The 57,671-nt window shown below is 46.1% G+C and carries 41 protein-coding genes and 2 pseudogenes (1 of these 43 cut by a window edge); 22 read left to right on the plus strand and 21 right to left on the minus strand.

Annotated elements, in window-relative coordinates; translation table 11 throughout:
* On the plus strand, window positions 1–451 hold the final stretch of the coding sequence (locus tag E7747_RS08565; protein WP_136415403.1) for a DUF4435 domain-containing protein. 1,169 nt of this gene lie to the left of the window's left edge; only the last 451 of its 1,620 coding nucleotides appear in the window; the start codon falls outside the window, past its left edge; it ends in the stop codon at window positions 449–451.
* Window positions 452–512: 61 nt separating this feature from the next.
* Here E7747_RS08565 and E7747_RS08570 read toward each other — a convergent pair whose 3' ends face one another.
* A complete protein-coding gene (locus E7747_RS08570) occupies window positions 513–965 on the minus strand; it encodes a mechanosensitive ion channel (RefSeq protein ID WP_136415405.1) in 453 nt (150 codons plus the stop codon).
* A complete protein-coding gene (locus E7747_RS08575) occupies window positions 962–1,849 on the minus strand; it encodes a mechanosensitive ion channel family protein (protein WP_136415407.1) in 888 nt (295 codons plus the stop codon). Before E7747_RS08575 ends, E7747_RS08570 begins: the two co-directional genes overlap by 4 nt.
* 107 nt (window positions 1,850–1,956) lie before the next feature.
* Here E7747_RS08575 and E7747_RS08580 point away from each other — a divergent pair, with 107 nt between their 5' ends.
* Complete coding sequence (locus tag E7747_RS08580; protein ID WP_136415410.1) at window positions 1,957–2,445, plus strand: hypothetical protein; 489 nt, start codon at window positions 1,957–1,959, stop codon at window positions 2,443–2,445.
* A gap of 143 nt (window positions 2,446–2,588) precedes the next feature.
* On the opposite strand, the gene E7747_RS08585 is transcribed toward E7747_RS08580, so the two are convergent.
* The 6 genes and pseudogenes from E7747_RS08585 to E7747_RS08610 all read right to left on the minus strand — a co-directional run bounded on the left by E7747_RS08585 (window position 2,589) and on the right by E7747_RS08610 (window position 15,979).
* Window positions 2,589–4,775 (minus strand): glycoside hydrolase family 3 C-terminal domain-containing protein, encoded by a 2,187-nt coding sequence (locus tag E7747_RS08585; protein ID WP_228449312.1) that lies wholly within the window; start codon window positions 4,773–4,775, stop codon window positions 2,589–2,591.
* Between the two features lie 72 nt (window positions 4,776–4,847).
* A complete protein-coding gene (locus tag E7747_RS08590; RefSeq protein ID WP_136415416.1) occupies window positions 4,848–5,378 on the minus strand; it encodes a DUF4982 domain-containing protein in 531 nt (176 codons plus the stop codon).
* 20 nt (window positions 5,379–5,398) lie between these two features.
* A complete protein-coding gene (locus tag E7747_RS08595; protein ID WP_136415269.1) occupies window positions 5,399–6,625 on the minus strand; it encodes a transposase in 1,227 nt (408 codons plus the stop codon).
* Window positions 6,626–6,865: 240 nt separating this feature from the next.
* A pseudogene (locus E7747_RS08600) lies at window positions 6,866–8,884 on the minus strand (glycoside hydrolase family 2 TIM barrel-domain containing protein); the annotation flags it as partial.
* 65 nt (window positions 8,885–8,949) lie between these two features.
* The gene (locus tag E7747_RS08605) at window positions 8,950–11,826 is read right to left on the minus strand and encodes a TIM-barrel domain-containing protein (protein WP_136415421.1); all 2,877 of its coding nucleotides are present in this window, start codon (window positions 11,824–11,826) and stop codon (window positions 8,950–8,952) included.
* 139 nt (window positions 11,827–11,965) lie between these two features.
* Window positions 11,966–15,979 carry a hybrid sensor histidine kinase/response regulator transcription factor gene (locus tag E7747_RS08610; protein WP_168185289.1) on the minus strand — a complete coding sequence of 1,338 codons (4,014 nt, stop codon included), beginning with the start codon at window positions 15,977–15,979 and terminating at the stop codon, window positions 11,966–11,968.
* Window positions 15,980–16,505: 526 nt separating this feature from the next.
* Between E7747_RS08610 and E7747_RS17490 the strand changes: the two are divergent.
* The 6 genes and pseudogenes from E7747_RS17490 to E7747_RS08630 all read left to right on the plus strand — a co-directional run.
* Window positions 16,506–16,648: pseudogene (locus tag E7747_RS17490) on the plus strand (carboxypeptidase-like regulatory domain-containing protein); the annotation flags it as partial.
* Between the two features lie 13 nt (window positions 16,649–16,661).
* Window positions 16,662–16,805: a hypothetical protein gene (locus E7747_RS16570; protein ID WP_168185291.1), complete on the plus strand. Its 144-nt coding sequence runs from the start codon at window positions 16,662–16,664 to the stop codon at window positions 16,803–16,805.
* Window positions 16,806–16,905: 100 nt separating this feature from the next.
* Window positions 16,906–18,012 carry a hypothetical protein gene (locus E7747_RS08615; RefSeq protein WP_136415425.1) on the plus strand — a complete coding sequence of 369 codons (1,107 nt, stop codon included), beginning with the start codon at window positions 16,906–16,908 and terminating at the stop codon, window positions 18,010–18,012.
* On the plus strand, window positions 17,987–19,495 hold the full coding sequence (locus E7747_RS08620; protein ID WP_136415427.1) for a hypothetical protein: 1,509 nt from the start codon (window positions 17,987–17,989) through the stop codon (window positions 19,493–19,495). The genes E7747_RS08615 and E7747_RS08620 overlap by 26 nt, the downstream gene beginning before the upstream one ends.
* Window positions 19,496–19,512: 17 nt before the next feature.
* Window positions 19,513–21,270, plus strand: a complete 1,758-nt coding sequence (locus E7747_RS08625) for a cellulase family glycosylhydrolase (RefSeq protein WP_168185292.1) — start codon at window positions 19,513–19,515, stop codon at window positions 21,268–21,270.
* Window positions 21,271–21,414: 144 nt separating this feature from the next.
* Window positions 21,415–21,888, plus strand: a complete 474-nt coding sequence (locus E7747_RS08630; protein ID WP_136415431.1) for a DUF5106 domain-containing protein — start codon at window positions 21,415–21,417, stop codon at window positions 21,886–21,888.
* Window positions 21,889–21,927: 39 nt separating this feature from the next.
* Here E7747_RS08630 and E7747_RS08635 read toward each other — a convergent pair whose 3' ends face one another.
* A complete protein-coding gene (locus E7747_RS08635) occupies window positions 21,928–22,467 on the minus strand; it encodes an HD domain-containing protein (RefSeq protein WP_136415433.1) in 540 nt (179 codons plus the stop codon).
* 15 nt (window positions 22,468–22,482) lie between these two features.
* Complete coding sequence (locus E7747_RS08640) at window positions 22,483–23,505, minus strand: branched-chain amino acid aminotransferase (protein WP_136415435.1); 1,023 nt, start codon at window positions 23,503–23,505, stop codon at window positions 22,483–22,485.
* A 689-nt stretch (window positions 23,506–24,194) separates the two neighbouring features.
* On the opposite strand from E7747_RS08640, the gene E7747_RS08645 reads away from it, so the two are divergent.
* The 8 genes from E7747_RS08645 to E7747_RS08680 all read left to right on the plus strand — a co-directional run bounded on the left by E7747_RS08645 (window position 24,195) and on the right by E7747_RS08680 (window position 32,462).
* Window positions 24,195–24,572 (plus strand): hypothetical protein, encoded by a 378-nt coding sequence (locus E7747_RS08645; protein WP_136415437.1) that lies wholly within the window; start codon window positions 24,195–24,197, stop codon window positions 24,570–24,572.
* 83 nt (window positions 24,573–24,655) lie between these two features.
* Window positions 24,656–25,681, plus strand: a complete 1,026-nt coding sequence (locus E7747_RS08650) for a caspase family protein (RefSeq protein ID WP_168185293.1) — start codon at window positions 24,656–24,658, stop codon at window positions 25,679–25,681.
* Between the two features lie 270 nt (window positions 25,682–25,951).
* Window positions 25,952–26,512, plus strand: a complete 561-nt coding sequence (locus tag E7747_RS08655; RefSeq protein ID WP_136415441.1) for a hypothetical protein — start codon at window positions 25,952–25,954, stop codon at window positions 26,510–26,512.
* Window positions 26,513–26,532: 20 nt separating this feature from the next.
* The gene (locus E7747_RS08660; protein WP_136415443.1) at window positions 26,533–27,294 is read left to right on the plus strand and encodes a hypothetical protein; all 762 of its coding nucleotides are present in this window, start codon (window positions 26,533–26,535) and stop codon (window positions 27,292–27,294) included.
* A 33-nt stretch (window positions 27,295–27,327) separates the two neighbouring features.
* Window positions 27,328–28,131 (plus strand): hypothetical protein, encoded by an 804-nt coding sequence (locus E7747_RS08665; RefSeq protein WP_136415445.1) that lies wholly within the window; start codon window positions 27,328–27,330, stop codon window positions 28,129–28,131.
* Between the two features lie 258 nt (window positions 28,132–28,389).
* Entirely contained in the window at window positions 28,390–29,481 is a 1,092-nt protein-coding gene (locus E7747_RS08670; RefSeq protein WP_136415447.1) for a transposase, read from the plus strand.
* A gap of 382 nt (window positions 29,482–29,863) precedes the next feature.
* Window positions 29,864–31,921, plus strand: a complete 2,058-nt coding sequence (locus E7747_RS08675; protein WP_136415449.1) for a protein-disulfide reductase DsbD family protein — start codon at window positions 29,864–29,866, stop codon at window positions 31,919–31,921.
* A gap of 10 nt (window positions 31,922–31,931) precedes the next feature.
* Window positions 31,932–32,462 (plus strand): DUF6155 family protein, encoded by a 531-nt coding sequence (locus E7747_RS08680; protein ID WP_136415451.1) that lies wholly within the window; start codon window positions 31,932–31,934, stop codon window positions 32,460–32,462.
* Between the two features lie 92 nt (window positions 32,463–32,554).
* Here E7747_RS08680 and E7747_RS08685 read toward each other — a convergent pair whose 3' ends face one another.
* Window positions 32,555–32,986, minus strand: a complete 432-nt coding sequence (locus E7747_RS08685) for a DUF695 domain-containing protein (RefSeq protein WP_123614217.1) — start codon at window positions 32,984–32,986, stop codon at window positions 32,555–32,557.
* Between the two features lie 235 nt (window positions 32,987–33,221).
* On the opposite strand from E7747_RS08685, the gene E7747_RS08690 reads away from it, so the two are divergent.
* The 5 genes from E7747_RS08690 to E7747_RS08710 all read left to right on the plus strand — a co-directional run bounded on the left by E7747_RS08690 (window position 33,222) and on the right by E7747_RS08710 (window position 38,078).
* Window positions 33,222–34,637 (plus strand): chloride channel protein, encoded by a 1,416-nt coding sequence (locus E7747_RS08690; RefSeq protein WP_136415453.1) that lies wholly within the window; start codon window positions 33,222–33,224, stop codon window positions 34,635–34,637.
* Between the two features lie 103 nt (window positions 34,638–34,740).
* The gene (lgt, locus tag E7747_RS08695; RefSeq protein ID WP_136415455.1) at window positions 34,741–35,601 is read left to right on the plus strand and encodes a prolipoprotein diacylglyceryl transferase; all 861 of its coding nucleotides are present in this window, start codon (window positions 34,741–34,743) and stop codon (window positions 35,599–35,601) included.
* 118 nt (window positions 35,602–35,719) lie between these two features.
* Window positions 35,720–36,739: a phenylalanine--tRNA ligase subunit alpha gene (gene pheS / locus E7747_RS08700; protein ID WP_136415457.1), complete on the plus strand. Its 1,020-nt coding sequence runs from the start codon at window positions 35,720–35,722 to the stop codon at window positions 36,737–36,739.
* 66 nt (window positions 36,740–36,805) lie between these two features.
* A complete protein-coding gene (gene nth / locus E7747_RS08705) occupies window positions 36,806–37,444 on the plus strand; it encodes an endonuclease III (RefSeq protein WP_136415459.1) in 639 nt (212 codons plus the stop codon).
* Window positions 37,437–38,078 (plus strand): trimeric intracellular cation channel family protein, encoded by a 642-nt coding sequence (locus tag E7747_RS08710; protein WP_136415461.1) that lies wholly within the window; start codon window positions 37,437–37,439, stop codon window positions 38,076–38,078. The genes nth and E7747_RS08710 overlap by 8 nt, the downstream gene beginning before the upstream one ends.
* A 116-nt stretch (window positions 38,079–38,194) precedes the next feature.
* Here E7747_RS08710 and E7747_RS08715 read toward each other — a convergent pair whose 3' ends face one another.
* A complete protein-coding gene (locus tag E7747_RS08715) occupies window positions 38,195–38,782 on the minus strand; it encodes a leucine-rich repeat domain-containing protein (protein WP_136415463.1) in 588 nt (195 codons plus the stop codon).
* 223 nt (window positions 38,783–39,005) lie between these two features.
* On the opposite strand from E7747_RS08715, the gene E7747_RS08720 reads away from it, so the two are divergent.
* Window positions 39,006–40,076, plus strand: a complete 1,071-nt coding sequence (locus E7747_RS08720) for an IS110 family RNA-guided transposase (RefSeq protein ID WP_055301324.1) — start codon at window positions 39,006–39,008, stop codon at window positions 40,074–40,076.
* Between the two features lie 300 nt (window positions 40,077–40,376).
* Here the strand turns inward: E7747_RS08720 and E7747_RS08725 are convergent, their stop codons facing one another.
* The 9 genes from E7747_RS08725 to E7747_RS08765 all read right to left on the minus strand — a co-directional run bounded on the left by E7747_RS08725 (window position 40,377) and on the right by E7747_RS08765 (window position 57,461).
* Complete coding sequence (locus E7747_RS08725) at window positions 40,377–41,783, minus strand: leucine-rich repeat domain-containing protein (RefSeq protein ID WP_168185295.1); 1,407 nt, start codon at window positions 41,781–41,783, stop codon at window positions 40,377–40,379.
* 575 nt (window positions 41,784–42,358) lie between these two features.
* The gene (locus tag E7747_RS08730; protein WP_136415467.1) at window positions 42,359–44,527 is read right to left on the minus strand and encodes a S9 family peptidase; all 2,169 of its coding nucleotides are present in this window, start codon (window positions 44,525–44,527) and stop codon (window positions 42,359–42,361) included.
* Window positions 44,528–44,577: 50 nt separating this feature from the next.
* Entirely contained in the window at window positions 44,578–45,522 is a 945-nt protein-coding gene (locus E7747_RS08735) for a ribose-phosphate pyrophosphokinase (RefSeq protein WP_123614224.1), read from the minus strand.
* A gap of 92 nt (window positions 45,523–45,614) precedes the next feature.
* The gene (locus E7747_RS08740; protein WP_136415469.1) at window positions 45,615–47,264 is read right to left on the minus strand and encodes a putative transporter; all 1,650 of its coding nucleotides are present in this window, start codon (window positions 47,262–47,264) and stop codon (window positions 45,615–45,617) included.
* Window positions 47,265–47,463: 199 nt separating this feature from the next.
* Window positions 47,464–48,090: a hypothetical protein gene (locus tag E7747_RS08745; RefSeq protein WP_136415471.1), complete on the minus strand. Its 627-nt coding sequence runs from the start codon at window positions 48,088–48,090 to the stop codon at window positions 47,464–47,466.
* Window positions 48,091–48,345: 255 nt separating this feature from the next.
* Window positions 48,346–49,089, minus strand: coding sequence for a DKNYY domain-containing protein (locus E7747_RS08750; protein WP_136415472.1), 744 nt, complete (start codon window positions 49,087–49,089; stop codon window positions 48,346–48,348).
* A gap of 4 nt (window positions 49,090–49,093) precedes the next feature.
* On the minus strand, window positions 49,094–54,898 hold the full coding sequence (locus tag E7747_RS08755; RefSeq protein ID WP_168185296.1) for an RHS repeat-associated core domain-containing protein: 5,805 nt from the start codon (window positions 54,896–54,898) through the stop codon (window positions 49,094–49,096).
* A 113-nt stretch (window positions 54,899–55,011) separates the two neighbouring features.
* Window positions 55,012–55,974 (minus strand): hypothetical protein, encoded by a 963-nt coding sequence (locus E7747_RS08760; RefSeq protein WP_136415475.1) that lies wholly within the window; start codon window positions 55,972–55,974, stop codon window positions 55,012–55,014.
* An 86-nt stretch (window positions 55,975–56,060) separates the two neighbouring features.
* Window positions 56,061–57,461: an MATE family efflux transporter gene (locus E7747_RS08765; RefSeq protein ID WP_136415477.1), complete on the minus strand. Its 1,401-nt coding sequence runs from the start codon at window positions 57,459–57,461 to the stop codon at window positions 56,061–56,063.
* Between the last annotated feature and the right edge of the window lie 210 nt (window positions 57,462–57,671).

A 57,671-nucleotide genomic window follows, 5' to 3' on the forward strand; every position in this document is an offset into this window, starting at 1 on the left:
CCACTACCGACGTGACGAAAATGAGGTTTTCGCCAAGGTGAAAAAATCTATAATGCGCCTGTTTGAGTCAGATTTACGGCAGCAGGCACTGATGCACACGCGCCATATTGTCAAAAAGACGGTCGAACACCGCATCGACGGGCGGTTTGCCAACATCAACAAACTTGAGGAACATATCAACGACCTCTGCCAGTCAATCAATCCGCGTGGAATCTACGAGCAGTATTGCCGTGACTTCCGCCGTTATGTCAGCGAGGGTGACTACGACTCGGTTCTGAGGGTCTACAACCGTAAGACCATGCTGTCGGAGAGCCATGTGGCCAGAGCATGCGGATTGCGTCGCGATGACAAGGATTCATATATCAGGGCAATTCTTACTATACTCAAAGACGACAGAGGGCCGGCTTCGGCTATACGTTCTGCAATCCGTGCCACATTCGGTCTTGATTGACAAGGGCTGTTTCTATGTCTGAGAGGGTCGTACATTTGTTATGAAACACCCTCTGAGACTGTCATGAGGCCGAGCCGGCCGCTGCATTTGGTGCCGGATTGTTGGTTTGAGCCGATGCCGGTGGGGTGAGTGTCACGGTTGTCACGTCTGTGCCAGATGGATCATTGAACAGGCGTAGTCCGAAATCAATTGCCGTTACAGCCACATGTTCGAAAACAGCACTCTGGATGGCTTCATAGGCTGTGAAATTGGTCGTTGCTGTGAAACACCATATCTGCAGCGGTATACCTTCGCCGGTCGGTGGCATAAGCCTGACGAGAATCTGTTCGTCGCTGCGTATGGCAGGATTGTTGAGCAGCCACTGGCACATGTAGGCTCTGAAGAGTCCGAGATTGGTCTGGTTGGAGCCATTGACCACTGCGAGACCGGGATTGTAGTCATTATGGCCGAGCGAGCCAATCTTATCTATATAGGCTTTGATGATCGGGTATTTCCCTGTTATCTCTGAAATCATTTCTTTGGTTGCGGGACAATGGTATCGGAGTCAATGATGACGGAGCGGGCTATCTGGCGGCATCCGCTTTCGGTCATTCCACGCCAGTTCTGGAAAGATGTCGAGACGAGTGTATAGGGCGGTAATGTCACTATGGTGTTGTCCCAGTTCTGGACTTTTACTGCTGTCAGATTCACATCGATCACAATGCCGTTGGCTATTGTTGAGGGGACGACTATCCAGTCGCCGACGCGGAGCATATCGTTTTGTGAAAGCTGGAGTCCGGCCACGAGCCCGAGTATACTGTCCTTGAACACGAGCATAAGTACGGCTGCAAACGCGCCAAGACCGGTGAGGAGGTTGACAGGCGACTTGTTTACTACGATTGAAATACAGATTATTACTGCGATAAACCAAATTATGCCGACGGCAGTGTCAAGGATGCCTCCGAGCGGGAGGTTTTTGCTGTTGCGGGTCTCGTCAAACCGCAGCCAGATGAATTTTGTCACAGTGCATATGGCACGGCATACAACAACGACGGTGTAGATCAGCAGTCCGCGCAGGACAATCACGCGCAATGCAGTTTCCGATGTGAATGCGAAAGGCAACAGAGCGAGCAATACAAGCGGCGGGATGATGTGGCTGCACCTGCTGAGCACTTTGTGGTCAATAAGCTCCTTGCCTACAGTGCTGTGGCGCATGAGCATGAATTTCCTGACACCGTAGAGGACGATGTTTCGTATGGCCCATCCGATAAACAGTGCTATGCAGACTATTATCGCCGCATAGATGACTTCTTCTATCGTCTGATTTTTTTTAAGTCCGACGGCATCGAGTAGATGATGTATATGAACAAGTAGCCATTGTGCGACTCGGTTTGAAGGAATTAGTGCGCTTAACAACATAATTGACGACTTTATGTTAGTGGTTGGACGTGAGTATATATTTCATTAACACTTAATTCAGCTGTGCTGTTTGCTCGTTTGATGAAAGCTTGCTAAATTTGTCGGTAATGGATTCGTTAGATACACTTTTCATCATGCTCGCTGTGTTTGACAGCGTTGAGTTTTATGTGATAGCCGCCGTGGTTGCTGCCGCCATAATCGCTTTTTCTGCAAAGGGTGGGGCGGGAGGCCCTGCGCGTCAATACCTCCTTCCCGGGATGCTTACGCTTGCCGATTCGCCTAAAGTCCCGGCTATTGAGCTGATTTGTTGCGACGATGGTTCGGTAGTGCTCCGTCGCCACGGTGTTGCCGGTATGAATCGGAGCGGAGCTGTCAGCCTTGCTGTTGAAGTCCGTGGCTTCGATGTCATTCTCAAGGAGCGTATGGTCTCAGGTCGTCCGGGAGACATGGAAATAGTCGATACTGCCACATTCATTCTCGATTTTATGGGGGCGGAGCGATATTTCATCAGCTACACAGCCGAAGATGCCGGACTCTTCGCCGCCACTACCCTCCATAACCGTCCCGGCATCCGTGTGTTTAAACCGATGCAGTGAGGTGTAAGGAACTTGCTGATAGGCTCATCTGTAATTCTGCCTGAAATTACTTATTCCAACCTTTAAGGAAACATAAAGCAGGAACGCCGGATTTGCGGCATTCCTGCTTTGTTGTGTAAGTCAGCGATTGAATTTATTGATTGTTATTTCAGTTCGAACGGGACTGTGGCACGGATGTCGGTTGACGATGAACCGATATAGGCACGGAATTTGCCGGGTTCGGCTATCCATGAAGCGGTCTTGTCGTCGTAGAATTTAAGAGCGTCGGGAGTGATTGTGAAATTGACTGTCTTTTCCTCACCGGGAGCGAGCTCAATTTTCTCGAAACCTTTCAGCTCTTTCAGTGGACGGAGGACAGATGCCTTGTCGTCGCCGATGTAGAGCTGGACTGTTTCTTTACCATCGCGGTCACCGGTGTTTCTGACAGGAATGGTGATGGTGAGAGATTCGTCTGAGCCGATGGTCTTGGCCGATGCGACAGGTTTGCCATAATCAAACGATGTATAGCTAAGACCGTGGCCGAATGAATAATGGGCCGGAATCTTCTTGGTGTCGTGCCAGCGATAGCCGACGAGGATGTCTTCGAGATATTCCTGATTGATTGAGTCGCCGGGGTAGGAGATAGCGCCGAAGCTGTGAGCGCCGTTGTCTTCAAGTCGGACAGGGAAAGAGAAAGGAAGTTTGCCGGAAGGATTGACCTTTCCGCTGACAACATTGGCTATCGACTTTCCGGCCATCGATCCAAGATACCACGCCTGTGCGATGGCAGGTACTTTGTCTGCCCACGGCATCTCGACGGCATTGCCGCTCAGCAGGAGGACGATGAGGTTGGGGTTGGCGGCCTGAAGGGCTTCGATGAGTTCAGGCTGACCGAAGGGGAGGGCATAGCTCTCGCGGTCGCCGGCCTCGCAGTCCTGCTGATGGTTCTTGTTGAGACCACCCACCATTATGACAACATCGGCATTCTTGGCCATTGCCACGGCTTCGGCCCGGAGAGAATCCTGAACAGAGGCCGGAATCTGCTCGACATGAGAGTACATCGGTTTGCCGGCACGGTAGCCCTGTGCATATTTCACCTTATCGCCATAGAGGGCGCGCAGTCCGGCAAGCGGAGTCACGTTGTCCTTGACCTTCAGTTCTGACGAACCTCCGCCTTTCATGAGGTCGCGTGTTGCGTTGTCACCGACAACGAGTATCGATTTTACATCAGGTGATAGCGGGAGGAGGGGATTTCCGCCTTTGGCGACAGGCGAGTTCTTGAGAAGGACGATGGCTTCGTTGCCGATTTGCTCGGCCACGGCATAATGTTCGGGTGAGGCGACAGAGCCGAGGGGCTTATTGCGTTTCATGGCTGTCAGGAAGTTGAGACGCAGCATGCGCCGGGCTTTGTCGTCGAGAGTTGACATTGGAAGTTCCCCCTTTTCAAGCATTTCAAGATAGGGGCGAGCCATGTAATAGTCGTCGGTAGTGAATTCAGATTCAGATGTCAGGCCGTTTGTATATGATCCCATTTCGAGATCCAGCCCGTAGAGCGCGGCTTCCTTAGTATCGTGCGCGCCACCCCAGTCAGTCATGACCACACCTTTATAGCCCCAGTCTTCTTTGAGGATTTTGTTGAGGAGCATCTCATTGTGGCATGCGTGCTGGCCACGGATTTTATTGTAGGCACCCATGATGGTCCAGCTGTCGCCGTCGATGACTGCGCTTTTGAATGCCGGGAGGTAGATTTCGTGGAGTGCGCGGTCGCTTAGATTGACATTGATATGTCCGCGCCAGAGTTCCTGATTGTTGAGAGCGAAATGTTTCACACTCGCGCCGACACCGTTCTGCTGCATTCCTTTGATATACGGTACAACGAGAACCGATGCAAGATAGGGGTCTTCGCCCATATATTCGAAATTACGGCCGTTGAGGGGCGTGCGGTAGATGTTGACACCCGGGCCGAGCATCACGTCCTTCTCGCGATAGAGAGCCTCTTCGCCAAGCGCGTTGCCATATTCGAAAGAAAGAGTAGGATTCCATGTGGCTGCCAGCGCCGTGAGCGCGGGGAAAGCGGTAATCGAATCGTTGGTGCGGCCTGAATAGCCCCAGTCGTTCCAGTTGATTTCTGCACGCACTCCGTGAGGGCCGTCGCTCATCCACAGGTCGGGAATGCCGAGTCGCGGAACTCCGGGAGAAGAGAATTTACCCTGTGCGTGTATCATATTGATTTTTTCCTGTGTCGTCATGCGGGATAGGGCATCTTCAACTCGCTGCTCCATCGGCAGGCTTTCGTCCATATATGCGGGCAATTCCTTTGCCGCGAAGAGGCTCAGTCCCGAAAGCATCATTGGGATTGAGAAAAGGTAGCGGATAGGTTTCATCTCGTTAATATAATTGTTGCTATGGTTGTTTATGTGGTGTTAAAAGGAGTTGATTACGGTTGTGTAGGGCAATAGTCCGGGGGATGTCGCGCGGACTGTGGCCGGACCTTGAGTGTTGTCGTTGCGTACAATCAGCATCGCTTTTCCGTAGAAAGCTTTACGCTTGTTATCCTTGAACCGTTCGAGCGATATCGGAGAACCGTTATCCACACCTTCGTTGCGTCCTGAGCCTGTGACATCGAATGTGACAAGATTATCAGCCCAAGGACACAGGTTGCCGTCTTTGTCAAGAATTTCGACGAGTACGTAGCTGAGGTCGTTGCCGTCAGCCTTGATTGAACTGCGGTCAGGAGTCAGACGTATGCGGTAAGGTTCGCCGGCAGTCCTGATTTCATCTGTCGCTACAATGCGTCCGTCCTTTCGGCTTACGGCTTTCACAGTTCCGGGTGTGAAGTCTACACGCCATGATGCGTGATATTTGCCCGGTTCAGGCTTGCGCACACCCTGAGACTCTCCATTGACAAACAGTTCTATTTCATCGGCATTGTTGTAACAATGATTCGGTAAAATTTGAGGTTGTTCAGCCTAGGCTAAGCCGCTAACTGAGCCAACCGATGATTTATTTTCTGAATTATTTTGAGATGCGGAGATTTTCCGCAAGTCGAAATAATTGTTGAGGCGAGATAAGATTCAAACATAAGCCGTTTGAACTGTGCTAACGAAAGATCCGGATAATCCTTCCTTATGACCTCCTTGCAGACATTGAGTGCAGTGAAGGAAAGATTGAATGCGAAGTCAAGCCGGTCTTTGTCGCGTGTCTGTTGCGACTGGAGTCCTGTAAACTGTTTGGCATCGCGTATGCCGAACTCAATCTGAAAGCGGGTGCGGTAGAAACCGATGATCTTTTCAGGCCTCATGTCGGTATCGGTAGAGAAGTAAAGAAGAGGCTCTGCGTTTTCAACCGGACAGACCACGATACGGATGTCGCGTCTCAATGCCCTCGAATGTACGACCGCCGTGTGACATCGGTTTTTGTTTCCTTTGGAATCCTCATATATGAATGAAGTGAACACGGACATGTCAAGGTTGGAGAAATCCACTTTCTCTCCATACTTTTTCTTTCTGCCGCGTCTTCGCGGGGCGGAGGAATCCGGTATGGCCAGATACCTCAGATATGAGTTGGCACGTAATCTCCCGACAAATCGAAATCCCATGCCAATCACTTCATTTACAAACTCATATTTGGAGAAAAAGGCATCGGCAACCAGAATATCCGTCAGTGAGAGCAGCTCTGTCGCCTTTGACCTGACAAGTGCCACATACCAGTCAAGCATTGACATTTGTTTCTCGGATTCAAGAGTCCTGAAGTTCGGTGACTGGACAGCACCGAGCATCACGCATGTATGTTTACTCAGACTTATTGCCCCGATCGCCATTATCTCCAGACCGCGTTTGACACGTTGTGCCACCCCAGACCAGAAACGGCCTATGCCATACGTCAGTCTGCCTGCTTTTGAAATGAACGACGGATCGATTGCCACTGCCATGTCATCGGCCGGCCCAAAACAATCCTGCGCCATACCTATGTTGACTTTCATCCAGTCTACGGATGTCTTGAAATTGGAGGCAAAGGTCTTGGCTGTACGACCGCCATAGCGCGACAGCCGGGTAAAATTGACTTTGCCCGGAATCAACGCTACAGTGCGTATTGTTAAAATCAGCCAGTTGAGGAACCTTTTGCTCATCTTGGTTGTAGTATTTTCAAATACCGACTTACACCGAAAGGTGAAGTCTTTGAGAATCGCCAATACGTTCATGGTATAAGTGTTTTATAATGAACGCTTTGGCGATTCATTTGTATTTGACAATTCGACATATTAACTTAAGTTTCAACTACTTCGGTAATTTTTACCGAATCATTGTAAAATCAATAGTTCGGTAAAATTTGCATATTCAATTGGATATCAATAAGATACAACAACAATTCAATATCAATGCAAACTATTGTGTATCAGTGCGATACAGCTATGCCTGCTCAAAAATTACCGAACTGTTGTGTAATATGCCCACATGTCAATTTCCTGACCCTCTTCCCAGTTCCAGTGTGGGAAAAGATGGAGCACATTTTTGTCGGGTCTCCACTGAGACTGATACATATAATATATGTCCTTAGGAATCCCGGCGAGGTCGACTATGCCGAAATAAGAGCTGCGGGCAGGCCAGCCGAAAGGTGTCGGTTCGCCAAGATAGTCGAACCCGGTCCAGATGAACTGGCCTGAAATAAAGTCTTTTTCGTTGACATGTCGCAGCGTCCCTTCGTGAGAATTTCCCCACGGGACATGGCAATTATCATAGGAGGAGCAGGAGAATGAAGGATCTTCAAAAGGAATGTCCCAGCGCTTGGGCCAGATGAAAAGACTGTCGGACGGCATGCGGTAGTAACCGCGTGTCATAAGTCCCGAAACGCTTTCCGTGATGATGAACGGTTTGTCGGGAAACCATCCGGGAACGGAGTCGAACCAGTTGTCGTGGTAATTGTAGCCGATGATGTCGAGAGCGCCGGAGCGGAAAAGGTGGTTGCCGGGATCAGGCTCATTGCATCCGGCCGTGACCGGTCTTGATGGATCAAGTTCTCTCACCATGTCGGCGAGTTTTTTGGTGAGGAGTGAATTTACGCTCATGCTGTCGCTTTCGGATGCGAGCATTTCCTTGCCGTGGCCGAAATTGAGTATCAGATTGGCCTGTTCGAGAGATAGAGTGTCGGCTTTGGCATCGCTCCATTGTTCGAGCACTTCGTTTCCGATGCTCCACATGATGACCGAAGGATGGTTTCGGTCGCGGCGCACAAGGTCGCTCAGGTCTTTTTCGTGCCATTCGGGGAAATAGCGTGAATAGTCGTGAGAAGTCTTTTTCTTACGCCACATGTCGAAAGTCTCGTCCATGACAAGTATGCCCATACGGTCGCAGAGGTCGAGGACTTCGGGAGCGGGAGGATTGTGTGACGCACGATAGGCGTTAGCACCCATTTCCTTAAGAATTTCGAGCTGGCGCTCTATGCCACGTGTATTGACTGCCGCTCCGAGCGCCCCGAGATCGTGGTGCATACAGACCCCGTTGATTTTCATCGGTTTTCCGTTGAGCGCAAAACCTGTCTTCGGATCGAAACTGAAATATCTTAGTCCTGTAGTGGTCTGATAGGTGTCAAGAAGCTGACCGGTTTTGACATCGCTGACAAATGTCATCAGAGTATAGAGATAAGGGTCTTCTGTGCTCCATAGATGAGGCGATTTGATGTTGATGACAGATTTGATTTCGGCATCGCGATGCTTCTTGTCAAGTCTGACGGTCTGAGTCGGACTTTTGCCGATCATTTTGCCAGTCTCGTCAATCAGCGAGGTATAGACGCTGACAGTCGCTGAGTTTTTTGACTTGCTTACAATTTCAGTGGAGATGTCGATTTGTGCATCATTGTCGGTTACTGTCGGGGTTGTGACATGCTGTCCCCAGAGCGGAATATGGATATCGCTCAATGTGCGCAGCCATACGTTGCGATAGATGCCGCATCCGCTATACCAACGTGAATTGGGCTGCTCGGCATTGTCGACACGCACGGCAATCACATTTTCGCCGTCCTGATTAAGCCACGGTGTGATGTCGTAGCTGAACGAGGCATAGCCGTATGGCCTTGTGCCGAGTTCATGTCCATTGATGAAAACGGTCGAGTTCATGTATGCGCCGTCAAAATCGATAAAGATGTTTTTGCCGCGTTGTTCAGGCGTGAGTGTGAATGTCTTGCGATACCATCCGATTCCGCCGGGTAGAGCGCCACCGCCTGTGCCTGACGGGTTATCTTTGCTGAAGTCGCCCTCGATAGCCCAGTCATGGGGGAGTGAAAGGCTGCGCCATGATGAATCGTCAAATTCCGGTTTTGCCATTTCAGGAGAGTCGGCGAGTGTGAAGCGCCATCCGTCATTAAAGCTGAGCGAGCGAGAATCGGCTGCGGCAGCTGAAAAAATGGCCGCCCCGCCAATCCAGACGAGGCAGGCCATTAAAATCAAATTTACCTTAGATAACATGACCTATTGTGAGTCAGTGACTAAAAAATGGTATGAGGTTAGATATTGGTTTGAAAAAAGTGCGATTAGAGTTTAACAGTTTTCGCAGTTCCGTTATAGGCCACTTCCACACCTTTGTTTTCACGTCCATAACCGACCGGATGGTCTTTTGAAACCTTGATAATGTTGAATCGACGGTTACGGAGCATACCGGGATACTGACCTGCGCGTTCCCCGATTGTCAGAGTCTGCTTTTCGTCATTCCACTTGAACGGTATGACTGCGTAATTGCCTTTTTCATAGTTGTAGTTGACGTTTTCATCTTCATAGAGGACGAATTCACCGTTTTCTCCGGCATAGACATACAGATTGATTATGTCGGCCGGTTTTTCATCGCTCCACTGCATAGCCGGGCCGAAAGGAATGATCGAGCCGGAGCGCACGTAGAGAGGGATGCGTTCGTAGGGTGCTGCTACGCTAAGGCGCTGGCCTCCGTTGATTTCCTTGCCGGTATAGAAGTCATACCAGTCAGAACCTGCCGGGAAATATACTTCGCGCGAAGTAGCACCATAGTTGTAGACCGGGGCTACGAGGAAGGCCGGACCAAACATGTATTGGTCTCCGATGGAGCGCGTAGCCTTGTCGGCTGTGAAATCCATGACCATCGGGCGCATGATAGTGTAGTCATTAAAGTGGGTCATTCCTGCGAGTGAATATAGATAGGGCATCATGTCATAACGCAGGTTGATGTAGTAGACCACAGACTTATAGGCCGGATGATTCTCAGGGGCGATGTTGAAGATCTCGCGGTAAGGCCATTGTCCGTGTGCGCGGAACATCGGTGCGAACGCTCCGAACTGATACCAGCGTGTGTTGAGTTCGCGCCATTCCTTCATGTCAGGAGTTTCTTTTCCTGTCTTGAGATATTCTTTTGCGGCTGCTACGTAACGGTCCTCGACACAGAATCCGCCGATGTCCATACTCCACCAAGGAATTCCGGATGCCGCGAAATTAAGACCGGCTGAAATCTGGGCTTTCATGTCTTCCCAGCGGGTAGCTATGTCGCCGCTCCATGTCGCTGTCGAGTAGCGCTGCTGTCCTGCAAAACCAGAGCGGGTAAGGAGGAAAACACGGTCGTCGTTAGTTTCGCGCTGTCCGTCGTAGATGGCTTCGGCGTTCATGAGACCGTAAGCGTTGAAATATTTTGTTGACGGCCCAAGTGCGGTCGGGGTTATGAGGTCTTTGCGATACTGAAGGTCGGTGCAGTCACGGATGTTTGGCTCTGAAGCGTCCATCCACCATGCGTCGATTCCTAAGGGAACATAATGGTCTTTCATCTGATTCCAGAACAGTTTGCGTGCGTCGGGGTCGTAGGCATCATAAAATGAGCTGAGATAGCCCGGGCCAACCCAGTCCTTGATGCTGTCCTGAACAGGGAGTTTATACATCCACCCGTTCTTGTCGAATTCCTTGTAGTGTTCGGTTGTCACGTAGAATTTCGGCCATACGGAAATCATCACGTGTCCGTGCATGTCGTGAATAGAATCTACCATACCTTTCGGATCTGGGAAACGGTCACGGTCAAACTCGTGGCTTCCCCATGAATCCTGCTTCCAGTGTAGCCAGTCGATGACAATATTATCAATCGGGATGTTGCGTTTGCGGAATTCAGCGAGAGTGGAGAGCACCTCTTCCTGCGTGTTGTATTTTTCACGGCTTTGCCAGTAGCCCATCACCCATTTGGCCATGATGGGAGCTTTGCCGGTGAGGGTACGGTAGCCGCTTATAACGTCGTCCATGTCCTCTCCATATATAAAGTAGTAGTCAATCTGGTCTTGCATTTCACCCCACCAGCTCATGTCGAGCTGTTTTTTGTCGTCGACAGGAGAATAGACACGCAGACCGCAATAGGCAACAGCGCCATTTGGTTTCCATTCGATTTTCAGAGGCACGCGTTTGTCTTTTTCAAGATTGACGGAAAATTTATAGGAATTGGGATTCCATGCCGTGCGCCAGCGTTCAGGCACGACTTCTTTGCCGTCGACAAAGACAGATATGTAGCCTGAATAATAGAGTATGAATTTGAATTCACCGCTTTCCGACGGCTCGATTTCACCTTCATAGGTCACGTGTGATCCATAGTAGTTGAAATCCTGAGGTAGATTTACCACATGTTTCAGTTCCTTTCGGATGAGGTGTTCGAAATAGATGGAGTCTTCACGCTGCACAATGGTCTGCTCTTCCACTTTAGCAGGCACATAAGTGCCTGTAAGCGCACCTCCCTTACCGTCTTTGTCATAGAGCTTGAACACCTGTCCGAGCTGTTTATAGGGGGCAGGATTGCCAAAACGGCAGAGCGAATAGCTGTCCCAAAGGATGCCATAGTTGTCGGTGGAGACGACAAACGGAACAGAAACTTTCGTATTGTACTGGAAAAGTTCTTCGTTCAATCCTTTATAGTTGAACTCGTCGCTCTGATGCTGTCCGAGGCCATAGATGCCTTCTTCGTCGTTGAGCGATTCAAAAACCTGACGGACGGTGTAGCCTTTTGTCCCTTCGACCTCGATTGGAGAGAATGAGCGGCCGCCTTCGGCTTCCGAAACGATCAGCTTGCCGTTTCTGTCATAAAATTTAACATCGCCGGTTGAAAGTGACACTGTGGCTGTAACCGCAGAAGTGATGACAGAGAGGGTCGAGTCAGTTTCCGAGACAGTATATTCTGTGTTCTCTTTTTGCGGTACGGTTACAAGGCTGTTGTCGGGTGCGAATTTTTTATCAGGGGTTGCCGAGACACGGATAATCTTGTCATCCATGACCTGCAGACGAACTTTTCTGACTGAATTTTCACCTGTCGGTGTGACGTTGACGGTTATTCCATGCTCCGATTTCTCATATTTTCCCGGATTACAGGCCATAGACATGACTCCGGCGAGAATCGAGGCTGATAAAACTTTTAGTTTCATAGGCTGGGAGTAGGTAGATGTTTTAAGGTGATGAGGGTGTTTTCGAATGATGCAAAGATATGAATAACTCGTCTTTAAAAGCTGAAATTATGTTGACACCGCAGGCTGTAAATGATTTGCGGATGGTCGTAATGTTAATTTATACGGAATAATTTGTTGCTTTGCTTTCCTGATTTTGGTAAACAGATGGCAAAACGCCAAATTCTTCCTTGAAATATTTGCTGAAATATTTCGGGTTGTTATATCCTAACTGGAACGCGATTTCCGATACGTTCAGCTGGCTTTCACGCAACATCTGTGCACCTCGTTTGAGTCGTATAAGCCTGATGAATTCTATCGGAGTCTTTCCGGTTGTCGCTTTTAGCTTTTTGTAGAGGTGTACGCGGCTCATTCCAAGATGGGCGCTGAGTTCTTCGACGGAAAGGTCAGTGCGTTTGATGTTAGTAACGACATATTTGACAGCTTTCTCTACCATTTTTTCATCAAGAGGTGTTATCTTGATTGTATCAGGCTCAGGATTGATGAGTGACTGCCCGTTTTTGCGTGTGAGATTGACCAGCTTTTTCATTTTAATGAGCAGCAGGTCAGTGTTGAATGGTTTTGTGATATAGTCGTCAGCTCCGATTGTCAGACCTTCGAATTTGGAATCCATGTCATGTTTGGCCGTAAGGATGATTACAGGTATGGAGTTTAAGGAACTGTCGGCTTTGATACGTCGGCAAAGTTCCATCCCATCAACTCCCGGCATCATCAGATCAGTGAGGATGATAGCCGGACGTATGGACGAAAGAAGTTTCAAGGCTGATTCACCGTCGTTTGATGTAATGACATGGAATTCGGAACTAAGGCCGTCGCGCAGAAATTCAATCATGTCGTGGCTGTCGTCGACAATCAGGGCTGTCGGCTTCTCGGTAGAGTCAATGAATGTGGTTGGAGATTCTACAGGCGTTTCTTCGATATTTGAATCAGTGTCGGTGATTTCTTCGGGTGAACTTACGGTCTCTGCTATTGCCGGAACCACATTTGATGCTGTCTGGGGTTTGATTATCGGTAGTTCGATGGTGAATATACTGCCTCCTCCGGGATTGTCGCAGACAGAGATTGAGCCTTCATGGAGTTTGACATATTCGCTTACCATGCTCAGCCCTATGCCGTTGCCGGTCATTGAACTGTCGGCCGGAGTGATGTTTGTCTGGAAGAAGCGTTCGAATATATGCTCCTTGTCGTCATCGCTGATGCCTGTTCCGGTGTCTGACACGCGTATGGCGATTGCCGACGAGTGTGTTGTCAGGCTCACTGTCACAGTCCCTCCTTCGGGAGTGAATTTGAATGCGTTTGACAGCAGGTTCATGATGGCTTTATTGAGCTTGTCTTCATCAAACATCATGTTGAGTTCCTGGCGGTCGGAATTGAATTTGAGGCTTATGTTCTTTCGTTCGGACATCCCGGCAAACGCATGGCAGACGTTTCGGACAAAACCGACAATTTCCCCTTCCGACAGGTGAAGCGTCAGACCTGCCACCTCATTTTTCCTGAAATCAAGCAGCTGGTTGACGAGATTAAGCAGTCTCATGGCGTTGTTGCGCATGAGATTGAGTCTGCGGCGCTGCACTTCGTCGGTGGTTTCCTTTATCATGTTTTCAAGAGGGGAGACAATCAGAGTCAGCGGTGTACGTAGCTCATGGCTTACGTTTGTGTAGAATTTAAATTTCAACTGGTTGATTTCCTCCTGTTTCTGCATGGCATCCTGTTTGCGTTTCTCGTTGAAACGACGGCGCTCGCGCTGACGGATGACTCGATATGTAAGGTAGATGCACAGGATACCCAATGCTATGTAGATTGCTTTTGCCCAGCCCGTAAGCCAGAACGGCGGATGGACCACTATGGCCATCTCGGCAGTCTTGGCGCTTTCGTAACCATCGCTGTTGACAGCTTTGACCAGAAGGCGGTAGTTGCCCGGCGCAAGGTTTGTAAAACCTGCATGGTTAGAGCCCGGAGGGGTTGCAAGCCACTCTTTGTCGAGACCTTCAAGCATATAATAGAAGGTTGTCTTTTCCGGATGCACATAGCTGTCGGTTGCAAAATAGACTGTAAACGATGAGTGCTCAGGCCATAAATCAAGCTGACCTTCGTGATTTGGAGAAGACTCCAGCAGGACGTGTCCTTTGATTTTCTCACCGATACGAACATCTTTAGCTCCGGCATATATGTCGGAAAACATTACATTCGGGAGATTGCGGTTATGTGGAATCTTGTCAGGGTAGTAGCCGTTTATGCCATACAGACCTCCCACAAGCATCTCGCCTGACGGAAGCATGGCAAACGATCGCTGGTTAAAGTCGCATTCCGGGAGTCCGTCGCTCGCATCGTAGCGGTGGAAAGTGTAGCTGAAGTCTCCGTTCTTATCGTCGAACTTTACGGAGAAGCTGATAAGATTGCCACCTTCGGCCACCCATACATTGCCGTTTTTATCCTCTTGGATGCCGAGAATCAGAGTTGAGTTCGAGTTTCGGCGGTCAAGTTTCACTGTGACAAGTCTGTCGCGCTGCGGGTCATAGACTTTCAGTCCGCGTGATGTGGCAATCCATACAAGTCCCCGGGAGTCAATTGACATATCGCTGATATTCACGCCGTCGAGCGGTTTTATTGACGAGAATTCACCTGAAGAAGCTTTGAATAATGTCACGCCGAGGGATGTGCCTATATAGTAGGTGTCTTTATTGTCTTTTTCGATTGAGACTACGTAGTCCGAACATAATCCTGAATTTTTAGAATTGTATCCGTTGACCTTAAGCGTCGACGGATCGAAAACGAAAATGCCTGCTCCGAGTGTGCCGACGATGATTTTGTCGCCGTCTCCCTTGGCGAGCGCCCAGCAATAAGAGTTGTCAAGGGCGGAATTTGTGACAATGGTTTCTATTTTCCCATTTCTATAGCGTTTAAGGCTACGGTTAAATGAGCCGATATAAAGAGTGCCGTCGGGAAATTCGAGCAGTGACGTGACAGCTTCCTGCAGCTGCCCGTTGCCGACTTTAATTGTGTTACGTTGGCCTGTCGCTGGATTCCATCTGATAAGTCCTGCCGCGTCTGTGCCTACCCACACATTCTGACCGTCACTTGAAGGAAGTATACAGTTTACATCATTGAATGGATAGAGATTGAACTTGCGGGTACTTTGATGATGGTAGTAAAGTCCTTTTTTGTAAGTCCCTATCCAGACGATGCCGCTGTTGTCCTCATAGATTGATGTGACGGTATTTATGTCTTCCTGCGAAGGTTCAGAAGTAATTTTTTTGAAACTTATGCCATCGTTTGATTTGACTATCTGTTCAAGTCCCTGATGGTCCCGTCCTATCCACAGATTGCCTGAACGATCCTGCTCAAGAATTTTTACAAACCGCCTGTGATCCATCGGAGGGAGCATGTCGTTGAGCCATTTTCCGTCGGTCATGTCATAAAGCCAGAGTCTTTCATTGCTGAAAATCCATCCGAGCCTGTCACGGTCATAGACAAAGGTGAATACATAGGTGTTTCCTTTGCCAAGTTCGTCTGCAATGAAAGAGTCCGAACGGACTACCTTAAGGTCTACAGGGTCGATGATTTTCAACACACCGTTGTTGTCGAGTGTAACTATTCCGTCCGGTGTACTTTCTATATCGGTAAGCTGGACAGTCTTAAGGCTGTCGTCTTTGACCATCTCGGCATTCCTGAAATCCGGGCTTACGCGATACAGTCCCTGGCCTTGGATGTGTAGCCATATTGATTTTGTCGAGTCGATATACAGTAGCGCCGGGGTTCCGGTGATGCCGCTTGTCCTGAGAATGCCGGAGATTTCAGTGGTCATAATGTCAGTCGACGGGTCGTATACTGAATATTTCGACCCTGAAAAAATCCAAAGTCTGCCTTCAGAGTCTTCCTGAATTCCCTCGATGCTGTTATCGAAGGTGTCTTTATTCTCGGCTGACTCAGGCTCGTAGTTTTTAAAGGTATAACCGTCGTATCTGTAGAGCCCTGATGAAGTCCCAATCCAAAGGAAGCCGTCAGAGTCTCTGAATATGGAATTTATTTTGTTGTTTGACAGATGATTGATTGTATTAAGATGGTTAAGATAAAGACCTTCCGCCGACATAACGAGCGAAATTATAACCATCATGATAAAGGATGAGAATCGCATGGCGTTAACATTTAAGGTGGTTTGTATAGTACAAAGTAAAGCATTGTCCGTTGATTGTGCAACAATTTATCTTTTTATCTTGTGATTAACAAATGAAATTTTGATGTATAGCTTTGATTATTAGCGTGTAAATATTTAGATTGAAAACAATTAAATCTTCTAAATGAAACAAAACCGCCCCTCGTCGGCTATTTTTACGACATATATATTACGCGAGAAGTTAGAGCTTGATTCGAAACAAATATTTACATTTGCTCACTTTTATTTCGATTGTGGTCATTCAGAACCAGATCTAAGCTGCGAACTGTTTCGGTCGTCCATCCGGCCTTCTTACCTTCCGTGAAAAAAATAACACTCACACATCAGAATCATCAGGAAATCTATCAACCAAATACTAAAACCTAAAAACTAAATCTATCTATCAATGGGAAAGAATCTAATGGAACGATGCACACGTTTGCGTCTATTCCGCACGGCGTTGTTTGCCCTTCTCCTCATCACGGGAATGGCGACAGTTTCCGCTGCCCCGCTGACTGTATCGGGTACAGTCACACAAGCCTCCGACGGAGAGCCGCTGATAGGCTAAGCGTACTAATCAAGGGCACGTCACAGGGTACGATGACCGATATAGACGGCAATTATACCCTTAAGCGAAAATGTCATGAGTATTGTCAACGAGACCGGTTCGACCTTTAATTTCTATGGTATCAGCGCCCTCGTAGCGACTATACAGTTTGAAGGTTTCGCATCGTCAACCGATATTGCTGACGTTGTAGTTAATGTCACTTCTCTTACCATTGAATAATCTGTGTTCCAAGGGCTGAAATACAGCCGGTGTGAGGCTTAGTCCTCACACCGGCGGAACGCCCGGTTCGCGGTTCAAAAAAACACAATAAAAAACAGTAATGAAGACTAAGATATTTTTAATGATGTCGCTGTTCATGGGGTTGACTTTTTCCTCATGTAACGACGATGATGAATATTTCATCAATGAAACCCCGGTTATCACAGAGGATTCCGTGGTTACAGGTTCTGCCGATCCGACAGCTACCACCCTTACGCTACACGGAACGGTCGACGGCCTTCAGAACATGTCGGCCTCGGCATATACCGTCGGCTTCAACTACGGTTATTCGGCTGATGCTCTTACAGAGTCTGTCAGCGGTTCGCTTGCCGATGGTGTCATCACTGCTGAAATAACAGGTCTCACCGATAATACGACTGTCTATTATCAGGCGTTTGTGACTCTACAGCGCAAAGTGACATTCTATGGTGAAGTGAAAAGCATGATTACCACCGACACAAAAGTGACGACAGTTGCTGCTTCCGAGCTTTCCCACTCCAAGGTTACGTTTGGCGGTAGTGTCAGCGGCGCTCCGGCAAATGCTACTTACGGTATGGTTATTTCTCCAAGTTCTGAAACCGAGGATGTACGTGCCGGTCTGATTGTTCCCGCTGAGGTCAATGGATCGGATTTTACAGTTACCTATGCAGGTCTCGTTCCTTCTACCACTTATTATTATGCAGCCTACGCCGATCTTGGCAGCGGTATAGTCTATGGTGATGTCCAGCCTTTCACCACTTCATCATATGCCGTTGACATCGACAATGACCTTGTTGATCTCGGCCTCTCGGTGAAATGGGCTAAGTTTAACGTCGGCGCTACTGCTGAAAATGAGTTCGGCGGACGTTTCGGTTATGGTGATGTCTCAGGAGTGAGCAATTCAATCAACCCTGCCGACTACGCTTCGGCTGATATCTACAAGACTGCTTCTGACGTTGCCAATCGTGCGTGGAGTGGGGCAGTGACTCTTCCGACCGCAGCTGATTTTGAAGAATTGTTTGCTCGTTGCTCAAAGGAATGGGCTGAGGTCGACGGTGTGGGCGGTTATAAGCTTACCGGCCCTAATGGAAATTCGATTTTCCTCCCGGCAGCAGGCTCACGCACCATAAATACCGTTTCGGAGGATGGCGTAACTGGTATATATGCAACACTCGATAAATCCGTCTGACAGCCGGTTTGCAGTGTCTTTCCGTTTTGATGCAGCGGGCTCAAGCCGCACTTCGCCCCCTGTTTATGAAGCTCTTTCAGTGCGTCCGGTTTCTACTGCCCGCAATGCTGTTTTCAACAAGGAGCTTCTTTGCAAAACATGGGAAATCGACTATAACGACGGTAAAAGTTCTGTGTTCAACGGTCCTGTATGGTTCTATGGCACTGACGATTCATGGCGCACGGTGTCAAACAGCGAGCCTATCGTAGGCGATTCATGGCTGTGGGATGCCGACGCGTCCAATACTTGGGCTTTCGGTGATTGCACAGGCTACATGACTTTCACTGCCGACGGAAAAGTGATTGTGAAAAATCAGAACGGTGATGAGGTGACAGGTTCTTATACTATTGATGAAGCCAATAAGACCATTACTGCAGATGTCGATCTCCTCGCTCCAGATAATTTCGTGTCTCCTATGGTTGAAAACCGCAAGACATCAATCAAGATTCTTGCGCTTGACAACGATAAGCTTCAGCTTGGTTACTTCCGCGATTCAGAACCTGCCACACTATCGGTCAATATGATTCCGCAGGTCAAGAAATATGGTTTCCCTGTCAATCTTCTCTGTGTGGGTGCTGACTGGAACGGTACTTGGGGCTCGGAAATCGGTAATTTCATGGCCTCTGACCTTGACGGTGTTCACACATCGGTTTACTCCGGATCATGTAATGGCGCTATGGTCTTCACTATTGACGTTGTCGGTCTGCGCAAGGCTTTCCCGAACGCTATTATGTCAATCAAGGACATACGTTGCGACGGCAAGTCAATCAGATTTGATGCCAACAAATTCTTCTATGGTGACATTGAGGACAACGGTAATTTCCGTATAGAACTGTTCAGCATCTGGGGTAAAGGTTCCGATAACGGAATGGTTACTTCTCCTTTCAGTCCTATCGTGGGTGATAAGGATGATAATTTCAACTTTACATCGACGCTTGAATTTGACTATGTGATTGTCACAGAGCCTAAGTTTACACCGACATGGATTACGATTAATCCCGATTGGGGTGGTGACTGGAGCTATACTCAGGGTGAAAGCTTCAACATTGTTGTCAACGAGAATTCAAAGCTTGCGATTGAGCATCCCTCGTTTGACATTACTCTTGAAAATCCTGCGGTTGACTATTCGGCAGGTTCGATAATGACTTTCGCTCAGGTTGATAATCTCTATAAATATTTCCCGCAGACCCATGCTACTCTCGATGCTCTTTATCTTGACGGAAATCTTGTGACGGGCTATGATGCTTCCAAGATAATAGATGCACAGGATGGCGACAGTTACCGTCTTGAACTCTGGAATACTTATGGTGCTACGGCTAATGACTGTGCTTTTGGTAATCCGGTTGTAATAAGTGGCATGAATGCCATCACCGAACTTGGATTCTCGAAATCGATGCGTGCTCAGTTCACTTTCCACAGTCTGTTCTCGACAATTGAATGGTAAAATTTATCGGATTGAAAATGAAAATACTTAAATCTATTTTTGCATCAATGTTGCTGGTGTCGGTGTGCGGTTTCGCCACCACATCATGCAATGATGATGACGGCTATCCTAATAAGGTTGAATTTTTGTCAGGTGAGTTTGTAGTCAGCAAATCCGCTATGGCTCTTGCCGGCACTCAGCCACAGACGCTGACAATCAAATCGCCTGTCCGCCCTTCGGTCAGTTCAGATGCCGCTTGGATTCATGTCGGAGAGGTCGAACGCTCGGTGTCATCGTCAATCTACACTTGTGTGATATCATGTGACGAGAATTCTGCCTACGATGTCCGTACCGGCTCTCTGACCGTGACAGCCGGAAGCGAAAGCAAGACCGTGACTGTCACGCAATATGGTGCCGAGACCGTTGAAATTGTTTCTATAAGTTCCGAAGGTGGTGTGCTTGCGCCTAACGGCGGTACTTTTACCGTCAATTATGCAGCTACCGGCGAGGTGAATATCGAAGCTCCCCAATGGTTGACAATAGTCGGTTCGCGTTCGCTGAACGAATGCTCGGTTGAATTCAGATATTCGGCCAACAACGGCGAGGCTGGACGTTCTGGCGACATCGTTATTTCGCTTGTGTCAGACCCCGCGATTTCTCAGATTGTCACTGTTTCGCAGGAAAAGGCTGAAATTTCCACCGATATGAGCAGTTCTGCCATTGAGCTTGCCGCAAAGATGTATGCAGGCGTAAATATCGGCAACACTATGGAGCCACCGTCCGGCGAAGGTACATGGGGCACTCCCGTTGTCAATCAGGAATACATCCGCGGGTTGAAGTCTCTTGGCTTCAATGCTGTACGTGTTCCCTGTGCATGGGACAGCCATGTAAGCGATGCCGCAACAAACACGATTGACCCTGCATGGCTTGATCGTGTGAGCGAAGTTGTGGGCTACATCGTCGCTGAAGATATGTATGCCATCGTAAATATCCATTGGGACGGTGGTTGGCTTGAAACCTCCTGCGTCAATGGCTACGATGAGGCTGTCGATAAAAAGCAGCGTGACTATTGGACTCAGATAGCCAACAAGCTCAATGTCTATGACGAGCACCTTCTGTTTGCCGGAATGAACGAACCGGGTCAGCAGGATCAGGGCGCGGTAAACTCTTCTTCGATTAATGCGATAAAGGCTTATCAGCAGACGTTTGTCGACGCTGTGCGCGCGACTGGAGGAAACAACGCCAAGCGTTGCCTGATTCATCAGACACCTTATACAAATATAGATAAAGGTGTGTCATCCGAATATTCGCTTCCGTCAGATGCTGTCGAAGGCCGTTCGCTCGTTGAGGTGCATTTCTATGATCCGTCTGACTTTACCCTGATGGGTAAGGACGGTGAATGGGGTGCCGGTTCTAAGGTAAAGTTCTACTGGGGAGCTGCAAATCATATTGCAGGCTCTGACAGAAACTGCACATGGGGCGAGGAATCCTATGTTGATTCACAGTTCAAGAAAATGCAGGATGCCTACGTGTCAAAAGGTATTCCGGTGATTGTCGGTGAATATGCGGTTGAAATCCGTTCGACTACCGATTTCCCTGAACTTGATTCCGACAAATGGAAAGCCAGCCGTGCGTCATGGACAAAATATATCACGGAGTCGGCCAAGAACCACGGATGCGTTCCTTTCTATTGGGAGATAGGTGGCGATATTAACCGTAACAACGGTGCGGCCAAGAACTCATATCTCATTGATGCTTTGATGGAAGGCGCTAATGCCGGAAAATATCCCTTCTGAAAAGACTGATTCTTTCATATAAAATAACTCCGCCGGATGTGTTGTCACAACGGCGGAGTTATTTTATCATGGTAATGGATATCTTGCTAAACAAATGGATTGCGACATCCGTTTTAATTATATTACGCATCAACTATTTGTGATATGAGACATTGTATTTTTCTGCTTGCATTAGCTCCGGGCTTCTTGGGACTGGTTGGCTGTGGGAGTTCCGGGAAGGACAGCGCACAGTCACCGCTTGTTGAGGACAGTGTTGAAGAAGTCTTGACTTTGGTGCTGCCATCCATTCCGTCTACCATCTCGGAACCTGAGGACAAGGCAGGATTCATTGCCATTCATTTTTGGGATAATCTTGATTTCAGCGATGAAGAGAAGGTATCGGATGTCCGGTTTATGGAACAGAATTTCGTGGACTATCTATCCATTTTCCCTGCCGTCATGGCAGCTGACCGTCAGGCGGCCTTTGACGTGTTGATGAGTCGTTCGGCGGTCAATCCGTCTGCGAGAGCTATGATTGTTTCCTTTGGCGAGAAATATCTCAACCATCAGGATTCGCCTATGAAAAACAGCGAGTATTACACTGATTTCAGAAATTCCGTAAGGCGTCAGGCCAGATAACGGATGGTTTGCTTTCAGCCGCCTGTGTCGGCAACAGCATTACTCGAATTCCTCTTTCAGATTTAAGAATCTTTCAAAGCTGCCATGTGAAATGCGTTTCATTGAGGCGAGCACTTTTTCCATGGGCTTACGTTTCATATCGCCACTTTTCGAATAAAATTTATCTGCATAGCAGATGAGTCGTTCGAGCTGTGTGGCCGGCATAAAGTCGCCGTCGGGTGGAAGCGGAAGCCCCTGTGCGATGATCTCGTTTTTATCTATTCCTGCACCTGTGTGTCGTTCGGCCACGCGCGCGTCTCTTTCAGGCATTCCGTTTTCGCGCAGCAGGCGCGCACCGATGACTCCGTGGAGGATATATGGCTCTGACCCGTGACATTCTATCCCGGGTGCGTCGGTAAGGAAAATTCCTAAGTCGTGAAGCATTGCCGCCTCTTCTATTTCGTTTCTGTCGGTTTCCAAAGCCTTGCGGTCGGCAATCTCGATGGCGAGATTGGCCACTGACCGGCAATGGCGCATATAAATATCCCGCAGGGGTGAGCCTGCGGGATAGTATTTGTCAATGATGTCTTGGTAATTCATGCTTTGAGGCAGTGATTATTCAACGATGGTGTTCCATCCGTGGGTGTCCTCGATTTCTCCGAGGCGGATTCCATTGAGCGTTTCATAGAGCTTCGTGGTGATAGGCCCCGGCTCTCCGTTCTTGGAAATGATGTATTTTTCACCGGTGTCGAGGTCATGGATTTCACCGACTGGAGATGCGACGGCGGCAGTTCCGACAGCGGCAGCTTCATCGATTTCGCTGAGTTCGTCGACAGTGATGTGACGGCGCTCGACCTTTATTCCCATATCTTCTGCGAGTTGCATGAGACTCTTGTTGGTTATCGACGGCAGGATTGAGTTGGACGCCGGAGTGATGTAGACACCATCCTTGATAGCCATAAAGTTTGCCGGACCGCATTCGTCGAGATATTTTTTCTCTTTCGGATCGAGATAGAGCACAGCGGAGTAGCCAAGCTCATGGGCGTGTTCACCGGCGGTCAGCGAAGCTGCGTAGTTGCCTCCGACCTTCCACAAGCCTGTGCCGTTGGGGGCTACGCGGTCATACTGGCGCATGATGCAGATGTTGGTTGGCTTGAACCCGGTCTTGAAATACGGACCTACGGGTGTGACAAGTATCATGAACACATATTCGTTAGCGGGTTTCACACCGACCTGTGCTGAAATGCCGAGTTCGAGTGGGCGGATGTAGAGTGATGCGCCTGAACCGTAAGGAGGTACGAAACGTTCGTTGAGCTTGACAACCTTCAACACCATTTCCTTGAATTTTTCTTCAGGCAGCGGCTCCATGAGGATGCCTTTGGCCGATTCTTGGAGTCGGCGGGCGTTCTCTTCGAGACGGAATACACGGATCTTCCCGTCTTTGCCACGGAAAGCCTTCAGACCTTCGAAAATTTCCTGTCCATAGTGCAGACATGTGGCGGCGATGTGGAGATTGATTTCTTCGCTTTGCGACACTTCTATTTCACCCCACTTCCCGTCGCGGAAGTAGCAGCGCACGTTGTAATCTGTTGGGATGTAACCGAATGAAAGGTTCCCCCAGTCCAAATCGTTGTTCATCTTGTGGTGTATTTTGTATGTTTACTGCAAAATTACTACAAAATGTGAAATATTCTAAGTAAAACCATCGGAAATTTTTACAATTCGTAATGATGATATAATTGTTTAATAACTGATTTAAAAATTTGGCAAATAAAAAAATATGTTCTATTTTTGTTGATGAATCCACGCCGAAATGTTCTTTCATGAACTGAAGGGTGGTGGGTTTTACATAATTAGAAGGCGTTTACTATGACGCTTTGTTCTTGACTTTCAGAAATCTGGCAGTTTCTAATTTCGTCAAAAGACAAAGCAACGGTAGATGTCTACGGGTATGATTATATCTGCTTGTGTAGTATGAGAATACTATGTGAGCATTGATTTTCATATCGGCGTGGGCCTCTGACGTTGCTCGTCCTTGACGAAATGGGCAATGCCAGAGCCTCTGAAAGTGGGACGAGTGACAGGTACAGACTCCCACGTCTTTCATTTTATAACCAGTGCAGAATCTTGTGAGGGGAGGAGACAAGATTTATTTAAATTGGGAATATGTATATAAAATGGAAGAAAACACGTAGTTTATTACAGTTATGTGGGGTAATAATGATAGCTGCAATACTTTTTAGTGGGTGTAATAACAATGTAGAAATACTGGCTATTATGAAGCCGAATGGATGTTGACAGATTCATTTCCGTTAAACGATAGTCTGATGACTGTGCTGAAGGCTCCGGAGTCAGTAATGTGTTATATTTTAAAGCCTTCTGACGGTACGGATGTATTTATTAGGGATTCAGTTACTTCGATAAAGCTAAATCCCGGACAATTGACAGTATTACAATATTTACTATTGTTTGATAATCGTAATTATACATGTGATAGCATAATTGTCCAATCTCCTAATATCCCAGCTGTTGAATTTGAAATGTATAAGATTGGGTATGGATCATTGAGCGTTATAGTTTCTTTGTCTGATTTTTCTTGGAAAATAGAACGTGAAAGTGAAGAAATATGCTCCTATAACTACGTGGAGCATAAAGAAATGAGTCGGTTTTGTAACTATTTTATTGATAACGCTATAAAAAAATGAGTATGTATAGAATGTTTTATGTCAGCCTTCTTTGCCTGTTGTCATATATCAATCTTAATGGACAGACCGTACACTTTGTATCAATGTTTGATACGAAGGATACAAAGCTCGGCTCAGGAATGGCGTATGAATGTGCCATGATAAACAATGAGTTTCAGACGATTGCTGGATATCTGGAAGATTTCGGTTTCGATAGTGAGATATCGGAGTATACAGGAGATAATTGCGGGAAAACACAATTGCTCACTGCGATAAATGGATTAGAGATTGCACCTGAAGATGTCGTATTGTTTTATTATGGCGGGCATGGTGGCCGTCCGGTAAATAGTACGGACAGTTTTCCTCAGATGTGTCTCGGACATCAAAATCAAGAAAATTTTGTTCCGGCTACTTTGATTAGAAATATTATAGAAAGTAAAAATCCTCAACTGACAATTGTAATAACTGGATGTTGTAACAGTGAGAGTCGAGGGATAAGTATTAAAAGTGTAGTAGCCCAATCACAGGGATATACAAGTGAGGGGAGTATCGATAAATCAAGGTACAAAAATCTGTTTACGGATTTTAAGGGTGTGATACAGTTTACGAGTAGCCGGCCAGGAGAATATTCATTTGCTGGAAATACTGGGAGCTGGTTTGCAGCGAACCTGCTTAATGTAATAGACGATATTGGTCGTGGAAAGGTTGGTGCGGATTGGAAATCGTTATGTGAGGAAGTTGGAAGGCGTGTTAGTGAAGAGGAGATTATTTTCGAAGGACAGAAATATCGAATGCACCCATACGCAGAAATAAAAACAACTTCTATTTCCGGAGATGGAAATAATGATAAGAAGTCGCATGACGGTAGTGTAAGGAAACGAGTAAACGATGATGACTATAACCTGATTGCTGAGATTAACGCTCTTCTTGACAAATCAAAAAGTAGGGAGCAACGTTTATGTCTTATTCCTTCTATTTTAGAAAAGCATTTTAATTATGGTGCTAAAGTCATTACTTTAGGTCGTGACATGGCAACTGTTGTAGACTACGAAGATGCGGATGTTTTTTTGAAAAGAATAACGATGTCGCCATATATCTCACAGATTAATATAGTAACAACAGTTCGGTAATTTTTGAGCAGGCATAGCTGTATCGCACTGATACACAATAGTTTGCATCGATATTGAATTGTTGTTGTATCTTATTGATATTCAATTGAATATGCAAATTTTACCGAACTATTGTAGTAAAGCAGGAACAAGGAAAGAATTCTTTGATTACCGTCCATGAAGTTCGGACAAGATAATAACATTCAATTTGATAGACAATGGATAAAAGATTGGTAATTTTATGGTGGATAGTTGTATCTTTTATACTCTTTACACCTAATTTATCAGATATTGACAGAATCTGAAAAAGAGGCATTGCAGAGACGCGTTAAAGACAAAGTGGATGAATACCAGTTTTATTTAGGACAGCTTGCTGACAAACAATCAACAAGCTTGGAAGTTAAGAATAATGCGTTTAATCTGGCTATTAAACTGTTTATTGGAGAATGTAATGATTATCAGATTTTTAATACTGAAACTAATACTCCTCAGTTTAAAGCTGCTGTGAGAATGGAGACTTCAAGTAAGAACACGGTTCAAAAGAGGCGTAAGAGAATGAAACTTTATCTTGATAACTTGCGCCATAACAAAAGTTATACGCAGATTGAAATTACAGATGTGGATGTCGTAAGAGTTGATAATATCTATAAAGTGGGAAATCATTATGAATGTATGGCATATTTCTGTCAGAAATTTGTAGGCTATCGTGATGGCCGGGTTATATATTCAGATGTAACTACAAAAAAAGTATCAGTATACATAGAAGCTATTGAAATACCTATGCCTGACGGGTCTACACAAAAAATCTGGAATGCATTGTTAGGTGACATTTATGTAGTTTCAACAGAATAATACTACCTAAATATGTAATTATGCTACGTCTTATAACCTTCATAAGTCTGTTTCTTGTAGAATCAGTTGGTATTTATGCTGATGATTCATATATGACACGCGATTTTATCGCCCAAATAAAAAGTGTTGACGAATTTGTTCAGCGTTTTAATGGTAAAGAGTTACATCCTGATATTGTGACTGATTCAACAGATAATAATGAGTCAAACTTATGGTCGTTGTTTGATTATGGTATGCTTGGAAGTGATGGTGCGGAAAAAATGGATTTTGAGATGATAAAGGGGTTTATATCCACCGTGCTGTCAGATGGCATACAGATGAGGCTTAATTCGGAAAAAGTTGTTGCTATGGCTGAACTGTCAGCTACAGTTTTGGACTTTTCAGTTGATTTATCAATGTGTTTACAGCAACAGATGATTGATACCCAACGCATTCGCTGGGCTATCGTTGGTGTGGAGGGGCTATTTTCATCTGGTATATTTAATCTTGATGAATACAACGTGATAAGTCCTATTCAACACGAAATCAACTTTATGGCGTTAGAGGATATTTTTTCTCTTAATTCTCAAGATATTTTCGGCTATAGAGGTAATCAGAATAAATTGGATGAGTTGTCCGTGTTTTTAACATTGGCAAGAGTTGGAATGGTAAAGATAAAAGATATTGCTAAAGTTGTCATACATCGTAATGAAGTGCCAGGCTATTCATTTCGCATAGAAGAATGTGTTCGTAGAGGAAATAATAGTGGATGGTTGATAACAGGTTTAGAAAAACTCAACTAAATTCAAATGTTTAAATTAAAATAATAAGTAAAAATGAAAAAGATCTTATCTGAAATCACAATTGTCGTTGTGCTTATTGTAGTCGGTACTGTTCAAGGTTTTGCGCATCGTAATTTTTATAACCGAATAGAATTTGGAGCAGGAAATGCTTGGACATTTGTGCTAATGGAAGGCTTGTCAATGACACTGAACCAAATTACGGATAAACCGCTTTCAGAGGCTACTTTGCGTTTTGGCGTTCCAAGTTCTGAATTTGGTAATCTTAATTCTTACCAAGGTTTTGACGATTGGAATCGTGACCGATTTGTCGATATTTCAGAGGATGAGGAATACGGTGATGACGGGGCAATCAGTCTGCATGGTCGAAATTTATTTTCGAATATTATTGTTGGTGATAAAGCAGGTTATATAAGTGATAATCTCGGTTTTTGGAATTATTGTGTTTATGGAGCGGCTTATTACAACCTTACCCAATATAAAGTGATGGAAAATGAAGTGGATTATATTCCGGTTAATACTCAACGTGTTCAGCTTGGAGGCGGAGCGATGTTGATATTGGGGAGTATAGAGAGTAGTGGACGATTCATTATAGACGGTGGTCTGAGATATAATATTCCTGTTTATTTTGGAGGAAAGGATATGGAAGAGTCTGCCAGCGACATGTTAGGTAAGGGAATATCGAGTCATTATATGTTTAAATATAGTTATCAGAACTCTATTGCCGTTGGTTTTACTTTTGATGTAATGCACTATAATATATTTAAGGATAGTAGTTTGGTTGGTGATACGTCGAAGATGTTTGAATTTGGCATTACACTTTCATTATTATTCAGATAAGAGGGTATGAGACAAATATTAATTATCATGTGTTTGTGGATTGTCCCTTCGCTTTTGTGGGCAATTGGCACTCCGGAGTCTGTACGTAAATTTTATGGTGGTATGGTAGATTTGGAGAAAGCTTCTGATGTTAATATGGCGAATAGAATTCAACAATGATTCGGTAAAAATTACAGAAGTAGTTGAAACTTAAGTTAATATAACGAATTGTCAAATACAAATGAATCGCCAAAGCGTTCATTATAAAAAACTTAGCGTATGAACGTATTGGCGATTCTCAAAGACTTCACCTTTCGGTGTAAGTCGGTATTTGAAAATACTACAACCAAGATGAGCAAAAGGTTCCTCAACTGGCTGATTTTAACAATACGCACTGTAGCGTTGATTCCGGGCAAAGTCAATTTTACCCGGCTGTCGCGCTATGGCGGTCGTACAGCCAAGACCTTTGCCTCCAATTTCAAGACATCCGTAGACTGGATGAAAGTCAACATAGGTATGGCGCAGGATTGTTTTGGGCCGGCCGATGACATGGCAGTGGCAATCGATCCGTCGTTCATTTCAAAAGCAGGCAGACTGACGTATGGCATAGGCCGTTTCTGGTCAGGGGTGGCACAACGTGTCAAACGCGGTCTGGAGATAATGGCGATCGGGGCAATAAGTCTGAGTAAACATACATGCGTGATGCTCGGTGCTGTCCAGTCACCGAACTTCAGGACTCTTGAATCCGAGAAACAAATGTCAATGCTTGACTGGTATGTGGCACTTGTCAGGTCAAAGGCGACAGAGATGCTCTCACTGACGGATATTCTGGTTGCCGATGCCTTTTTCTCCAAATATGAGTTTGTAAATGAAGTGATTGGCATGGGATTTCGATTTGTCGGGAGATTACGTGCCAACTCATATCTGAGGTATCTGGCCATACCGGATTCCTCCGCCCCGCGAAGACGCGGCAGAAAGAAAAAGTATGGAGAGAAAGTGGATTTCTCCAACCTTGATATGTCCGTGTTCACTTCATTCATATATGAGGATTCCAAAGGAAACAAAAAACGATGTCACACGGCGGTCATACATTCGAGGGCATTGAAACGCGACATCCGTATCGTGGTATGTCCGGTTGAAAACGCAGAGCCTCTTCTTTACTTCTCTACCGACACCAACATGAGGCCTGAAAAGATCATCGGTTTCTACCGCACCCGCTTTCAGATTGAGTTCGGTATACGCGATGCCAAGCAGTTTACCGGACTTCAGTCACAGCAGACCCGGGACAGGGAGTGGCTTGACTTTGCGTTCAATCTTTCCTTCACTGCCCTCAATGTCTGCAAAGAGGTGATTATCCGGATCTTTCGGTAGCGCAGTTCAAACGGCTTATGTTTGAATCTTATCTCGCCTCAACAATTATTTCGACTTGCGGAAAATCTCCGCATCTCAAAATAATTCAGAAAATAAATCATCGGTTGGCTCAGTTAGCGGCTTAGCCAAGGCTGAACAACCTCAAATTTTACCGAATCATTGAATGACAAATGTAGTAAATAACAATGGCATAGGCAACCTCACGGATTGTATCGGCAAAAAAATGATAAAATAGTACCTGAAATATTTACAATACTGTGACATTTTACGTTTCAGTAAACAATTGCCGGACTAATTACGGAAATATTTGTAAATTTGCACTTCGAAAGTTAACCCCAATCAACCAATCACACAATTTCGAAAACTTGCAAAAATTTTTCACATGAGAAAGCTTGCTTTAACCTTTTCTCTTCTGGTGGCGCTTTTGTGCAACATGGCGCTGGGACAGATAATGACCCCTGTCAAATGGGATGCTAAAATAGACATGACCGGCAACGACGAGGGTCAGGTTGTGCTTACGGCTACTATCAGCAGCGGTTGGCACATGTATTCGCTTGACTGCGATCCGGATGCCGGACCTCAGATTCTTGAGATTACCTATCCTAAATTAAACGGAGTCACTCTTGAGGGAAAGCCTATCCCTAACAAGCCTTCGCATAAGCAATATGACGATATGTTCGGGGCAGAACTTTCATGGTGGACACAGGGTGTGACAATCACGCAGAAGTTCAAGGCCACACAGCCGGAATTCAATATTGATGTGATGGTTGTATGTTCGGCATGTAACGATGAAAACTGTATTCCTCCTTCACGTTCGAATTTCAATCTTTCAGGCAAGGCTACCATAAAAGCCGTGCCCAAGAAAGACGAACCGAAGGCCGTAGCCGAACTTCCTGCAGAAAAAGAGGAAGTTGCTGCTGTGCTCGATGCCGTAGCCGAATCCGTGGAGGCAGCTTCCGATTCACTCGCTGCTGTTTCTGACACACTTGTTTCTTCAGCTCCTGACAGCAAGGGCGCCGACCTTTGGGCTCCCGTATCGTTTAAGGATGCCGAGAATGCCGAGGATTTTTCGACAACCTCGCTGTGGTACATATTTTTCACCTGTTTCCTTGGCGGTCTCGTTGCGTTGTTCACTCCGTGTGTATGGCCGATGATTCCGATGACCGTCAGCTTCTTCCTGAAGAAAGGCAAGGACCGCAGCAAGAGCATTATGGATGCCTGCACATACGGTCTTTCAATCATTGTCATCTATGTGGCTCTCGGTCTGCTCATCACCGGTATTTTCGGAGCAAGCTCGCTTAATGCTCTCTCGACATCGGCAGTTTGTAATATAATCTTCTTCCTGCTGCTTGTGGTGTTTGCCATCAGCTTCTTCGGAGCTTTTGAAATCAAGCTTCCGTCATCGTGGTCCAACAAGATGGATGCGACAGCTGAAAAGACGACCGGTCTGCTCTCCATATTCTTCATGGCATTTACGCTGACCCTCGTGTCGTTCTCCTGCACAGGCCCTATCATCGGAACGCTTCTCGTCGAGGCGGCATCTCAGGGCGATCTCTGGGGGCCGGCCATAGGTATGCTCGGTTTCTCGACAGCCCTCGCGCTTCCGTTCATGCTTTTCGCCATGTTCCCTACCATGCTTCAGGCTGCCCCCAGTTCAGGTGGCTGGATGAATACTCTCAAAGTGGTGCTCGGTTTCGTCGAACTTGCCCTCTCGCTCAAGTTCCTCTCTGTCGCTGACCTCGCATACGGCTGGCACATTCTTGACCGCGAGGCATTCCTTGCTCTCTGGATTGTTATGTTCGCACTTCTCGGTCTCTATCTTCTCGGTCAGTTCAATTTCGCTCATTACGGCAAGGCCGACAGCTCTATCGGTGTTTTCCGTTTCTTCCTTGCTCTCTGCTCATTCTCATTCACCATCTACCTTATCCCCGGACTCTGGGGTGCACCTCTCAAGGGTGTGAGCGCGTTTGTTCCACCGCTGTTCACTCAGGATTTCAACCTTTACGGTGACGGATTCAAGGAGTATGACGACTTCGAGGAGGGTATGAAGGTGGCACGTGAGGCAGGCAAGCCGGTGCTTGTCGACTTCTCAGGTTTCGGATGTGTCAACTGCCGTAAGATGGAAGGCGCTGTCCTCGACGAGCCTAATGTCAAGGCTATGATTGAAGACAACTTTACTGTCATCAAGCTTATGGTCGACGAGAAAAAGAACCTTCCCGAACCGATTACCGTTAAAGAATATGGAAAGGATATGACTCTCTACACCTACGGTGACCGTTGGAGCTATCTGCAGCGCTACAAATTCAATGCAAATGCCCAGCCTTATTATGTGATACTCAATGACGACGGTGAGTTGCTTTCAGGCCCTTACACATACGATGAGAATGTGGCCCGCTTCTCGGCGTTCCTCGAAAAGGGTATAAAGAGTTATAAAAAATAATTGCATATCAATGTCTAAGACGACTCTCCGCAAGGCTATAAAAGATTTTGAAGCTCCTGAACTCCGGGAGCTTCTTATTGATGTATATACCAAAAGCAAGGAGGCCCGCGAGTTACTTGACTTCTTTGCTGAGCCGGATATCGAAAGGAAGGCAGAGGCCTACCGCGCACAACTGACCAAGGAAGCTACCCGCTACACAAGGCGTGCCTACAATCCGCGTATAGCTAAATTGCGTGCCACGATAAAGAAATTCAAGGTCTTTGAACCGGGCAGCGAGGCTGTGGCCGATCTTATGGTGCACACGATGACCGCTTTGCTGTCGATTGGCAAGGATAGCTGGCTGAGGGAACGGCTCTATGTGCAGATTCATAAATTTGTCGGTGAGACGTTTGATTTTCTTGTCGAGAATGAGCTGGTCGACGATTTTATGCCCCGCATACGTAAGTCAGTCGGAACTCTTGAGAACTTCGGGATGTCTGCTAATCCGTTGAAACGCATTATGGAGGCTGAAACCAAACGTATTGAAAACGTGGCCCATTGAATAGAGCATGAGATGACACAATACGCGAATGGCCTGAATGGCATATAGGCAGTCATTCAGGCCATTCGCGTATTGTGACGCTTGGATAAAGATTAGTCAAGTTTGATTTCTGCTTCCGACATTTCGTCATATTCGCTCCATTCAGGATCATTTTCAGTATAGATGCTGATTGGTAGAAGCGGGAATGATTCGAGAGCTTCGTTGAGTTTGCGCCCGAAGATATGTGTGCTGAGCGTATAGAAAATCCAGTCGCGCTGATTGTCGCCCGTAAAAATGCCGGTGAGCACAGCTACAGGATCTTTTCTAAAAGCCGTCGTCAATGCCTCCTGCACCTCTTCCATCAGTGTCGATGTTTCCTTGTCGGGCATACCTTTGGCATCGCCTTCATATTTCCATGTAACTTCCACACGGATATTGAATCTGGGATTCGAACGGAATTTCTCGACATCCTTTCGCCCTGTCACGAGAATCAGTCTCCCTGATTCGCTTTCGGTGGGGGCGGTCCACCATGTTTCGGTTTCCATAAGTCGTCAGTTATGTTTGGTTTCCGGGACAAAGGTACAAAAAGAAATGACTTGTTTCAGATATTGCAGAGATTTTTAAGAGTCGGTTCGTAACAAATGTCGACAAACTATAATTGGATTGACCGTCGTTCATCAAAGGTTGGTTAACATTGTTTAGTCAGCACAGCCACTAAAAACTAAAGATAGGAAAAATGTGTTATAATGATTAAATATTGTAAAGCAAACGTAACACATTATGTTGACCGGTCATAGTCTTTTGATAAAAATTTTGGACTGGCGTGAGAAACATCTGTCTGAAAAGACTTTTGTTTTTCTTCTTGCAACGGCGGTAGGATTACTGTCGGGCTGCGGTGCGTTTGTGTTGAAGCGACTTATTTCTTGGGTCTCGCATATCCTGACTTCGCATTTTCGGATTGGGTCAGGCAATTATGTCCTATTGCTGATACCTGTCGCTGGTATTGTCTTGACCGGAATATTCTGTCGGTATGTAGTAAAGGCTGATTTGTCAGACGGTACGTCTCGACTGATACATGACCTTAAAAATAAAATGTATGCTCTTAAGAGTTATATAGTTTATTCTCCGATTCTGGCCAGTACGATTACTCTTGGTTTTGGTGGTTCGGCCGGATCTGAGGGGCCGATAGCCTACACCGGTGCAGCTGTCGGTAGCAATGTCGCACGCCTCTTCCGGCTTAGTCCGCAGATGATGATGATTATGCTGGGATGCGGGGCAGGAGCAGGTATCGCCGGTATATTCAAATCGCCACTTGGCGGTGCGCTGTTTACACTTGAGGTTCTGAGAATGCCGATGTCGACTTTCTCTGTCTTGGTGTTGCTGGTGACCTCTATCACAGCAGCCATGACCGCATATCTTCTGTCGGGATGCACAGTCGACATACCATTCAGCCATCACGCCGGATTTGACATAGATACGCTTCCATACGTCATTCTGCTTGGCATATTTTGCGGTTTTTATTCACTTTATTATAGTTATATGATAAAGAAAGTTGCCAAGCTTCTTCGTTGTGTCGGCAATTCATGGATAAAAAATCTCATTGGCGGTGTGATGATTTCAGCTCTTGTCTTTCTCTTCCCGCCGCTCTATGGAGAAGGATATGGGACTGTCGGAAAAATCATAAACGACAATTTCTCGACAATTCTGAACGACAGCATTTTCTTCGGACATTCCGGCGGCATGTGGTTGCTGATATTTGTGGCGGGTGGCATAGCCTTGGCCAAGTGTGTCGCAACCTCTGCAACAAACAATGGCGGAGGTGTGAGCGGAAATTTTGCTCCGTCATTGTTTGCAGGATGTATTGTCGGTTTCTTCTTTGCAGCACTTTTAAATGAGGTCTTCGGTCTTCATCTGCCGGTCGGTGAATTTGCATTTTATGCAATGGCCGGTGTCATGGCGGGAGCTATACGCGCTCCGTTGATGGCCATATTTCTTACGTGCGAGATGGGGGCTGCATATTCCTATTTTTTTCCGCTTGTCGTTACGGCTTCGGTTTCATTCGGGATTGTCAGGCTGTTTACCGCCGACAGCTTCTTTTCGCGTCATGCCGACCGCCACAACGGCCTTATCTCTATTATAAAAAGACATAAAATGGAATCAGCCGGTGGAATACAGCAACAAAAAGGTTCGGACTGACGGAGTTAATTTATGTGAAAACTCCCTGTCGGGTTGGTTTGCAGGGTGAATCTGCGTAATTTTGCAAGAATTTTAAATACGTTATAAACGCAAATTACGTAAAATGTTAGATTTTATTACGTGGAACGCAGATCCGTTTCTCTTTCATATCGGCAATTTCGGTCTCCGATGGTATAGTCTTGCTTTCATGGTCGGATTTCTTGTCGGCTATGAGATAGAATCACGTATCTACAGGCACGAGGGTGTACCTGAGCGTTGGCTCAGCATGTTGTTGCTGTGGACCATTGCCGGCACTATCATCGGCGCTCGTCTCGGGCATGTGTTTTTCTACCAGTGGGATCTCTATAAGCAGGATCCGATTACGATTCTTTATGTCTGGGAAGGCGGTCTTGCAAGTCATGGTGGAACGATAGGAATCATCCTGTGTGTAATTCTTTATTCGATTTTTACTACCAAACGCAACCCTCTCTGGGCTTTCGACAGGCTCGTTATTCCTATCGCGCTTGTCGGCGGTCTGATACGTCTCGGCAACCTTATGAATTCAGAGATATTCGGCCATGCTACCGACCTTCCGTGGGGATTCATGTTTATCCGTTCCGCCGAGTGGCGTCATATCTATATGGGGCAGGCGTGTCACCCGACGCAGATTTATGAAGCGTTGTGCTATTTTGCACTTTTCGGATTGCTTATGTGGATGTATTGGAAGAAAAATGCAGAAGAGCGCCCCGGGTTGATATTCGGTGTGTTCCTCATTGGTATATTCCTGCCACGCTTCCTTATAGAGTTCATAAAGAATCCTCAGGTTGAATTTGAGCAGACAATGACGCTCAACATGGGGCAGTTGCTGAGTGTGCCGTTTATTCTTCTTGGCATAGGGCTTGTGATATACGCAATGACTCGTCCGCGACAGCATCTGACTTTTCCTAACCGTTTTGCCGAGGAGCTTCAATCATCCAGAAAGTGATGTCATGAACTGTGGCGACATGTTTTTTCGACAGGTTGCCGGGAGTAGTTTTCAATGAAAATCACTAATTTTGCAGAATATAACAGACCAATCGTTTACAGAATAAAACTAATCAGAAATGATAGACAAGATAAATCAGCTTAAAGCTGAAATAGAGGCTCTTGTAGCAAAGACGCCACAGGATGTAGAAACGCTCCGCATCAAGTATCTGAGCAAGAAAGGCGCGATTTCCGAACTTATGACTGATTTCCGTTCGGTTGCTCCCGAACAGAAGCGTGAGCTTGGACAGAAATTAAATGAACTGAAGGCACTTGCCACTGAAAAGCTCGCTGCTCTCCGCGAATCGCTTGAGAGTGTCGATGCAGGTGCTTCGGATCTGGATCTTTCACGCACGGCCGCTCCGATGCCGCTTGGCACACGCCATCCGCTTTCGCTTGTAAAGAATGAAATAATCTCGATATTCTCGCGACTCGGTTTCACCATAGCCGAAGGTCCTGAGATTGAAGATGACTGGCACGTGTTCTCCTCGCTCAATTTTGCAGAGGATCATCCCGCACGTGACATGCAGGACACTTTCTTTATCCAGCGCAATCCCGATGTGTTGCTGCGCACCCACACTTCGTCGGTGCAGAGCCGCGTAATGGAGAAGACTCAGCCACCGATTCGCATCATCTGTCCGGGACGTGTCTACCGTAATGAAGCTATCTCTGCGCGTGCCCACTGCTTCTTCCATCAGGTCGAGGCTCTTTATGTCGACAAGAATGTATCGTTTGCCGACCTGCGTCAGACACTTCTCTATTTCGCACAGGAAATGTTTGGCCCAGAGACTAAAATCCGTCTTCGCCCGAGCTATTTCCCCTTTACCGAGCCTTCGGCCGAGATGGATATCTCATGTAATCTCTGCGGAGGCAAGGGATGTTCTTTCTGCAAGCACACCGGCTGGGTCGAGATCCTCGGTTGCGGAATGGTCGATCCAAATGTGCTTGAAGCATGTGGCATAGATTCAAAGGAATACACCGGATTCGCTCTCGGTATGGGCGTGGAGCGTATAACCAACCTGAAGTATCAGGTCAAGGATCTTCGCATGTTCTCCGAAAACGATGTCCGTTTCCTACGTCAGTTTGAGGCAGCACATTGATTTGATACGGCTTGTCTCTCCTCTGATTTATCTCTCCGTTAAACTCTTTAAGAAAGGGAAATAACCGTGACCGTTAAGGAACGCTACGCTCGCGTGATTGAATGGTTTTCTGCGTCTATGCCTGTCGCTGAAACCGAACTGCATTATGAGAACCCCTATCAGTTGCTTGTCGCCGTGATTTTATCGGCGCAATGCACTGATAAGAGGGTAAATCTCATAACCCCACCGCTTTTTGAGGCATATCCGACTCCGCAGGCTCTTGCTGCAGCCTCGGTCGAAGAGATATTCGGGTATATCAAGAGTTGCTCTTATCCTAACAACAAGAGCCGTTCACTGAGTGGAATGGCAAAGAAGCTCGTCGAGGACTTCGGAGGAGAGGTTCCTTCCGACCTTGATTCTTTGACGAGTCTGCCGGGTGTAGGGCGCAAGACGGCAAATGTAATCATGTCGGTTGTCTATAATAAGGCTACAATGGCGGTGGATACGCACGTGTTCCGTGTGAGCGAGCGCATAGGTCTGACCACAAACAGCAAGACTCCCCTTGCGACTGAAAAGGCTCTTGTGAAGCATATCCCTGAAGGTCTTATTCCTAAGGCCCATCACTGGCTGATACTTCATGGACGGTATGTCTGCAAGGCTCGCCGTCCTGATTGCCTTAACTGCGGTCTGACCTCCGTGTGTCGTTACTATCAGAAGAATGGTTGAATCGACTTTTATTTTTATAATTGAAATTTTAGGGACACTGGCTTTCGGTGTCAGTGGCGTGCGTCTCGCAGCCAAAAAGCATTTCGACTGGTTCGGTGCTTATACAATCGGAGTGATAACAGCAATCGGGGGCGGTACGCTGCGCGACATACTGCTTGATATTCCTGTGTTCTGGATGCAGACATGGCTCTATCTTGCCGTGACCGGCGTGTCATTTCTGATTGTGGCAGCTTTCACGAGGATTCTCACATCGGATTCGAAGTCTCTTTTCATGTTTGATGCCGTCGGTCTGACGCTGTTCGTCATAACAGGTATTGAAAAGACCCTTGCCGAAGGCTACCCGATGTGGGTCGCTATGATTATGGGCATGATAACAGGTTCTTTCGGAGGTATCCTGCGCGATGTGCTCATTAATGAAGAGCCATTGTTTTTCCGTAAGGATATCTATGCCACGGCATGTCTTGCAGGAGGTGGTGTCTATTGGATCTTCGCCGAGGCAGGTTCTCCAGTATGGGTTCAGGAAGCTTTGTGCGTGATTACGATCCTTGTCCTCCGTTGGGGCGCATTGCGCTATGGATGGCATCTCCCGGAGATGAAAGAAGGCTCTGTCAAGGAGCTTCGCAAGCGTAGGTAGAATTGTCCAGTCTACTATATTTATTTTGCCGGACAGCAATAATATAAAAAACATCAGGAGACCATGTCGTTTTCCATGGTCTCCTGATTAGTAATAGCGCGTTGGCTTGGCGGATTCTATTTAACAATTATCTTACGGGTTTTTGCTCCTTGACGGACTATATATACACCTGCGTCAAGATTGTTTGTTGAAACACCGATTTTTATACCCTTAAGGTTATATATCTCGATGGGCTGTGCATAGTCAATATCCGTAATTATGCTGTCAAGACCAGAAGTCTCCATCTGCTTGAACGAAGACCAGTATTGGGCCGCTTTATAGTCATAGTATGCTTCTTCCGAAACAAACAATGAAGCGTTTCGATATGTAGAATATTCAAAAGTGTTTGATGAGATGATTGGGGGGATTGGGTTTAGTGATGTAATCTTCGATAGCTCCCAGCATGAAGAAAATGCGTTCTCACCAATTAGTTTTAATCCATTGCCAAGTATGACTTCACGCAGTTTGGAACAATTACTAAAAGCCTTATCCTGAATAGAAGAGACGGACGATGGAATCGTAATCTTCTCAAGATTGGAAGATACAAAAGCATCTTCTCCTATCATTTTCAACCCTTCATTCAGCTTGATTTCTTCAAGGTAGCAACAGGCGAAAGCGTTCTCTTCAATTTCGATAATAGAAGAGGGGAGAACTATGGATTTAATGTGTGAATTGTTAGAGCGGTTTGGAGAATATGAGGGATAAAATTGATCATCAGAAAGTCACTATGTTTGCATCAGATTAGCTGACGGGGCGCTCAACGGGGGCTGTCTGCCCCCTTGCCGCTAAGGCTTCCCCCGAGAGGAGTGAGGAGAAAAGATAGACGTAAGGGCAATTGCATGTAAATTTGTAAAAGCAAAATACATTAACAGCAAAACCGATACGTCTATGGTACAAAGTAACAAAAAAGATTTCAGCGGACAAAATATCTCTATTGGTATCGACGTCCATCTGAGAACATGGAGTGTCACGGTGCTCACCCCCTCTGGTTTTATGCGCACTCATACTCAAAAGGCTTCGGCCAAAGAGCTCTTTGAACATTTGAACAAGCATTATCCTAACGGTAGCTACCATGCAGCCTACGAGACGGGGTTTTCGGGCTTCTCGACCTATTATGCCCTGACTGAGCTTGGTATAAAATGCACCGTGGTACATGCGGCTGACGTTCCGACCACCCAGAAGGAAAAGGTCTCGAAGTCAGACCCGGTGGATTCAAAAAAGCTGGCCAAAGCCCTTATGCGCGGTGAGCTCGGCAGTGTGTACATTCACTCGAAGGACAGCCTCGATGACCGTGCGCTGGTACGCCACCGCGCCACTATTGTGAAGCTTTCCGGCGGCATAAAATCCAGAATCAAGCATCTGCTGTACAACAACGGCGTGGAGTACCCCGAAGAATATTTCCGAAGCAACCGCCACTGGACAAGAAGTTTCATAACGTGGTTGCAGAATGACGTGCGGTTGCTCTCCGACACACGGGTCTCGCTTGACCTGCTCATTGCCGAGGTACTCCATTACAGGGAACGCCTCCTTGATGTGAACCGCAGATTGCGCTCGCTGGCGCGCAGCGACAGGTATGCCGAGAAATACGGCATCCTGATGTCGGTTCCAGGCATTGGTTCGACAATTGCCATGAGCCTGCTTACCGAGATTGACGACATCGGTCGCTTCAGTAACCAGCGCCAGTTCGCATCGTTCCTCGGACTCGTGCCGATGATGTCGTCAAGCGGCGACAAGGAATACGTCGGTGAGAAGACTTTCCGGGGAAACAAATTCCTCGGTCCAAAAATAGTCGAGGCCTCATGGATAGCCATACGGCACGACGCGGAACTCTCCGCAAAGTTCGGCGCATTGTGCACCCGCGGAATGAAGTCGCAGGAAGCCATAATCCGGATAGCCCGCAAGCTCTCCAACATAATATTTTCCGTACTGAAATCAAACCGCAGATATGAATGCCGTTAGATAATGCGACACTCAAAAGTCTTATAGGCAAATACAGTAAGACGGCTACTCTCGCCTCCTTGATGAGCCTTGGCTGCATCTAAAAGAAAGGTTGTGGCGTCTTTCCTATTATGCTGAATAAGTAAACTGTCAGCCCGATGGGGCGTGACTGATAGAAGTTTGCCTGATAGGACTTTTTTAACTACAAGGCATTTCGGGCTCTAACCGATTGCCGGTTATTTGATTGGGGCAGAGGCCTCGATCATGACTCTTTTGTGCCTACACAATTGGCACAGAAACATAAGCAATTGATTTTTAACGTTAATCTTTTCTAAATCTCAACGAGAATTTTGGAATACAACATAGAAGGGAGGAAATTGGATAGGATTCATTGGAAAAAGCATCTTTGCCGATTTTTGTGACGGTATATGTAACATTGTCATGGGTGATTGATTCGGCAATCTCGACTGAACTTAATCCTTCATAATTTTCATCACCTCCGGCGCACATATATGTAACCTTGGCTGTTGCCTTGTCCTTGTCTAACTCATAGTATATATCGTTATCCCTTTCAATAATCCAGAAATCTTTCCAGCTTTCAGATTCTTTATATGCGTTTTCTTCAGGAATATTCAAGCGAGCATCTACGCATGTATTTCTTGAGAATGCGTTGGTTGCTGAGGGGGGAGTTGTGGCAGTTAATGTTATCTGTTTGATATTGGGACAACCATAAAAGCATTGCGATCCGATTTTTTCAATTGAAGAACCAAATGAAATGTTTTGCAGAGCTTCACAATTTGAAAATGCATTGCTGCCGATTGTTTTAAGACTATCCGGGAACTTTATGTCTGTGATAGATGAGCATCGATAAAAGGCGTTTGATCCGATTGAGTTAAGATTATCTGACCATGTTATATCTTTTAACGAAGGACAATTGGAGAAAGCTCTATTCCCTATTTTTGTTACGGAAGATGGTATTGATAACTCAGTAAGGTTTGGCATATCTCCTGATAAGAAATTTATCTCAGTGACACTATAATCCACACTGTCATGAGTGATTGTTGATGGGAAAGAAAGAACATTTATTTCTTCTTTGTTACCAAGGTAACCAATGGCAGACGCTGTATTTTTTTCAAAATCGATAATATATTTGATATCATCAATCTTAGGATATTTAAAGAAATTACTCCAATATGTGTTTTCTTTATAGTTTTTAATTGCCTCGGTGGGTATTGTGAGTTCACATATTGGAAAAATATAATTTGAAAAGGGTGGCCACGAATTTATCTTTGGTGGAATAATGGCATCAATATTTAAATCGATTATAGGGCAATTAGCGAATGCATAGTCTCCAATTGAAGATATACCGAAGCCAATTTTCACACTGGTTAGTATTCGACAGCCTTCAAAACAAAGAGGGCCTATTGTTGTTATTGTGTTAGGTATGGTTAGTGATTGCAAATTGGGCATTACTCCTCCAAACCGGCCCTCAATTATGGTTACTGTATATGATTTAACCATTGTAGGGTTAACAGAATCAACAGCAGTTTCAGGAATCACAAGTGAATCAATGGGCGAGGTGTTGTTGTTGGGATAGTATCCGTATAAACTTACTTCAGTTTCTGAGATAGGATAATACTCAAATTGGCCATCTCTAAAGGCCAATGCTGTCTGGCTGATTGTAGCAATACATAGCAATGATAAAATAGCCCTAATTTTAAATTTCATAAGCATTTTGTTTTGATGCCGCGGGACTCCCGTCGTTGGCTTTAAGGTAAGATATGACGAAAGCGTGAGAGTCTGTATCTATTGCCGTCCTACCGATTGAGGCTTCTCGCATTGCCCTTTAGAAGTCGGACGGCAACGCAGAAGCCCACGCTTGTATATGTAATGACAATTATGGCTATTTTCCCTTCTCGGGTTAATAGTCATAATCAAGATATTACATATCCACGGGCATCTATCGTTGCCATATCCTTGACTCCTAAATAGAAATTTTGCGAGAATTTCAATCGATCAAGATATAGCGCCTGATAAACGCTTTCAATTATGTCTGTATCCCTCCGCTCAAATCCCGACCGGGCTTCTGCATGGCGGTCTACAATGCAAAAATAGATATTTTCTCTTTAAAATCAGCTGTACTATCTGTTAAATTTTTAAGAAATCAGCGTTGTTGTCTCATGAAATATTTGTTTTTATTTATTCAAAACAAATATTGGGTCTAAATCATCAAGTGTAAAACACAAAGGCATATACGGTTTTGGACCGGATATGCCTTTGGCGTTTAGCGTATTTTGGGGTAATCAGGACTGTTTTTCTTCTGTCTGGGCTGACTGTGGTTTCAGCCATTTGTCGAACCAGCGGAAGAATAAGCGCTGCCACATCACTGCGTTCTGCGGTTTGAGAATCCAGTGGTTTTCGTCGGGGAAGATAACCATTTCAGCAGGTATGCCACGGAGTTTGGCTGCATTGAATGCCATTTCTCCCTGTGACGACAGGATGCGGTAGTCGAATTCACCATGTGAAATCATGATGGGAGTATCCCATTTGTCAACAAATTTATGGGGCGACATTGCGAACGTGCGCTGGGCTGTCGCATTGTCTTTTTTCCAGAATGCACCGTAGTCGGGAGCTGTGGTCACGTCGGCAGGAGCTTTGTCTGCACCGCCGCCCATGTCCCAGTTGGCAAACCACATTTCTTCTGTTTCAAGATACTGAGCCTCGATGTTGAAGATGCCCGCATGAGCGAGGAATGCGGCAAAACGCTTCTCGTGGTTTCCGGCAAGCCAGTAGGTCGAGAATCCGCCATAGCTTGCACCTGTGCAGCCGATGCGCGAGTTGTCGACGTAGGGGCGTTCTTTCATGAAGTCGACTGCCGCCAGATAGTCACGCATGTTCTGTCCGGGATAGTCGCCTGAAATCTGGGCGTTCCATTCAGTTCCGAAACCGGGGAGACCGCGACGGTTGGGAGCGATGACTATATAGCCGTTTGAGGCCATGAGCGCAAGATTCCAGCGATAGCTCCAGAATTGGCTGACGGCGCTCTGCGGACCGCCCTGACAATAGAGAAGAGCCGGATATGTTTTGGTCGAGTCGAAATCCTGAGGATATACAGCCCAGACAAGCATTTGTTTGCCGTCGGTGGTCTTGACCATGTTGCGCTCGACACGGGGCATCTTGAGCGAGGCAAGAAGCTCGGTGTTGACGTTTGAAATCTGTTTAACTTCTCCGGCCTTTGCTATGCAGACCTCGTTGGGTGCGAGCATTGAGTGGCGGAGGGTCACGATGCTTTCTGCGTCGAGAGGCGCGAGACCTGCGTAGTCACATTCGCCGTCGGCTACTACCTTGACTTCCTTGCTTGCGATATCAATTGAGAACACAGGGACATTTCCGTCTTTTGCGGCGAGGAAATAGAGTGACTTCCCATCGGGATTCCATGCGATTGCGTCGGCTGTGTAATCCCAGTCAGTCGTAAGGTCTGATTTTTCACCGGTGGCGGTGTCGAGGATGAAGATGCGGTTCTTGTCAGCCTCATAGCCGTCACGTTCCATCGAAAGCCAAGCCACATATTTGCCGTCGGGTGAATAGGCGGGAGCTGTGTCGTAGCCCATCATGCCTTCGGTGAGATTGCGGGTGCTCTTGTCTGCGATAGAATATAGATAGAGATCTGAGTTGGTCGATACGGCATAGTCGCGTCCTGTTTTCTTGCGTGATACATAGATAAGCGACTTGCTGTCGGGTGACCATGCGAACGATTCCGAACCTCCGAACGGACGCATGGGTGCTTCATACATAGGTTCGTCCGACATGATGTCTTCTACATTGCTGACGCTGCTGCCGTCGAAGTCACAGATGAAAGGATGGGGGATTTCAGTCACCCATTGATCCCAGTGCTTATACATCATGTCGTCAATGACACGGCCGGTTGCTTCAGGAAGGTCGGGATAAAGATCCTTGGCTTCGCGGGCGAACTTGATAGTGGAGATGAGGACGATTTTCTTTTCGTCGGGAGAGAAGAGGAAGCCTTCGATACCTTTTTCAAGAGATGTCACCTGTTTGCGGTCGCTTCCGTCGGCGTTCATGACCCAAAGCTGGCTTTTGCCGTCGGCATCGGCATAGGTGAAAGCGATCTGCTTGCCCTGATTGATCCACACGAAATTGCCCTCTGATTTGGGTGTACGTGTGATGCGTTCAAGGTTCGAGCCGTCGGGATCCATGACATAGAGGTCATTGTTTGAACGGTTCTGCTCAAGGCTTTCATAGGAAATGCCGAAAAGCACCTTGCGGGTGTCGGGCGAAACGCTTACGGCCGAGACACGGCCGAGGGCTTCGAGAGCGTCGATGTCGAAAATGCCGGTTGTCGATTTGAAATCGGGCTTGTCGATGATCTGCGCCTCTTTTTCGCCCCCTGTCGAGCAGGCTGCAAGTGAGCCTGCCGTAAGGATTGTTGCCATGATGTGGTTTAGATTCATGTCGGTTGTTTATGGGGTGGAATGTGTGATGATTGGAGAAAGAGACCTCCTTATTTGATGAGATATTGCGACGAGATAGACTCGTGGGTGTGTACGCGACGTATGGTGTCAGCGAAAAGACGTGCGACTGAAAGGATGGTGGCTTTCTTGCAGTTCTTGTTGAACGGAATGGAGTTGGTGAACATCATTTCAGTCAGCGAGCAGTTGTCGACGCGTTCAGATGCGGGGTCTGACATGATTGCGTGTGAGCAGAGTGCGCGCACAGAGCGGGCGCCACTCGACATCATGAGGTCGGCTGCCTTGGTGATGGTTCCCGCTGTGTCGACCATGTCGTCGACGAGCACCACGTCCTTGTCCTTTACGTCGCCGATGACAGTCATCTGGGCCACGACGTTGGCCTTGGCACGCTGCTTGTGGCAGAGCACGAGAGGCACATTCAGGTATTTGGCATAGCTGTTGGCACGTTTTGCTCCTCCGACATCAGGCGATGCGATTACAAGGTTCTCAAGCTTCAGCGACTGGATGTAGGGGATGAAGACCGACGAGGCGTAGAGGTGGTCGACGGGAATGTCAAAGAAGCCTTGGATCTGGTCGGCATGAAGGTCCATGGTGATCACGCGGTCAACTCCGGCTGTTGTGAGCAGGTCGGCTACAAGCTTGGCGGCAATCGATACGCGTGGCTTGTCTTTGCGGTCCTGACGGGCCCAGCCGAAGTAGGGCATGACAGCGATAATTGAGGCTGCCGACGCACGCTTTGCCGCATCAATCATCAGAAGAAGCTCCATGAGGTTGTCGGTGTTGGGGAATGTCGACTGTACGAGGTAGACCTCGCATCCGCGGATGGATTCCTCGAACGATACTTCAAACTCGCCGTCAGCAAAATACTGGATGTTCATTTTGCCGAGTTCGCAGCCTAAATCGCGGCAGATTTCTTCTGCCATGTAGTGAGATTTTGTCCCGGAGAAAACTTTGATTGGTGGAAGGGAATCAATCATGATTATTTGTGATAATGATGAGTTTGGGTGCAAAATTACAAAAATTCCCTCGGCTATTATGTTAAAAGCGAGGGAATTTTTTTATGTCGGTGTTAGAAGAAGCAGAGTATGAGTGCCTGAGCGGCTACCACACGGAGGAACATGGTGAGAGGATAGACTGTCGAATAGGCAACGGCCGGTGCGTCAGAACCTGTCGAGTTGTTGGCGTAGGCAAGTGCCGGAGGATCGGTGCAGCCACCCGAAACAAGACCCATGATGGTGAGGAAATTGATTTTGTAGACTCCTCGTGCGATACATCCGACCACGAGAAGGGGTACGAAAGTGATTATGAATCCCCAGATGACCCACCACATACCGGTGGTGTTGAACACGGTGTCGGCGAATCCACGGCCTGAAGAGATGCCGACGGATGCAAGGAAGAGGCATATACCAAGCTCGCGCATCAACAGTGATGCTGACGAAGATGTATAGGTGACAAGCTTGAACTTGTAGCCGAAGCGGCTGAGAAGGATTGCCACGACGAGCGGGCCGCCGGCAAGTCCGAGCTTCATGCCGAAGCCGACGTTGATCGAGCCTACGATGATACCGAAGAGGATGCCGACAAAGATGGTGATGAGGTTGGGCTGGTTGAGACGCTTCATCGAGTTGCCGAGGCGCACTGAAAGACGCTCGATGTCGTTGAGGTCGCCTACGACCACGAGGCGGTCGCCCATCTGCAGACGGAGACCGGGCGAGGCGAGAAGGTCGACACCTGCACGGTTGACACGTGTGCAGTTAAGAGAGTATGCCGTATGCAGGCGGAGGTCGCCGAGGGGAACGCCGTTGTATTTGCTCTGTGTGACGACGATGCGGCGCGAGTAGACCTGACTCTGGACTTCTTCCCAGTCCATTTCGATTTCATGGCCGATCACGCCCTTGAACTTCATTTCGTCGTTCGGGCCTAGGACTACAAAAATCTTGTCGCCTACATGCAGCTCGGTTTTTGATGTCGGGATTATGACCTTACCGTCAGCTCCCATGAGACGCGACACGACGAAGTCGCAGTGAAGTATCTGATGGAGATCATAGAGTGTCTTGCCGTCAATGAGTTTGTTGGTGACCTCAAAGGAGACAATCCGCGGTTTCTGCTGTGAGCTTTCAATCTCGTCTTCGATTGCTTTGATTTCATCTTCAGTACGGATTTTAAAGACTGCCTTGACAATGAGCATTGAAAGGATGATGCCGATTACGCCGAGGGGATAGGCGGCTGCATAACCCATAGCCATGATGTTGATGGCTTCGGTTGTGCCTGCTGTCTGCTGGGCTGCTGCAAGACCGGGGGTGTTGGTCACCGCACCTGACATGACACCGACGAGCGCTGAAATCTCTGTGTTGCCGTCGATGTAGAAAATTGCAAGCACGATGGACACGTTGAGCACGATAATCAGCACTGCGAGTCCGTTGAGCAAGACGCCACCTTTCTTAAATGACGAGAAGAAACCCGGACCGACCTGAATACCGATAGCGAAGATGAACAGGATCAAACCGAACTCGCGGACGAATTTCAGTACTTCGGGATTGACTATGTAGCCGAAGTGGCCCATGATGATTCCGACGAAAAGCACGAAAGTCACCCCGAGCGAGATGCCTCCAATCTTTAGCTTCCCGAGGAAGATGCCGGCTGCGATGACAAAGGAGTAGAGCACAAGCGTACTTGCGAGCTCCGTATGTCCCGGCCCGATAAGGTCAAATAACCATTCCATTGTTTAAAAAAAATATTGACTATATGAATTGTAACAATCTTTTTTATTGGCCCCTCTGCATATTCATGAGGTTTTCGCTTTGAGAGTGCAAAGGTAGGAATTTTCAGCCGTTTTTCTACAATGCCACCGCCCAAAAATTATATCTGTTAAATTTTGATTTAAATTATAAACTTCTTTGTTTTGCGCGGAGGACACGGAATCAATCTGCTTCGTAGTCCTTTTTTGTGGGCTTATGCTTAAATATTCGTTTAAACTCCTCGCCGTTATCAAATCTGTAATAAATCAGACCATATTTCTTTGAAATTACAAACTTATCAATCCTAATTTTAACTGTATCTACCAAATGAGGTATATAAATGGCGTTGGTAGAATCAGCAATAACACAGTTGTGATATATGACTGAGTCCATTTCAAAATCACATTTTTTTAATGGAATATAGCCATAATTCCTTATTTCATCTGAACAAAAACGATTTAGTTCAAATGATGTCCAAAGAGAATCGTCATCTACATATTTTTTTATGCCAAACCAACCGGAAAAAGTCGTATTAGCCTGATGTACATTCAATTCATAACTTGCACATGCCTCGTATTTGTAAGAGCCGTTTGCGCTGAAATAAAATCTATTTGTAGAATTGGCAATATTAACTCTGTCATAAGAAAGGCTTGATGTCTGTCCCCTATTGGAAACAAACTTTGGTGAAGGATTGCGGCTATAACATTGAACCCAGCCTAAATCATCTTTTGACAGATGCGTCATCCGAAAATAGACACAGTTTGAAAGACACAAAAGTGATAACAGAAAAAAGAATACAACTTGCTTCATAGATTTAATTTTTTGGTTTTAAGGCATCAACGACATCAGCAATACTGTGCGTTGGAAGATACCCCGTGCAAATAGGAATTATCATACCGGGAGGTCTCATGCCACATAAATTCTGAATAGTACTGATTGGGTCAAGGCATATATTGAATCCTAATATAGGATTGCTTGTAGAGATATAATTTACGACTTTAACAGAATCCTAATGGCATGGCGCTACACCTTGCGATAAGGCGCAAGTTAATGATTATTTGGCTGTCAGCCAAATAATTTCGGATAAAATGTATTGAGGTAAGGACAAAAAACGAAAAATATTGGTGGCCTATCTGTATTGAGGGTCACGGTCGGGTGAATTCTGTCTCTTTTCTGGCGACAGCTTTTGTAAAAGATGTGCGCAGCAGTATTCGCTTTGAGAGTGCAAAGGTAGGAATTTTCAGCCGTTTTTCTACAATGCCACCGCCCCCAATTTATATCTGTTAAATTTTGATTTAAATTATAAACTTCTTTGTTTTGCGCGGAGGATGATTTTATCATCCCAAGGAATCCTTTCTCCCAGCAATACATATAATGCTTATCAATTCCGTATGTATTATAAAGATATTTGAATGTCTTGGGGTCCGCACCTACCACCAGATATTGTTTGATATAGTCAATATCTGCGCACCCCTCGCTATCAGCTTCCCACCAGTCTTCGCAAATGGCTGATATAGGGAAATATACATGGTTTTTGTCCTTGGCATATTTGCAATCCTTTGAGACGACAAAAGACCTCGCATCTATTTTTTTCAAAGGTTTAGTATATTTTATACAGCAATTTATGTCTTCGACTGTCGTGCCGTATATTGAATCACCAACCCTGAGAAACCAGCCTTCGCGATCCATGTCATTAAGCGGACGCCACTGAGCTGTATCGTTCACCTCGTCATATCCTTTATGGGTATGTAACACCCATGCAGATGTTCCCAGAAATAGGATTATCATTAATAAGTCTATTTTTTTCATGATTTTATAAATTTAGTACGTTATATAGTTCTATAAATGGTGCTTTTGAAGTAAATCGTAATCTTCTGACAGTTGAGCTATTTTTATTTAACTCCCCATCATTATATTGTTGTATAATCCAATTAAGTTGGTTTACGTTAAATTCTCTTCCATTGCCATGACGGGTTTGAGTCATAATATTATTATTCCGATTAGGAATATAGAGTGGATTCTTTATATCATTGGGATGTATTAATCCGCCGGTATGTCCTAGCTCATGTGCAATACTACGATTATTTTTTCCATTTAAGGTCATATTTACTACATTTACACCAAGAGCAATTGTTAAACCATTAGGAATAGAATTAGCAAGTGTAGTGCTTTTTTCAAAATATGATTGATCAACAATTGCAAAGACGTGGTCTTTGTGCTCTATTTCCTCTATAGAGGTTGCGACCCTGATATCAGTTGTTATAGAAACCATATATCCGTCTCCATTCATTTTAAAGACATCCTCAATTTGAGCTGATATTGCTTGTCTTACAGCTGTCATATCGAATTTCTCACTGCTTGCATTATAAACCACGCCTGAAATTTTTATATCTATATGGAGCATGTTATCTTTGTCACGGTAGGATGATATATTCCATTCATTACCACTTGGGTCCGTCATATTCACGGGATTTCCTGCGCAAAAAGCGTAAGGTGATAGCCAAGGGTATTTCTCGTTGCAAGCGTCCCATGATGTAAAGGCCGGGATGGCAGCATTATAGCGTCGGGCATGGAAGTCATACTCGTTCAAACCGTCAACGAGCAGGCGCTCGTTTCCGCTGAACATGAATGGAATCTCTTTTAGCTCCCTCCACGGCTCGCCGTAGGGATAATAGTTATTTTCTGATGTAATTTCCGGTATAGAATTGATTATCCCGGTATTATTACCTTGATAGTCCGTGATGTAATAGTGCGGAGTGCCGTCCTGATCGAAATATCCTCCGGGAAAAGAAGTATAGGTCAGCACCTTATTAGGAATTCCGATTTCCGGGCCAAGCTGACATTCTATCTGGCCGTCACCTCCATATCTTTTAGTTACAAAGGGCTGTTTTCCTTCCATAGAGTGTGGCGTATAGTATTCAGTCGCAAGATGATTGCCAAGACCGTCCCATATATCGCGTTGTTCGTTCCCGCTTTCGAATATTATTCTTACAGGATGACCGTCGTTGTCATATTCTATGGAGGAAATGCCTCGCGTCTCGTCGGCACATACGCGTCCGGATGCGTCATAACTCAACGACATATCAGATTTATTTTGTCCGACACCTGTAATCCCGTCAAATGGAAAAGATTCAGTTGCAGCACTCACAGATTTTATCTGATTGCCGGAGTAGTCAAGCGCCAGATTGTCGAGAATACCAAATGTCTCAATTCCTGCAGCCTTATCGATAACTCCCATGCGTGTAAGTGATGTGATGTTGCCACGGTCATCGTAATCGTAGGTGGTTGTGAAGTCGGCCTCATTCAAGCCTCCTGAGAATCGCGCGGCAGTCAGACGGTTGTTACCGTCGTAGGTATAATCGTATCGACCCTCCGAGAGTAGTTTGGCGGAAATATTACCGTTATAGCGTGGGACTGTGCCGTCGGCATAAAATAACTTCTCAGATCGTTGTGTGCTTCCGGCTATCGTGACTGACGATTTGAGCCAGCCGTTGATATCGTATGTAAAGCTGCGGGTGGCAGTTCCGAGCTTAAGCTCAGATAACTGTCCGAGTGAATTGTAGGCATAAGTCATGGAGGCAGTAGATTCAGCGGACGTATTGCCCTGAGTGGTATTTTTTGATGTCATGCGACCTATATTGTCGTATGTAATAGTTGTCGTTAGTGTTGGCCATCCTTTTGGTGGGTAGACCGATTCAGTCTTAATCGGTTGACCGTCGTAGCCATAAAAAATATTCTGACGACCACGGTTGAACCCTGTTGCATAACGCTGCATAAGATTACCGTCGGAATTATAGTGATACGCCTCGAATCCATTTCCGGTATACACACCGGTGAGGAGGCCAAGGGAACCTCCACGAGAATTATAGGCAGGAAGCTGAGAGGGGGCAGTCCATTTAAATTCATCGTCAAGAGAATTTATCGTGATGAACTGATAGTTGTCATAGTACTTTGCCCATACTATTTGCGCAGATGTAGGGATTCCGGTTATCATATAGCCTGACAACGTACCCGAAAAATCAAGTGATGCTGTCCGGCAGACAGACGCAAAAGTAATGGCCTGTTCGTCAGTTACTGGGCAGTCGACTGCCAGCACGAGACGGTCGGCACGGTCATAGCCATAGAAACGCCATATTCCGGATGCATGGTGAGAGCTATGCTCTGCCACAAGACGGTCAGCCGGATCATAAAGGTAGTGTGCGGCCTTGACTCCGGGGAGTTTCCGGGTGATCATTCGGCCACGAGAGTCGTAGTCATACCAATAGGCGAGCTGCTGCATTTCAGGATCAGTGCGCTTATGAGTCCCCGAGAGTCCTGGGGGAAGGATATAGCGTAAATCGCCATAGTCATCATAGACAAAATTTGTCACAAGTCCGTTTTCTTTTCGAGCCACTATCTGTCCGCGCAGGTCTTTGTAGATCTCAACAGAGAGTCCGTCCTCGTCAATGGTCTCTTCTATTGTCAGTCGTCCTTGTGGATAGTTCCCTTTGGATTCAATCCCGTTGTCAGTAGCTTTGTATCTCATACAAGGATGGGAGATGCGAAGCTGATTTATGTGATATTTTACTTGTGCAGATTTGTTCTCATTGTGCCATGGGCTGCCGGAGCGGATTGAGGAAGCAGGAAGTGCTCGCTGTGATGGCTCGTAGGAGTAGGATGTGTATGAATAGTCATCTCTGTAATAACTGACTGCTGTGTTTTTTATGTCTTCTGCCAAAGGATTGGTGGATGACATTGCTACGGAAACCCACTTTCGGAGTGGACGATCCATTATGTCAAATTCGGAAAGAGATGTCAGGTAAGTGCCGTCAGGCTGTTGATCCTGAGTAAGCCATGGCCTTCCGAGACCGTCAAAAAATTCTGTCTTGCTGAAACATTTTTCTTCGGAAGAGTAGAATGAGGATGCGATATTGCTTGTCCCATCCTGATTTATATGGTAGGAATGACGTGATTGGATTTTATTGTTAAGAAACGATTCGGTCAGACGGCCACTTTCATCGTATGTGAAGCGGTATGTGGTGCCTGACGGGATTGAAAGCGATGTTACTCCAACGAGATGTTCCCAAGCAGCCTTACTCATCATGAGTCCGGAACCTGTAATCATCTTCAGTGGGTTACCGTAGATGTCTCGTGTCCATTGCGTGAGATTTCCGGATATTGAGGTATACTTGATTAACCAGCCTTTGGTGTTGTACTCATAAATACCATTATTCCATCGCGTGTTTCCACGCTCTCTCCATATCCTCGTAGGCCTGAACGTGGAGCCGAATTGAGCCATCTCCATGCTGTAGCCAATGGTGCTTGTTCCGAACGTTTCCCTTATCCCTGTTACTATACCACAGATATTTCTGGCTTTCATTTTCATGTCGATATCAGTGTTGAAACAGTCGTTGTAGGAAAATTCGGTCTTTATGCTGTCTGTGCCGTCGGATATTACTTTGGTGGTAATCAGATTTGTTCCGGGTAGATATTCGTAGCGTTCGTTAACGACTCTTTGAAGATTGTCAAAATAGTACGTGACCTTTTTACCAACTAATTGTTCACTACAAGGCTCAATTGAATAGTCAATGCCTTCGAACCACTCCATCTCGTCTCGGTCTACTATGCGAGCATCATTAAATTCCGACGAAGGATATTCTCCTTTTTCATACTGCCACCCCATTAGCCGTAGCACTTTATATTTTTCGGGACCGAAATCCGGAGCGTAATCTGACGGATAAAGATATAGGCATTTTCTCTTTACGGTAAAATTGTCAATCGGGCCATGATCATAATCATTTTTTAAGGTGTAGAAATTTTCTGTTTTTTCAACTGCTGTATAGCCTGATGGTGACGACTTGTAGACTGTGCGGGAGGTTTCAACAGGCCCTTTTGAGAATGCATCATAAATTACACATGGGTAAACCTCTCCCCATAGCCTTGAAACTACATTTTTTTGAGTGAGTTTTTCAAATGTGTACTCGGTTTTCCCTTCACTGTCAATTTCAGTCACGTGGTCATACCAGATGCTATAACTTCCGTTTTCACCTGTAAGATAATCTGAATGAAGATTTATGGCAAGACATTTGTCGATTGTGAGAAAAATAGAGTTTGAGCTATACCTTACACATAGATGTGGTGATTCAGTAATAAACGTATGCAACCCTGGGACAGCCGTAACTATTGCCATTCCGTCGCCATCCTTGCCATAGATATATTTCTTCACTCGACTTTTGGCGTCGGATGATTCCTTCATGGTGATGCTTGTAACCCGTAGGCCTCCACCCTCAGAGAGAGGCTCTTCGTTGACAATATACCGGTTCACCCAGTATGGTATCTTCTGTGGTTTAAACTTATGTGTTTCGTATTCCCATTCCACACTCCCTCCAGTCGGATAGGTGGCTTTAGTGAGAATGTATGCTTTCAACTTTTCTCTGTTGATGGATCTGTCTGCACCAATGATGACTTCCCCTTTATTGATGCCGTCTATAGTCTTGATGGTTGGGCTTAGAATGGATCTGTTATCTTTGCCGTTGTAAAATCCCCACCAGTCAATCATAGTTCCATGTATGAATGTAGTCGGGTCATATTCAAATGAGTATCTTTCTGAGTTCTGAATGAGAACACTTGAGAGAAGTGCGTCATTTTTCTCATGAGCAAACACAGCGGTATAGACGATGGTTTTTCTATTGTTGGTTATGGTCATTGTTTCCATCATGCCGTCATTGTAAATGCATTCCAGTTTGCCACCAGGGAATGTTATTTCATTCAGATCATGTGTGTTATTTATCTTATTCAATATACTTTCACGTGTACTTTGTGATGTATTGATGTGTGCAAACGGATGATTGGTTACATTATAATACATTGTCGTGGAGCCATGCGCTAAAACACGGTTACGGTAATGGACCACAGGTTGCCAGTCAATGGAAATCTCACTCCCAGATTGGAGGGTTATTGAGGTCAGTAGCCATTCGGTACGCATGTTGCCATATCCAATCCGTTCTCCGGATAATCCGAAATTGTAAGTGATTCCTTTGGGGTCGGTAACTTTTATGTATGACAGAAGCTTTCCACATTCAAACCTGTACTCATCACAGTCCACACCATATAAAGTTCCATTCTGATAAATCATTACAAGGGTCTTGTCTACGAGATATATTGTGAATATATCCCTCTCTGTATCATATCTTTTGTCATAAAAAGTATTTCCAGTAGCCCCATCCATTGTAACGCAGGCATATCCTTTCTCATAGTTCTCTATCACAAAATTCTCGCCTTGGTCACCAACGAATGTAAAATATTCATCTGGACGCCCTTTGATTTGTCTTGATATGCGCATCGGAGGAGTCAGAACCCACCCGTAGCCGAACGGCTGCGGGTCATCCGTAGGTTTTATGCCGTTTGATCTATATTGGAGCGAGAGAGGGAGCTTGAAATCCTCAACCTCTATAGTGTAAGGTGGTATCGAAAACACACAAGCCCCAGTGACAATAGATGAGGATGGCATCATCACCTGTCTTATAGCCATTGTACGTGGGGATTCAGGCCATACACTCTGTTCGGGTAAAGGCACCTCTACATCGTTAGAGGCATACGTCATTGGAACTGATTCATCTGTCAGTGAGTCAGGTGGCATATATTGTTTCGACGTAGTGTCATTTATATCTGCAAGAGAAAAGAAGGATGAAAAAGATATGAGAAATAAAAAGAATATAAGACGATTCATGGTAAGATTAATTAAGATTGTGTTCAGATATTAACAATAATCTTTCGGTCCGTTGGGGTGTCAGCAGATATAGTTACTATATATTGTCCTGATGATAAGGAAGGAAGCCGTATTTCTGTGTTCTTCCCCTCTGCCATAACTTCTATCGGTTCAAGGTGAAAAAGACTTCCCTGAAAGTTGGATATATATAGTTTTAGTCTGGTGTCAGATGGGAAAAAACCGTTGATTCTTATAACGTTGTTCTCATAAGTTATATCTGCATTATCAAGCGCTTGTTGGATTTGAATGCCTCTGACCGTTTCTTCATTGATAGGCAGTTCCGTATGGTCAAGCAAATAGGTATATGTTTTTGATGATATTTCTTTCCCACGTATAGACTCCTTTTTTGTAGTCTGCATTGCCACAGGGAGTATGTCACCTTCGACAAACCATCTTGTCCGTGTTATATCCTTGGAAACCGATGATTCGGCCGACAACGAATCTCGTCCTATGTGAGATTTGAACTCTCTTGTCTCGGTAATTGCTACTGCTGGAATAATACAGTTGTCTTCAAGAATCATTACTCCTCTTACAGGCAGAGAACACTTGTAACTTCCTTCCTGTCCCAGTTCGAGTGTATGGTAATAATGTCCTTTCTCAACGCTTAGTTCCTCACCTGCAAGCCATATATTGCCAAAGGCTGAAGTTGGCAACAGATTCTTGGAAAAAGCCTTATGAAAACGAGACTCTTCTCCAAGATATAGGTTTGAATCTCCCCTTATGGCGTACCATTGACGAACATTGTCCCAAATTTCAGCGATGAGGCTGTCGCCATATAGACGATAGAATGGAGAAGATTCAGATTGTGATATTGAGGTAAAATACCATTTGTTACTCTCAGTATCGACCGTATTGGCCTCCATTGAGAGCCAACGATCAGTATTTCCGTATGCGTTGACAACGGAAATCACACACAAAAACACTATTATTTGCACTGCCCTTTTCATGGAGGGCAATTTAATGAATATTTGGCTATTAGCCAAATATTTCAGCTTAAAAACTGATGATAGTTATGAAAATTATAATATTGGTATTATAGTTCGTTTTTGGAGATGGTGAATTCTGTCTCTTTTCTGGCGACAGCTTTTGTAAAAGATGTGCGCAGCAGTATTGATGCGACAAGCAGAGCACCTGTAAAGCTGTAGTACACTCCCAGATTGTGCATGTCAAGATACTTTGCCAATAGCAACAACAACGGTATGCCGACTATCAGATAGCTGACTATCGAAATCCATAATAGGGGTTTGACTTCCGATGTCCCGCGAAGGGCGTTGGCGTATGTAAGCTGTATGGCATCGCCATACTGATAAAGAATCAGCGGGGGAATCAGCGTCAGAGCGACGGCTATCACTTCCGGGTCGGGAGAGAATGTGTGTATGAGGTGACGGCCTCCAATGAGGAATATTAGCGAGGCAATCGTGGCAAGGAGTATGTTGAGGTGCATTCCGGCTGACGTGATGCGCTTCATACCGGCGATGTCGCGCAAACCGGTGTAATTAGCGACACGGATTGAGGTCGCCACTCCGAAACTCATATAGGTCATGAAACCGAGCTGAGATATGGTGTTGACCACCTGATATGACGCAAGCTGTATTTTTCCGAACCAGCCGGATACGATTGCGCCAAAGCTCCAGAGGAAGCATTCGACTCCGCTCTGAATCATGACCGGATAGGATGTGGCCCATACTTTACGTCGTATCTTTCCTGAATCGGCAGAGCCTTCGCGCAGGCCGGTAGTATACGGGCGGTAGCGGCGCGAGAATATTATGAACAATACGATGCCGGTCATTGCCACGTAGCGTGCCGTCATTGTGCTTAATCCTGCTCCGACAAGTCCCAGTTCGGGAAATCCGAAATTACCGTATATAAGTGAATAGTTGCCTATGATGTTGATTGCATTGGCTCCTAATATCATCCACATGGGAGTGGCCGTGTCGGTTGTTCCGTTGGCGGTCTGCTGGCAGCAGTTGAACACGGCCATCGGCAGAAGTGTCGACAGGACTATGAGATAGTATTGTCGTATAAGCGGCAACAGTTCCTCTGGCTGCCCGAAACGGTCAAGGAAAAAGTAGAGGCCACCCATGACAGCTGTAAAACCGGCAGAGACAAGTATGTTGATCTGCAGTCCGCTTCGCAGAGTCACTCCTACAGTGTGATTCTCTCCTTTGGAGTAGAGCGCTCCGATTATCGGTGTCATTCCGGCTGCGAAGCCAAGCTGCATGACCGTGACAATCATAAACAGAGAATTGACAAAAGCGGCTGCTGCAAGTTCTTCCGTTCCGTAAGCTCCTACCATCATAGTGTCAGCAAAACTGACCACAATAATACCAACTTGTGTCACGAGGACCGGGAGTCCAAGACGCCATAGGTTCTTATATTCAACCTTATAGGATTTCCAGAAGCCTGCTTTATGTTTTAGTGCCGATGGATTCATAGATAAAATATGACAGTTAATCTTGATTATGGGGTGCAAAGATACAAAAAATTAACCGTCAAAGCCTTATATAAGCTTAAGAAGCTTGCCCGGTTTCAGAAAATCGCCAATGGCTGGGTGTCGTTTTCATGAGGATAGCTGTAAGAATTCGCCACTATATATTAAATGTGTAAATGTGTAGACAATAAACACTCCCCATAGTCTTGAAAC

This window comes from Duncaniella dubosii, from assembly GCF_004803915.1.
GTDB classification, from domain to species: Bacteria; Bacteroidota; Bacteroidia; order Bacteroidales; family Muribaculaceae; genus Duncaniella; species Duncaniella dubosii.

What these genes read in the sequence shown, in the direction of transcription:
- E7747_RS08665 (WP_136415445.1), top strand. Translation starts at nt 27,328, where the DNA reads ATGAAAAAGATCTTATCTGAAATCACAATTGTCGTTGTGCTTATTGTA.
- E7747_RS08765 (WP_136415477.1), bottom strand. Translation starts at nt 57,461, where the DNA reads ATGAATCCATCGGCACTAAAACATAAAGCAGGCTTCTGGAAATCCTAT.
- E7747_RS08675 (WP_136415449.1), top strand. Translation starts at nt 29,864, where the DNA reads ATGAGAAAGCTTGCTTTAACCTTTTCTCTTCTGGTGGCGCTTTTGTGC.
- E7747_RS08745 (WP_136415471.1), bottom strand. Translation starts at nt 48,090, where the DNA reads ATGAAGCAAGTTGTATTCTTTTTTCTGTTATCACTTTTGTGTCTTTCA.
- E7747_RS08660 (WP_136415443.1), top strand. Translation starts at nt 26,533, where the DNA reads ATGCTACGTCTTATAACCTTCATAAGTCTGTTTCTTGTAGAATCAGTT.
- E7747_RS08610 (WP_168185289.1), bottom strand. Translation starts at nt 15,979, where the DNA reads ATGATGGTTATAATTTCGCTCGTTATGTCGGCGGAAGGTCTTTATCTT.
- E7747_RS08685 (WP_123614217.1), bottom strand. Translation starts at nt 32,986, where the DNA reads ATGGAAACCGAAACATGGTGGACCGCCCCCACCGAAAGCGAATCAGGG.
- E7747_RS08595 (WP_136415269.1), bottom strand. Translation starts at nt 6,625, where the DNA reads ATGAACGTATTGGCGATTCTCAAAGACTTCACCTTTCGGTGTAAGTCG.
- lgt (WP_136415455.1), top strand. Translation starts at nt 34,741, where the DNA reads ATGTTAGATTTTATTACGTGGAACGCAGATCCGTTTCTCTTTCATATC.
- E7747_RS08710 (WP_136415461.1), top strand. Translation starts at nt 37,437, where the DNA reads ATGGTTGAATCGACTTTTATTTTTATAATTGAAATTTTAGGGACACTG.
- E7747_RS08645 (WP_136415437.1), top strand. Translation starts at nt 24,195, where the DNA reads ATGACTGTGCTGAAGGCTCCGGAGTCAGTAATGTGTTATATTTTAAAG.
- E7747_RS08670 (WP_136415447.1), top strand. Translation starts at nt 28,390, where the DNA reads ATGAACGTATTGGCGATTCTCAAAGACTTCACCTTTCGGTGTAAGTCG.
- E7747_RS08735 (WP_123614224.1), bottom strand. Translation starts at nt 45,522, where the DNA reads ATGATTGATTCCCTTCCACCAATCAAAGTTTTCTCCGGGACAAAATCT.
- E7747_RS08720 (WP_055301324.1), top strand. Translation starts at nt 39,006, where the DNA reads ATGGTACAAAGTAACAAAAAAGATTTCAGCGGACAAAATATCTCTATT.
- E7747_RS16570 (WP_168185291.1), top strand. Translation starts at nt 16,662, where the DNA reads ATGAGTATTGTCAACGAGACCGGTTCGACCTTTAATTTCTATGGTATC.
- E7747_RS08570 (WP_136415405.1), bottom strand. Translation starts at nt 965, where the DNA reads ATGATTTCAGAGATAACAGGGAAATACCCGATCATCAAAGCCTATATA.
- E7747_RS08740 (WP_136415469.1), bottom strand. Translation starts at nt 47,264, where the DNA reads ATGGAATGGTTATTTGACCTTATCGGGCCGGGACATACGGAGCTCGCA.
- E7747_RS08605 (WP_136415421.1), bottom strand. Translation starts at nt 11,826, where the DNA reads ATGAAACTAAAAGTTTTATCAGCCTCGATTCTCGCCGGAGTCATGTCT.
- E7747_RS08650 (WP_168185293.1), top strand. Translation starts at nt 24,656, where the DNA reads ATGTTTGATACGAAGGATACAAAGCTCGGCTCAGGAATGGCGTATGAA.
- E7747_RS08640 (WP_136415435.1), bottom strand. Translation starts at nt 23,505, where the DNA reads ATGAACAACGATTTGGACTGGGGGAACCTTTCATTCGGTTACATCCCA.
- E7747_RS08730 (WP_136415467.1), bottom strand. Translation starts at nt 44,527, where the DNA reads ATGAATCTAAACCACATCATGGCAACAATCCTTACGGCAGGCTCACTT.
- E7747_RS08760 (WP_136415475.1), bottom strand. Translation starts at nt 55,974, where the DNA reads ATGAAAAGGGCAGTGCAAATAATAGTGTTTTTGTGTGTGATTTCCGTT.
- E7747_RS08615 (WP_136415425.1), top strand. Translation starts at nt 16,906, where the DNA reads ATGAAGACTAAGATATTTTTAATGATGTCGCTGTTCATGGGGTTGACT.
- E7747_RS08620 (WP_136415427.1), top strand. Translation starts at nt 17,987, where the DNA reads ATGCAACACTCGATAAATCCGTCTGACAGCCGGTTTGCAGTGTCTTTC.
- E7747_RS08750 (WP_136415472.1), bottom strand. Translation starts at nt 49,089, where the DNA reads ATGAAAAAAATAGACTTATTAATGATAATCCTATTTCTGGGAACATCT.
- E7747_RS08575 (WP_136415407.1), bottom strand. Translation starts at nt 1,849, where the DNA reads ATGTTGTTAAGCGCACTAATTCCTTCAAACCGAGTCGCACAATGGCTA.
- E7747_RS08755 (WP_168185296.1), bottom strand. Translation starts at nt 54,898, where the DNA reads ATGCCACCTGACTCACTGACAGATGAATCAGTTCCAATGACGTATGCC.
- E7747_RS08680 (WP_136415451.1), top strand. Translation starts at nt 31,932, where the DNA reads ATGTCTAAGACGACTCTCCGCAAGGCTATAAAAGATTTTGAAGCTCCT.
- E7747_RS08580 (WP_136415410.1), top strand. Translation starts at nt 1,957, where the DNA reads ATGGATTCGTTAGATACACTTTTCATCATGCTCGCTGTGTTTGACAGC.
- E7747_RS08725 (WP_168185295.1), bottom strand. Translation starts at nt 41,783, where the DNA reads ATGAAATTTAAAATTAGGGCTATTTTATCATTGCTATGTATTGCTACA.
- E7747_RS08585 (WP_228449312.1), bottom strand. Translation starts at nt 4,775, where the DNA reads ATGATGCTTTCGGGACTGAGCCTCTTCGCGGCAAAGGAATTGCCCGCA.
- pheS (WP_136415457.1), top strand. Translation starts at nt 35,720, where the DNA reads ATGATAGACAAGATAAATCAGCTTAAAGCTGAAATAGAGGCTCTTGTA.
- E7747_RS08630 (WP_136415431.1), top strand. Translation starts at nt 21,415, where the DNA reads ATGAGACATTGTATTTTTCTGCTTGCATTAGCTCCGGGCTTCTTGGGA.
- E7747_RS08690 (WP_136415453.1), top strand. Translation starts at nt 33,222, where the DNA reads ATGTTGACCGGTCATAGTCTTTTGATAAAAATTTTGGACTGGCGTGAG.
- E7747_RS08635 (WP_136415433.1), bottom strand. Translation starts at nt 22,467, where the DNA reads ATGAATTACCAAGACATCATTGACAAATACTATCCCGCAGGCTCACCC.
- E7747_RS08625 (WP_168185292.1), top strand. Translation starts at nt 19,513, where the DNA reads ATGAAAATACTTAAATCTATTTTTGCATCAATGTTGCTGGTGTCGGTG.